The organism is Streptomyces sp. cmx-4-9 (assembly GCF_046548835.1).
In the GTDB taxonomy this organism is placed as follows: domain Bacteria; phylum Actinomycetota; class Actinomycetes; order Streptomycetales; family Streptomycetaceae; genus Streptomyces.
Window position 1 is genome coordinate 55,717 of sequence record NZ_JAEBEE010000010.1, and the last position, 56,130, is coordinate 111,846.

The 56,130-nt window shown below is 73.1% G+C and carries 48 protein-coding genes, 1 tRNA gene and 1 pseudogene (2 of these 50 cut by a window edge); 28 read left to right on the top strand and 22 right to left on the bottom strand.

The genetic code is table 11. The annotated features are described in order from the left end of the window. A protein-coding gene (locus ACLJTM_RS28935; protein ID WP_411106703.1) for a thiolase C-terminal domain-containing protein crosses the window boundary here: on the bottom strand, window positions 1-126 show its start. 1,098 nt of this gene lie to the left of the window's left edge; 126 of the gene's 1,224 nt are visible here — the first part of the coding sequence; it begins with the start codon at window positions 124-126; the stop codon falls past the left edge of the window. Window positions 127-311: 185 nt separating this feature from the next. Between ACLJTM_RS28935 and ACLJTM_RS28940 the strand changes: the two genes are divergently transcribed. Both ACLJTM_RS28940 and ACLJTM_RS28945 read left to right on the top strand, forming a co-directional pair. Continuing rightward, window positions 312-1,598: an acyl-CoA dehydrogenase family protein gene (locus tag ACLJTM_RS28940; RefSeq protein WP_411106704.1), complete on the top strand. Its 1,287-nt coding sequence runs from the start codon at window positions 312-314 to the stop codon at window positions 1,596-1,598. After that, window positions 1,598-2,071: a nitroreductase family deazaflavin-dependent oxidoreductase gene (locus tag ACLJTM_RS28945; protein WP_411106705.1), complete on the top strand. Its 474-nt coding sequence runs from the start codon at window positions 1,598-1,600 to the stop codon at window positions 2,069-2,071. The genes ACLJTM_RS28940 and ACLJTM_RS28945 overlap by 1 nt, the downstream gene beginning before the upstream one ends. A 101-nt stretch (window positions 2,072-2,172) precedes the next feature. Here the strand turns inward: ACLJTM_RS28945 and ACLJTM_RS28950 are convergent, their stop codons facing one another. Beyond that, window positions 2,173-2,820 carry a TetR family transcriptional regulator gene (locus ACLJTM_RS28950; RefSeq protein ID WP_411106706.1) on the bottom strand — a complete coding sequence of 216 codons (648 nt, stop codon included), beginning with the start codon at window positions 2,818-2,820 and terminating at the stop codon, window positions 2,173-2,175. 398 nt (window positions 2,821-3,218) lie between these two features. Between ACLJTM_RS28950 and ACLJTM_RS28955 the strand changes: the two genes are divergently transcribed. From ACLJTM_RS28955 to ACLJTM_RS28970, 4 genes are all read left to right on the top strand, one after another. After that, a complete protein-coding gene (locus ACLJTM_RS28955; RefSeq protein ID WP_411106707.1) occupies window positions 3,219-4,013 on the top strand; it encodes a VOC family protein in 795 nt (264 codons plus the stop codon). A 154-nt stretch (window positions 4,014-4,167) separates the two neighbouring features. Then, window positions 4,168-6,594, top strand: coding sequence for a PQQ-binding-like beta-propeller repeat protein (locus ACLJTM_RS28960; protein ID WP_411106708.1), 2,427 nt, complete (start codon window positions 4,168-4,170; stop codon window positions 6,592-6,594). Between the two features lie 55 nt (window positions 6,595-6,649). Continuing rightward, window positions 6,650-7,144 carry a peptidylprolyl isomerase gene (locus ACLJTM_RS28965; RefSeq protein WP_411106709.1) on the top strand — a complete coding sequence of 165 codons (495 nt, stop codon included), beginning with the start codon at window positions 6,650-6,652 and terminating at the stop codon, window positions 7,142-7,144. A gap of 203 nt (window positions 7,145-7,347) precedes the next feature. After that, window positions 7,348-7,833, top strand: a complete 486-nt coding sequence (locus ACLJTM_RS28970; RefSeq protein WP_411106710.1) for a hypothetical protein — start codon at window positions 7,348-7,350, stop codon at window positions 7,831-7,833. A 27-nt stretch (window positions 7,834-7,860) separates the two neighbouring features. On the opposite strand, the gene ACLJTM_RS28975 is transcribed toward ACLJTM_RS28970, so the two are convergent. From ACLJTM_RS28975 to ACLJTM_RS28985, 3 genes are read right to left on the bottom strand one after another with little or no spacing between them, the layout of a single operon-like run. Continuing rightward, complete coding sequence (locus ACLJTM_RS28975; protein WP_411106711.1) at window positions 7,861-8,637, bottom strand: enoyl-CoA hydratase/isomerase family protein; 777 nt, start codon at window positions 8,635-8,637, stop codon at window positions 7,861-7,863. Next, window positions 8,634-9,092, bottom strand: coding sequence for a Zn-ribbon domain-containing OB-fold protein (locus ACLJTM_RS28980; RefSeq protein WP_411106712.1), 459 nt, complete (start codon window positions 9,090-9,092; stop codon window positions 8,634-8,636). Before ACLJTM_RS28980 ends, ACLJTM_RS28975 begins: the two co-directional genes overlap by 4 nt. Before the next feature lie 11 nt (window positions 9,093-9,103). Continuing rightward, a complete protein-coding gene (locus tag ACLJTM_RS28985) occupies window positions 9,104-10,255 on the bottom strand; it encodes a lipid-transfer protein (RefSeq protein ID WP_411106713.1) in 1,152 nt (383 codons plus the stop codon). A 92-nt stretch (window positions 10,256-10,347) separates the two neighbouring features. On the opposite strand from ACLJTM_RS28985, the gene ACLJTM_RS28990 reads away from it, so the two are divergent. Beyond that, a complete protein-coding gene (locus tag ACLJTM_RS28990; RefSeq protein WP_411106714.1) occupies window positions 10,348-12,078 on the top strand; it encodes a FadD3 family acyl-CoA ligase in 1,731 nt (576 codons plus the stop codon). Window positions 12,079-12,192: 114 nt separating this feature from the next. On the opposite strand, the gene ACLJTM_RS28995 is transcribed toward ACLJTM_RS28990, so the two are convergent. From ACLJTM_RS28995 to ACLJTM_RS29005, 3 genes are all read right to left on the bottom strand, one after another. After that, window positions 12,193-12,945 (bottom strand): class I SAM-dependent DNA methyltransferase, encoded by a 753-nt coding sequence (locus ACLJTM_RS28995; protein ID WP_411106715.1) that lies wholly within the window; start codon window positions 12,943-12,945, stop codon window positions 12,193-12,195. 246 nt (window positions 12,946-13,191) lie between these two features. Continuing rightward, a complete protein-coding gene (locus tag ACLJTM_RS29000) occupies window positions 13,192-13,380 on the bottom strand; it encodes a hypothetical protein (RefSeq protein WP_411106716.1) in 189 nt (62 codons plus the stop codon). Between the two features lie 172 nt (window positions 13,381-13,552). Next, complete coding sequence (locus ACLJTM_RS29005) at window positions 13,553-16,660, bottom strand: BTAD domain-containing putative transcriptional regulator (protein WP_411106717.1); 3,108 nt, start codon at window positions 16,658-16,660, stop codon at window positions 13,553-13,555. Between the two features lie 131 nt (window positions 16,661-16,791). Between ACLJTM_RS29005 and ACLJTM_RS29010 the strand changes: the two genes are divergently transcribed. The 3 genes from ACLJTM_RS29010 (at window position 16,792) to ACLJTM_RS29020 (ending at window position 21,722) form a co-directional block, all read left to right on the top strand. Next, the gene (locus tag ACLJTM_RS29010) at window positions 16,792-18,012 is read left to right on the top strand and encodes an amidohydrolase family protein (RefSeq protein ID WP_411106718.1); all 1,221 of its coding nucleotides are present in this window, start codon (window positions 16,792-16,794) and stop codon (window positions 18,010-18,012) included. 2,134 nt (window positions 18,013-20,146) lie between these two features. After that, complete coding sequence (locus ACLJTM_RS29015) at window positions 20,147-20,785, top strand: trypsin-like serine peptidase (RefSeq protein WP_411106719.1); 639 nt, start codon at window positions 20,147-20,149, stop codon at window positions 20,783-20,785. A 145-nt stretch (window positions 20,786-20,930) separates the two neighbouring features. Continuing rightward, entirely contained in the window at window positions 20,931-21,722 is a 792-nt protein-coding gene (locus tag ACLJTM_RS29020; protein ID WP_411106947.1) for a nucleotidyltransferase domain-containing protein, read from the top strand. Between the two features lie 13 nt (window positions 21,723-21,735). Here ACLJTM_RS29020 and ACLJTM_RS29025 read toward each other — a convergent pair whose 3' ends face one another. Beyond that, window positions 21,736-22,176: an NUDIX hydrolase gene (locus ACLJTM_RS29025; protein ID WP_411106720.1), complete on the bottom strand. Its 441-nt coding sequence runs from the start codon at window positions 22,174-22,176 to the stop codon at window positions 21,736-21,738. Window positions 22,177-22,667: 491 nt separating this feature from the next. On the opposite strand from ACLJTM_RS29025, the gene ACLJTM_RS29030 reads away from it, so the two are divergent. The 6 genes from ACLJTM_RS29030 (at window position 22,668) to ACLJTM_RS29055 (ending at window position 30,143) form a co-directional block, all read left to right on the top strand. After that, a complete protein-coding gene (locus ACLJTM_RS29030; protein WP_411106721.1) occupies window positions 22,668-23,489 on the top strand; it encodes a hypothetical protein in 822 nt (273 codons plus the stop codon). Between the two features lie 295 nt (window positions 23,490-23,784). Continuing rightward, window positions 23,785-24,732, top strand: coding sequence for an LLM class F420-dependent oxidoreductase (locus tag ACLJTM_RS29035; RefSeq protein ID WP_411106722.1), 948 nt, complete (start codon window positions 23,785-23,787; stop codon window positions 24,730-24,732). Window positions 24,733-24,741: 9 nt separating this feature from the next. Beyond that, window positions 24,742-25,527 carry an SDR family NAD(P)-dependent oxidoreductase gene (locus tag ACLJTM_RS29040; RefSeq protein ID WP_411106723.1) on the top strand — a complete coding sequence of 262 codons (786 nt, stop codon included), beginning with the start codon at window positions 24,742-24,744 and terminating at the stop codon, window positions 25,525-25,527. Window positions 25,528-25,632: 105 nt separating this feature from the next. Further along, the gene (locus ACLJTM_RS29045; protein WP_411106724.1) at window positions 25,633-26,754 is read left to right on the top strand and encodes an LLM class flavin-dependent oxidoreductase; all 1,122 of its coding nucleotides are present in this window, start codon (window positions 25,633-25,635) and stop codon (window positions 26,752-26,754) included. A gap of 189 nt (window positions 26,755-26,943) precedes the next feature. Further along, window positions 26,944-28,683, top strand: coding sequence for an N-acyl-D-amino-acid deacylase family protein (locus ACLJTM_RS29050; protein WP_411106725.1), 1,740 nt, complete (start codon window positions 26,944-26,946; stop codon window positions 28,681-28,683). Next, on the top strand, window positions 28,680-30,143 hold the full coding sequence (locus tag ACLJTM_RS29055) for an aldehyde dehydrogenase family protein (protein WP_411106726.1): 1,464 nt from the start codon (window positions 28,680-28,682) through the stop codon (window positions 30,141-30,143). The genes ACLJTM_RS29050 and ACLJTM_RS29055 overlap by 4 nt, the downstream gene beginning before the upstream one ends. 83 nt (window positions 30,144-30,226) lie before the next feature. Here the strand turns inward: ACLJTM_RS29055 and ACLJTM_RS29060 are convergent, their stop codons facing one another. Further along, on the bottom strand, window positions 30,227-30,952 hold the full coding sequence (locus tag ACLJTM_RS29060) for a hypothetical protein (protein ID WP_411106727.1): 726 nt from the start codon (window positions 30,950-30,952) through the stop codon (window positions 30,227-30,229). Between the two features lie 333 nt (window positions 30,953-31,285). Here ACLJTM_RS29060 and ACLJTM_RS29065 point away from each other — a divergent pair, with 333 nt between their 5' ends. Continuing rightward, the gene (locus ACLJTM_RS29065; protein WP_411106728.1) at window positions 31,286-32,845 is read left to right on the top strand and encodes an APC family permease; all 1,560 of its coding nucleotides are present in this window, start codon (window positions 31,286-31,288) and stop codon (window positions 32,843-32,845) included. Between the two features lie 143 nt (window positions 32,846-32,988). Beyond that, window positions 32,989-33,282, top strand: a complete 294-nt coding sequence (locus ACLJTM_RS29070; protein WP_411106729.1) for a hypothetical protein — start codon at window positions 32,989-32,991, stop codon at window positions 33,280-33,282. 9 nt (window positions 33,283-33,291) lie between these two features. On the opposite strand, the gene ACLJTM_RS29075 is transcribed toward ACLJTM_RS29070, so the two are convergent. After that, window positions 33,292-33,543, bottom strand: coding sequence for a DUF397 domain-containing protein (locus tag ACLJTM_RS29075; protein ID WP_411106730.1), 252 nt, complete (start codon window positions 33,541-33,543; stop codon window positions 33,292-33,294). After that, window positions 33,540-34,376, bottom strand: coding sequence for a helix-turn-helix domain-containing protein (locus ACLJTM_RS29080; RefSeq protein ID WP_411106731.1), 837 nt, complete (start codon window positions 34,374-34,376; stop codon window positions 33,540-33,542). Before ACLJTM_RS29080 ends, ACLJTM_RS29075 begins: the two co-directional genes overlap by 4 nt. Window positions 34,377-34,505: 129 nt before the next feature. Between ACLJTM_RS29080 and ACLJTM_RS29085 the strand changes: the two are divergent. Further along, a pseudogene (locus ACLJTM_RS29085) lies at window positions 34,506-34,850 on the top strand (ATP-binding protein); the annotation flags it as partial. An 84-nt stretch (window positions 34,851-34,934) separates the two neighbouring features. Here ACLJTM_RS29085 and ACLJTM_RS29090 read toward each other — a convergent pair. The 6 genes from ACLJTM_RS29090 to ACLJTM_RS29115 all read right to left on the bottom strand — a co-directional run bounded on the left by ACLJTM_RS29090 (window position 34,935) and on the right by ACLJTM_RS29115 (window position 41,572). Further along, the gene (locus ACLJTM_RS29090; protein WP_411106732.1) at window positions 34,935-35,432 is read right to left on the bottom strand and encodes a hypothetical protein; all 498 of its coding nucleotides are present in this window, start codon (window positions 35,430-35,432) and stop codon (window positions 34,935-34,937) included. Further along, the gene (locus ACLJTM_RS29095) at window positions 35,429-35,680 is read right to left on the bottom strand and encodes a hypothetical protein (protein WP_411106733.1); all 252 of its coding nucleotides are present in this window, start codon (window positions 35,678-35,680) and stop codon (window positions 35,429-35,431) included. The genes ACLJTM_RS29090 and ACLJTM_RS29095 overlap by 4 nt, the downstream gene beginning before the upstream one ends. Window positions 35,681-35,758: 78 nt before the next feature. Then, window positions 35,759-36,619 (bottom strand): TIGR03619 family F420-dependent LLM class oxidoreductase, encoded by an 861-nt coding sequence (locus ACLJTM_RS29100; protein WP_411106734.1) that lies wholly within the window; start codon window positions 36,617-36,619, stop codon window positions 35,759-35,761. 95 nt (window positions 36,620-36,714) lie between these two features. Continuing rightward, on the bottom strand, window positions 36,715-37,974 hold the full coding sequence (locus tag ACLJTM_RS29105) for an ADP-ribosylglycohydrolase family protein (protein ID WP_411106735.1): 1,260 nt from the start codon (window positions 37,972-37,974) through the stop codon (window positions 36,715-36,717). Between the two features lie 198 nt (window positions 37,975-38,172). Beyond that, window positions 38,173-40,749 (bottom strand): bifunctional FO biosynthesis protein CofGH, encoded by a 2,577-nt coding sequence (locus tag ACLJTM_RS29110; protein ID WP_411106736.1) that lies wholly within the window; start codon window positions 40,747-40,749, stop codon window positions 38,173-38,175. A 40-nt stretch (window positions 40,750-40,789) separates the two neighbouring features. Further along, the gene (locus tag ACLJTM_RS29115; RefSeq protein WP_411106737.1) at window positions 40,790-41,572 is read right to left on the bottom strand and encodes an SDR family oxidoreductase; all 783 of its coding nucleotides are present in this window, start codon (window positions 41,570-41,572) and stop codon (window positions 40,790-40,792) included. A gap of 451 nt (window positions 41,573-42,023) precedes the next feature. On the opposite strand from ACLJTM_RS29115, the gene ACLJTM_RS29120 reads away from it, so the two are divergent. The 4 genes from ACLJTM_RS29120 (at window position 42,024) to ACLJTM_RS29135 (ending at window position 46,583) form a co-directional block, all read left to right on the top strand. Continuing rightward, a complete protein-coding gene (locus tag ACLJTM_RS29120; protein ID WP_411106948.1) occupies window positions 42,024-43,328 on the top strand; it encodes a family 2B encapsulin nanocompartment shell protein in 1,305 nt (434 codons plus the stop codon). 57 nt (window positions 43,329-43,385) lie between these two features. Next, window positions 43,386-44,702 carry a family 2 encapsulin nanocompartment cargo protein terpene cyclase gene (locus tag ACLJTM_RS29125; protein WP_411106738.1) on the top strand — a complete coding sequence of 439 codons (1,317 nt, stop codon included), beginning with the start codon at window positions 43,386-43,388 and terminating at the stop codon, window positions 44,700-44,702. 14 nt (window positions 44,703-44,716) lie between these two features. Then, window positions 44,717-45,613, top strand: a complete 897-nt coding sequence (locus tag ACLJTM_RS29130; RefSeq protein WP_411106739.1) for a geranyl diphosphate 2-C-methyltransferase — start codon at window positions 44,717-44,719, stop codon at window positions 45,611-45,613. Between the two features lie 103 nt (window positions 45,614-45,716). Beyond that, window positions 45,717-46,583, top strand: coding sequence for a hypothetical protein (locus tag ACLJTM_RS29135; RefSeq protein ID WP_411106740.1), 867 nt, complete (start codon window positions 45,717-45,719; stop codon window positions 46,581-46,583). A gap of 114 nt (window positions 46,584-46,697) precedes the next feature. Here ACLJTM_RS29135 and ACLJTM_RS29140 read toward each other — a convergent pair whose 3' ends face one another. The 3 genes from ACLJTM_RS29140 to ACLJTM_RS29150 all read right to left on the bottom strand — a co-directional run bounded on the left by ACLJTM_RS29140 (window position 46,698) and on the right by ACLJTM_RS29150 (window position 48,998). Beyond that, complete coding sequence (locus ACLJTM_RS29140) at window positions 46,698-46,907, bottom strand: DUF397 domain-containing protein (RefSeq protein WP_411106741.1); 210 nt, start codon at window positions 46,905-46,907, stop codon at window positions 46,698-46,700. Between the two features lie 203 nt (window positions 46,908-47,110). After that, complete coding sequence (locus tag ACLJTM_RS29145) at window positions 47,111-47,995, bottom strand: helix-turn-helix domain-containing protein (protein ID WP_411106742.1); 885 nt, start codon at window positions 47,993-47,995, stop codon at window positions 47,111-47,113. Between the two features lie 268 nt (window positions 47,996-48,263). Then, window positions 48,264-48,998 carry a GOLPH3/VPS74 family protein gene (locus tag ACLJTM_RS29150; RefSeq protein WP_411106743.1) on the bottom strand — a complete coding sequence of 245 codons (735 nt, stop codon included), beginning with the start codon at window positions 48,996-48,998 and terminating at the stop codon, window positions 48,264-48,266. A 406-nt stretch (window positions 48,999-49,404) separates the two neighbouring features. Between ACLJTM_RS29150 and ACLJTM_RS29155 the strand changes: the two genes are divergently transcribed. The 3 genes from ACLJTM_RS29155 to ACLJTM_RS29165 all read left to right on the top strand — a co-directional run bounded on the left by ACLJTM_RS29155 (window position 49,405) and on the right by ACLJTM_RS29165 (window position 54,154). After that, entirely contained in the window at window positions 49,405-51,813 is a 2,409-nt protein-coding gene (locus ACLJTM_RS29155) for a hypothetical protein (RefSeq protein ID WP_411106744.1), read from the top strand. Window positions 51,814-51,919: 106 nt separating this feature from the next. Continuing rightward, window positions 51,920-53,800, top strand: a complete 1,881-nt coding sequence (locus tag ACLJTM_RS29160) for an MFS transporter (RefSeq protein WP_411106745.1) — start codon at window positions 51,920-51,922, stop codon at window positions 53,798-53,800. Between the two features lie 150 nt (window positions 53,801-53,950). Further along, window positions 53,951-54,154: a hypothetical protein gene (locus tag ACLJTM_RS29165; protein ID WP_411106746.1), complete on the top strand. Its 204-nt coding sequence runs from the start codon at window positions 53,951-53,953 to the stop codon at window positions 54,152-54,154. 65 nt (window positions 54,155-54,219) lie between these two features. Here the strand turns inward: ACLJTM_RS29165 and ACLJTM_RS29170 are convergent. Continuing rightward, a tRNA-Arg gene (locus ACLJTM_RS29170) sits at window positions 54,220-54,292 on the bottom strand. A 323-nt stretch (window positions 54,293-54,615) separates the two neighbouring features. Here ACLJTM_RS29170 and ACLJTM_RS29175 point away from each other — a divergent pair. Further along, on the top strand, window positions 54,616-55,176 hold the full coding sequence (locus ACLJTM_RS29175) for a toxin-antitoxin system, toxin component (protein ID WP_411106747.1): 561 nt from the start codon (window positions 54,616-54,618) through the stop codon (window positions 55,174-55,176). Window positions 55,177-55,418: 242 nt separating this feature from the next. Further along, window positions 55,419-56,130, top strand: partial view of an NAD(P)/FAD-dependent oxidoreductase gene (locus ACLJTM_RS29180; RefSeq protein WP_411106748.1) — the 5' portion only. Its footprint extends 701 nt past the window's final position; only the first 712 of its 1,413 coding nucleotides appear in the window; it begins with the start codon at window positions 55,419-55,421; its stop codon lies off the right edge, out of view.

The following is a 56,130-nucleotide window of genomic DNA, read 5'->3' on the forward strand; positions in this document are numbered from 1 at the left end:
GGGGCCGTCCACCCGTCCGCAGTCGGAGAGGGCGACACCGACGACCGCGACCCGGCGGCGGGGCGCCGGGGCGGATGCGGCGGCGGATGCGGGCCCGCGCAGGGGCCCGGGCGTGGGTGCAGGCATGCACCGACGGTACATCTGACGGGCCGTCAGGTGCCAGACCCCGGCGCCGCGGGGTGCATCCGGGCGCACCGGCCCGACCCCGTGCCACCACCCCCTGTGCATCTGCCGTCGCGGCCCCTAACATGACGGCCCGTCAGCTACCGCCCCAGCCACCGCTGGGAGGCGCCACCGGGAGGAGCCCGACGATGGATGCCGCCTTCACCGCGGAGCAGCACGAGATGCGCCGCACCCTGCGCGAGATCCTCGGCAAACGCTGCGGTCCGGACGAGGTCAAGGTCGCCGTCCGCACCGCTGCCGGACACGACCGCGCCCTGTGGCAGCAGCTCGCCGCGCAGCTCGGACTGCCGGGCATCGCCGTCGCCGAGGAGTACGGCGGCATCGGCTGCGCCCCCGCCGACCTGGTCCTGGCCTGCGAGGAGACCGGCCGGGTGCTGCTGCCCTCGCCGCTGCTGGCCACCGCCGCCCTCTGCGTGCCACTGATCGCCGCCCTCGGGACCCCGGACCAGCGCACGGCCCTGCTGCCCGTGCTCGCCGCCGGCGGGCTGACCGCCGCCCTCGCCGTCCCCGGCCCGGCGCTCGCCGCCGCCCTCGCCCTGACCGGGGACGACACCGCGGGGCAGTGGGCCGGCGGAGGCCGGGCGGGCGGGGTGCAGGCCCGCGCCGACACGGCGGGCGGGGGCTGGCGGCTCTACGGGGAGAGCGCCCAGGTGCTCGACGGGCACAGCGCCCCCCTGCTGCTCGTCGCCGCCCACACCGGCGGCTTCCCGCGCAGCCGTACGCTGCTCTTCCTCGTCCGGGAGGACGCGCCCGGCCTGGTCCGCACCCGCCAGAGCGTCCTCGACGAGACCCGCCCGCAGGCCCGGGTCGAACTGCGTGACGTACCGGCCGAACTGCTCGGCGAGGACGGGGCCGACGTCCTCGGGGCCCTCGCCGCCACCGGCCGCACCGCCGCGGCCGTCCTGGCCGCCGAGGCGGTCGGTGCGGCCGGGCAGGCCCTGGCCCGCACGGTGGAGTACGTGGGCCGGCGCGAGCAGTTCGGCCGGGCGATCGGCTCCTTCCAGGCCGTCAAGCACCGCCTCGCCGACCTCTACGTCCAGGTGCAGGCGGCCAGGTCCGCGGCCTACTACGCCGCCTGGGACCCCGAGCAGGGCGGTCTCGCACTGGCCCAGGCCCTGGAGGCCCAGCGAAACGCGGCGGGCGAGGCGGTCCAGCTGCACGGCGGCATCGGCTTCACCTGGGAGCACGAGGCGCACCTCTACTTCAAACGGGCCGCCGCCGACGAGCTGCTCTTCGGCCCCGTCCACCGGCTGCGCGCCCACGCCGCGGACCGGGCGGGCCTGTTCGCCCCCGCAGCCGCACCCCCGGCGCCCGCAGCCCCCGCGTCCGCAGCCCCCGCGTCCGCCGGCCCGGCTCCGGCCGGCCCCGATCCCACCACGACCCCGACCTCCCCCACCGAAAGGGTGGCCGTCTGATGGCTCCCGGCGTCAAGCTGATCCAGAAGGTCTCCTCGACCCTGCTGTTCGCCAGGCTCGCACCGCACGTCATCCCCGCCATGGACAAGGCGGTGCACAGGCTGACCCGCGGCAAGGTGCTGCTCAGCGCCCGGATGCTGCCGGGGGTGATCCTGACGGCCAAGGGCGCCAGGACCGGCGAGCCCCGCACCACGCCCCTCGCCTGCATGCCGGAGGGCGACGGGGCGACCTGGCTGCTGATCGGCTCCAACTTCGGCCGGCCCGGGCACCCGGCATGGACCGCAAACCTGCTCAAGCACCCGGACGCGGAAGTGAATTGGAAGGGCCGGGACATCGCCGTGCGGGCCAGACTGCTGGAAGGCGAGGAACGCGCCGAGGCCTGGCGTGCGGCGCTGGAGTTCTGGCCGCCGTACGCGACGTACCAGGCGCGCATCGAGCGCGAGATCCGGCTGTTCCGCCTGGAGCGTCGCTGATCGCAGGCGGGATGTGACGTACCGTCACCCGGGAGGGGTGAGCGGCGGGGAGGGCCGGCCGGGACGGCAGGGCGGGCGGCGGACCCGCAGGGGGTCCGCCGCTACTTGGCCGGCTTCTTGCCGGTGATGCCCAGGTGGACGAGGAGCGCCAGGTTCGGCTTGAGCTCCGCCTGCTTGACACCCCAGGTCTGGAAGCCCTTCTGGTGCGAGGCGACCGCGGCCAGCATGGCGACCAGGGAGCCGGCCATCGCCGCGGGACTGAGGTCTTTGTCGACCTTGCCCTTGGCCTGGAGCTCCTTCATCGATTCCGTGAGGGAGTTGGTGACCGAGTTCAGGATCTTCATGCGGATCTTGTAGAAGCGCTTGTCCCCCTCGGCGGCGCCGAGGTCGACGACCCGCAGGATCGCGTCGTTGCGCCGCCAGAAGTCCAGGAAGCCCTCGACGAGTTCCTCGGCCGCCGCCCAGCCGGCCTTGCCGACCCAGGTGCGCCCCTCGACGAGCGAGGTCAACTGCGCGCCCTCGGTGGCCATGTGCTCGGCGATCTCCAGGACGGCACCCTCGACGTCCGGGAAGTACTGGTAGAAGGTCGCGGGGGAGGTACCGGCCTTGCGGGCGACGTCGATCACTTTGACGTCGCGGTACGGCGAGGAGCTGAGCATCTCGCTCAGGCAGTCGAGCAGCTTCTGCCGCGTCGCCTGGCCGCGCCGGCCGGCGACACGCCCGTCGACGGTGCGTACTTGTCCTGTCATGCCGTCAGCTTACCGAGGGGTGATCGGCGCGCTATTCGGCCGCCTGCAAATGGGGTTACGGGGTGCGTGGCCTGGGCCGGAGCCCCTCCGGGGCGGGCGGGGCGGTGCATTCCGGCCGATCCCGGGACCCGCCCCGGCCCGCCCCCGCGCGGGCCGGGGCGGGCTCCGGCGGCAGCCCCACCGGCGGCTGCGGAGCGGCCCCGCGGCGGCTGCCCGGCGGCCCCGCGCCGGTTACGCGCCGACTCCCCTGCCGTCCGGCCCGCCCGGTCCTGCCTGGTCAGGCGGAGGATGTCCCCCGAATAGTCTTATCAACAGGCTGTGGACAAGTTTTCGGACGGATCATGGCTGGGAGAGGGTGGGAGGGGGCAAACCCCCGCGCAACGGAAGGAACCGGGCTCATGGCCGCATTCGCGGAAGGCGAACCCTGCTGGGTGGACGCTTCGCTGCCGGACGTCGAGGCGGGCAAGCGCTTCTACGGCGAGCTCTTCGGATGGACCTTCGGCGCCGGCGCGGGCACCGAGTACGGCGGCTACACGCAGGCCTACAGCCAGGGCCGCAACGTCGCCGCCCTCGCCCCCAAGCCCGACGGCCGTATGCCCACCGTCTGGGGCGTCTACCTCTACACCTCCGACGCCTACGCCTGCGCCCAGCGCATCCGCGCCGCCGGCGGCCAGCTCGTCATGGACCCCATGCCGGTCGGCCCCTACGGCACCGCCGGCATGGCCGCCGACCCCGGCGGCGCCGTCTTCGGCCTCTGGCAGCCCGGTACCCACCACGGCTTCGAAGCCCGGCAGGAGCCGAACGCGTACTGCTGGACCGAGGTCTACACCCGGGCCCGCGACGCAGTCGACGCCTTCTACGCCAAGGTCTTCGGCTACGTGCCGCAGGACCAGGACGACGCCGGCGTCGAATACCGCATCTGGTCCCCACCCGGCAGGACCCCCGGAGCGGACACCGCCGTCATGGGCCGCAGCCTGATCACCGACGCCTTCCCGGAGGTCATGCCCGCCCACTTCCTCGCCTACTTCGCGGTCCCGGACTGCGACCAGGCCGTCATCACCGTGCAGCGGCTCGGCGGCCGGGTCACCGCCGATCCCTTCGACACCCCGTACGGCCGGATCGCCGTCGTCGCCGACAATCAGGGGGCCGTCTTCGGGCTCCTGTCGCAACCCGCGGCGAAGCCGGCCGCGTAGCCGGGGCCGTACCCGGCGCGGGCCTGACAGAATCGGGGTTGCGCGACCCGGCTGCGTCCGGGGGTGAGACGCTGCACGGGGCAGGCCCCGTGCCGGTGCGCGTGCTGGTGGAAGCGGGTCCGGCGAGGGCTCGTACGGGGAGGTGTGGAGGCGAGTGGTGGAGCAGCTGACGCAGCACGACCCGAGACGGATCGGCCCCTTCGAGGTGCTGGGACGGCTCGGCGCCGGCGGCATGGGGCTGGTCTATCTCGCGCGGTCGGCGTCCGGACGACGGGTCGCGATCAAAACGGTGCGCACCGAGCTCGCCGAGGACCAGCTCTTCCGCGTGCGCTTCACCCGCGAGGTCGAGGCCGCCCGCGCCGTGTCCGGCTTCTACACCGCCGCCGTCGTCGACGCCGACCCGCGGGCCGCCGTCCCCTGGCTGGCCACCGCGTACGTCCCGGCACCCTCCCTGGAGGAGATCGTCAACGAGTGCGGGCCCATGCCCGCCCAGGCCGTGCGCTGGCTCGCCGCCGGGATCGCCGAGGCCCTGCAGTCCATCCACGGGGCCGGCCTGGTCCACCGCGACCTGAAGCCGTCCAACGTGCTCGTCGTCGAGGACGGGCCGCGCGTGATCGACTTCGGCATCGCCAGCGGGGTCTCCAACACCCGCCTGACCATGACGAACGTCGCCGTCGGCACCCCCGCGTACATGTCTCCCGAGCAGGCCAAGGACTCCCGCAGCGTCAAGGGCGCCAGCGACGTGTTCTCCCTCGGCTCGACCCTGGTCTTCGCCGCGACCGGGCACCCGCCCTACCACGGGGCCAACCCGGTCGAGACGGTCTTCATGCTGCTGCGCGAGGGACCCAACCTGGAGGGCCTGCCCGACGAACTGCGGCCCCTGATCGAGTCCTGCATGCAGATGGACGCCACCCTGCGGCCCACCCCGGCCGACCTGCAGGCGCAGCTCGCCCCGCACCTCTTCGAGGGCGACGACGAGAGCGGGACCGCCTCCGCGTGGCTGCCCGGCCGGGCCGTCGCGATGATCGAGGCCCGCCGGGCCGGGCACCGTACGCCCCCCGCGCCCGTGCTGCCCTCCCCGGGCCCCTCGTCCGGATCCCGTCCCGCCGCCGGCGGCGCGGGGCCCCGGGGGCCCATCTCCGGGCCCGCCACCCACCGCCGCCAGCGCGGCGTCGACCCCTGGCTGGACCCGCGGACCGGCCAGGCCGTCCCGCAGCGCCCGCACCACCCGCCGATGGCCCCCGCGCCCTCCGGCGACCCCGTACGCCTCGGCGGCTCCCCGGTGCCGATCGGCCCCGGCCCGCGGGCCACGGCCGCGGCGCCCGCCGGGCACTCCGCCGCCGACTCGGCCACCGCATGGGTCCGCCCCCCGGGCGGAACCGCCGCCCTGCCGTCCGGCCCGCCCGCCACCGGGCCGACGGTGCCCGCGCCCGCCGCAGGCCCGGACAGCGGCCGCTGGCGCCCGTGGCGCTTCCGCATGTCCAACGAGGTCTGGGGCACCCCCACCGTCTCCGGCGACCTGCTCTACGTGACCTCCTTCGAGGTGCACGCCCTGGACGTGGCCAGCGGCCGCCGCCAGTTCAAGACCCGCGACGTCGCCTGGTCCATGGCCGTCTCCGACGGGCGCATCCACGCCTCCGACGGCCCCTCCCTCTACGCCCTCGACGCCTCCGACGGCGCCGAACGCTGGCGGCTGTCCACCGACGCGTGGGTGTACGCCCTGCGCGCCGAGCGCGGCACCGTCGTCACCGCCACGCGCGGCGGCGGCGTACAGGCCTGGGAGTCCTCCAACGGCCAGAAGCTGTGGGAGCTCACCGGCGCCCAGAGCGACTTCGAGACCCCGGAAGCCGCCCCCGTCCTGCACGACGGCACCGTGTACGTGTGGCAGGACGCGCGGCTGCGCGCCCTGGACGCCCGCAGCGGCCGCGAGTCCTGGTCCTACCCCGTCGGCGACGCGGGCTCCTGCGGAAACGTCCCCGTACGGGTCACCCCCGCCCCCGACGGCAACGTCTACGTCTGCGCGGGCACCCGGGTGCTGTCCGTGGACCGGGCCTCCGGCCGGGTCCGCTGGCACTTCGAGGCGCCCGCGCCCTTCCTCGCGCCCCCGGCCTTCGCCCCCGGCGCCGCCGTCACCGGCGGCGGCGTCTACCTCGCCGACCACCTCGGCACCGTCTACGCCCTGGACGCGGCCACCGGCAAGGACCGCTGGCGCATCGCCACCGAGACGCGGACCTGCGCGGACCCGGTGCTCGTGGCCAACGGGAACGTCCACCTCGGCGCGGGCAGCGCCCTGTACACGCTCGACGCCGTCACCGGCACCCCGAAGTGGCGCTTCGCCGCGGGCGGTGAGATCACCGGCCTGCCGGCCGTCGCGGACGGCCGGGTGCACTTCGGTTCGGCCGACCACTGCCTGTACACGCTGGACGCGGCGGGCGGCCAGCTCCGCTGGAAGCTGGCCACCGGCGGGGAGATCACGGGCGCCCCGGTCGCCGAGGCGGGCGTGGTCTACGCGTGCAGCAAGGACCGCTGCGTGTACGCCCTCGATGCGGCGAAAGGCACGGGCACCCGTACCAGCGCCTGACCACGGCGGGCCCCGCCGGGTCGCGCGACGCACCGGGAGTGACAGGATGGACCCCATGAGCAACGTTTTCTTCGACATCACCATCGACGGTGCCCCCGCGGGCCGCATCGTCTTCAACCTCTTCGACGAGGCCGTCCCGAAGACCGCCCGCAACTTCCGCGAGCTGGCCACCGGCCAGAACGGCTACGGCTACGAGGGCTCCGGCTTCCACCGCGTCATCCCGCAGTTCATGCTCCAGGGCGGTGACTTCACCAACCACAACGGCACCGGCGGCAAGAGCATCTACGGCGAGAAGTTCGAGGACGAGAACTTCACGCTGAAGCACGACCGCCCGTACCTCCTGTCGATGGCGAACGCCGGCCGCAACACCAACGGCTCGCAGTTCTTCATCACCACGGTCGTCACCTCGTGGCTGGACAACAAGCACGTCGTCTTCGGCGAGGTCGTCGAGGGCCAGGACGTCGTGGACGCCATCGAGAAGCTCGGCTCCCCCTCGGGCGGCACCCGCAGCAAGATCCAGATCGCGAAGTCGGGCGTCGTCGAGGCCTGATCCCCGGCCCACCCGCACGACTGGACGGCCCCGCCCCCTCCCGGGGGCCGGGGCCGCCGTCACATCCGGCGGCGCCGTCCCACCCGGTGGACCCCACGACGCCCCCGCCCACGGCCGCGCGGCGGCCGCACGGACGTTTCCCCGGTGCGCGTGGGAAGTGCGGTACCGTTCCCGCCGTCCGTCCGAGGGGGAGGCAGCGCGCCATGAACGCAAGACGCCGGATCAGGTTCACCGCAGTGCTGGTGGCCGTCGTGTTCGCCCTGACCGGGTTCTCGTCGAGCGGCGGGAGCAGCGGCGGCAGCAGCGGGAAGAGCAAGAGCAAGAGCAGCAGCGGGGGCGGGTGCTCCAGCTCCAAGAGCAAGAAGAAGTCCCACGGCAGCAGCGGCAGCTCCGCCTCCGCCGGCCCCTCGCCCAGCCGGACCGCGCCGCCCGCCCACGCGGTCGTCGTGACCTGCGTCGGCGCGGGACGGACCGAGGCCACCGTCAAGGTCACCTCCGATGTCGACGCCGCACGCACCGTGAGGGTCCCGGTGGTCTTCGAGGACGGGAAGCGCGTCCCGCTGGACACCGCCTCCGTCCGGGTCGCCCTCAAGGCGCGCGAGACGAAGACGGTCACCGTCGCCATGACGCTGCCCGGCGCGGCCGCGCAGGTGGCGGACTGCACCGTCGGCCCCGTCGAGAAGGGGTAGCGCCACCGGGCAGCCGGCCCGTGCGCCTCAGCGCAGTCGGAACTCCGGGCCCAGGCGGCGGGAGCCGAAGAGTTCCGCCTGCCGCTCCGGGGCCAGGTTGCCCAGGGCGATCAGGGCCGGCGCCTGGGCCAGGGCCTGCCGGAGCGCGGCCTGCTTCGCCGACCACAGGGCCCGTACGGTGCCCTGCACCGCCTCCGTCGGGAAGCCGGCCAGGGTCTGCGCCGCCCGCAGCGCCGCCGGGAGCAGGCCGTCCGGCCCGGTCAGCTCCGACACCAGGCCGATCTCGTGGGCCCGCCGGGCGGAGAGCCGCTCCGCCGTGCCCATCAGGGACATCCGGGCGACTTCCCCGAAGGGCATCCGCTGCGCCATGTAGACGGCCTCGTAGGCGCTGACCATCCCGTACGTGGTGTGCGGGTCGAAGAAGGTGGCGCTGTCCGAGGCGATCAGGAAGTCCGCCTCGCCCAGCAGGTAGAAGGCCCCGCCGCAGGCCATGCCGTTGACCGCGGCGATCACCGGCTTCCACAGGTCGCACGCCTTGGGACCGATCGCCAGGAGCGGATCGTCGACCGAGTAGGGGGACGGCGGCTGCGGCACCTGCACGCCGCGGTCGATGCCGGTGCAGAACGCCGCCGACCCCGCGCCCGTCAGCACGACCGCCCGCACGTCCGGGTCGAAACGCAACTCCCGCCATGCGGCGGACAGTTGCCCCGCCGTCTCCAGGTCGATCGCGTTGTGCCGGTGCTCCCGGTCCAGGGTGAGGACGGCCACCCCGGGCGCCTGGTCCCGGTCCACCCGCAGCGTCACGGCTTCTCCAGGATCCAGCGCGGCACGGCCATCCCGTCCGTCTCGGTGAAGGCCACCTGGACGCGGGCGCCGATCCGCAGCCGCACCGGGTCCACCGAGTCGAGGGGGGCGTCGGCCGAGGCCACGAGGTTCCCCGCGAGCCGGATGTGCGGGGCGTCGGCGAGCTCCACGAGGATCACGTTGTACGGGGCCTGCGCGGCGTATGCGGGCAGCAGCGGCGGATGGGGCCGGACGTACGACCAGATCCGGCCGCGCCCGCTCATCAGCCGCCACTCGCCGTCGAAGGACCGGCAGTGCGGGCAGCACGGGCGGGGCGGGAAGCGCAGCCGGCCGCAGGCCGTGCAGGCCTGCACGCGCAGCTCGCCCCGGGCGGCGTACTCCCAGAAGGGGGCGCCGTCCTCGTCGGGCACGGGCAGCAGCAGCCGGTCGTCGCCGCCGGAAGTCGTGGTGGTCATCGGTCGCCTCCTCAGGCGCGCAGCAGGATCGCGGACGTCGGGACACCCTCGCCCGCCGTGACCAGGCAGGTCGCAGCGCCCGGCACCTGGGCGGTGGAGCTGCCGCGCAGCTGCTTCACGCCCTCGTTGATCAGGTTGAACCCGTGCACGTAGGCCTCGCTCAGTCCGCCGCCGCCGGTGTTCAGCGGGAGCCGGCCGCCCATCTCCAGGGCCCCGCCCTCGGTGAAGGCGGCGCCTTCGCCGCGACCGCAGAAGCCGTAGCCCTCCAGGGAGAGCGGGATGAGGGGGGTGAACGCGTCGTAGATCTGGGCGACGTCCACGTCCCCGGGCCCGAAGTCGGCTTGCTTCCACAGGTGCCGGGCGGCGGTCCAGGCGGGCCCCGACAGCGGGTCGTCGTTCCAGTAGTTGACCATGCCGTGGTGCTGGGCGGGCAGGCCCTGGGCGACGGAGTGCACGTAGACGGGCTTGCGCCGGCAGTCCCGGGCCCGCTCGGCGGAGACGATGACGCAGGCGAGGGCGCCGTCGGTCTCCAGGCAGTTGTCGAAGAGGCAGAGCGGATCGCTGATCATGCGGGAGGTCATGTACATCTCGCGGGTCAGCGGGCGTTCGTACATCATCGCGGCCGGGTTCTCGTTGGCCCGGTTGCGGCAGGCCATGGCCACGTTGAAGAGGTGGTCGCGGGTGGCTCCGTACTCGTGCATGTAGCGCCGGGCGAGCATGCCGATCTCGTCGGCGGGGCGCAGCAGGCCGAAGGGCCGGGTCCACTGGCCGGGCGTGGGCAGCTGGACGGCGGTGTTCTTCCAGGGGCGCGGGCCCGAGCCGCGCTTGCGGGAGCGCCAGGCGACGCCGACGGAGGCCTGGCCGGTGGCGACGGCGGAGGCCAGGTGGCCGACGGTGGCGCAGGAGCCGCCGCCGCCGTAGCCGATCTTGGAGAAGAAGGTGACGTCGCCGGCGCCGATGGCCTTGGCGACCTCCACCTCGTCGGTCTCCTCCATGGTGTAGGAGGAGAAGGCGTCGACCTCGGACGGGTCGATGCCCGCGTCGTCGAGGGCCGCCAGGATGGCGCGGCAGGCCAGTTCCTTCTCGGACTGCGGCAGCCGTTTGGCAAAGGCGGTCTGCCCGATGCCGACTATCGCCGTAGCGTCCTTGAGCGTTGCCGCCATCGCCACCTCCGGGGGTGCGCCAGTACTGACAGCCGCGAAGGCTACAGCTAATCTGACGGATAGTCAGCTACTGGCACCGGGGAGGGTGGACGATGGGCGAGGACGGACACCAGGCGCAGCGCGGCTCCGCACGCGGCTCTGCACGCGGTACCGCGTACGAAGCCTGGCAGGGCGCCGCGTACGGGGAGTACGGGACGCAGAGCGGTGACGCTTCGGAGGATCCGCGCGGGGACCTGCGCTGGGGCAGCATCGCCGCTCTGGTCCAGGACGCCGCCGCACGCTTCGCCGACCGGGAAGCCGTCGTCGACGGCCGCACCCGGATCAGCTACGCCGACCTCGGCGAACGCGTGGAACGCGCCGCGGCCGCCTGCATCGCCGCCGGCGTCGCCCCCGGCGACACCGTCGCCGTCTGGGCCCCCAACACCCTGGAGTGGATCGTCTCGGCCCTCGGAGCCGTCACGGCCGGCGCCGTACTCGTCCCCCTCAACACCCGCTTCAAGGGCGCCGAAGCCGCCTACGTCCTCCAACGCAGCCGGACCCGGCTCCTCTTCGTCACCGGCACCTTCCTCGGCACCTCCTACGTCGCCTCCCTCCGCCGCGCCGCAGCCGACGGCCCCGGCACCGGACCCCTCCCCGGCCTGCCCCACTTGGAACAGGTCGTCGTCCTTGCCGACGACGCCCCCGACACCTTCCGCACCTGGAAGGAGTTCCTGGCCGGCGCGGACGCCGTCCCCGCGGCCACCGTCCGGGCCCGGGCCGCCGCCATCCCCTCCGACGACCCCTCCGACATCATCTTCACCTCGGGCACCACCGGCAGCCCCAAGGGCGCCGTCATCACCCACGCCCAGTCCCTGCGCTGCTACGCCGTCTGGAGCGAACTCGCCGGACTCCGCGAGGGCGACCGCTACCTGATCGTGAACCCCTTCTTCCACACCTTCGGCTACAAGGCCGGCATCATCGCCTGCCTGATGCGCGGCGCCACGATGATCCCCCAGCCCGTCTTCAACGTGGACACCGTCCTCGCCAACATCGCCGCCGAACAGATCTCCGTGCTCCCCGGCCCGCCCACCCTCCACCAGTCCCTCCTCGACCACCCCCACCGCGACCAGCACGACCTCGGCGCCCTGCGCCTCGTCGTCACCGGCGCCGCCGTCGTCCCCCTCCGGCTGGTCGAACGGCTCCGCGGCGAACTCCACATCGACGTCGTCCTCACCGCGTACGGGCTCTCCGAAGCCGGCGGCATCGTCACCATGTGCCGCCGCGGCGACCCCGCCGAGGTCATCGCCGCCACCTCCGGACGCCCCGTCCCCGGCACCGAGGTGCGCATCGCCGACCGGGACGGCGCCCCCCAGCCCGTCGGAACCGCGGGCGAGGTGTGGGTCCGCGGCCACCACGTCATGCGGGGCTACTTCGAGGACCCCGCCGAGACGGCCCGGGCGATCACCCCCGACGGATGGCTCCGCACCGGCGACGTCGGCGTCCTCGACCCCGCCGGCAATCTGCGCATCACCGACCGGATCAAGGACATGTTCATCGTCGGCGGCTTCAACGCCTACCCCGCCGAGATCGAGCAACTCCTGTGCCTCCACCCGGACATCGCCGACGTCGCCGTCATCGGCGTCGCGGACGCCCGCCTCGGCGAGGTCGGCAAGGCCTTCGCCGTCCGGCGCCCCGGCTCCACCCTCACCGCGGACGACCTGATCGCCTGGAGCCGACGGGAGATGGCCAACTACAAGGTCCCGCGCACCGTCGAATTCGTCACCGAACTCCCGCGCAACGCGGGCGGAAAGGTCCTCAAACGCGAACTGCGCACCCGGGCGTAACGAAGGAACTGCGCACCCGGGCGTAACGAAGACAGGCGGCCGGGCCGGACCGGCCGGTCTGACAGATCCGGCCGGACTGGACGGTTTGGCCGGTCCGGGCAGCCTGGGGCCGGCTCAGCCGCCCCGGACGGCGTCCTGCCGGTCCGGCCGCCGCGCCAGGACCAGCCGCCACCGGGGCGCACCCGACGGCAGCCGGCCGAAGTGCTCCAGCGGCGCGGTCTCCACCGTGAAGCCCGCCGCCAGCAGATCGCGGCGCACCCCGCCGAACGGGAACGTCCGGTAGTACATGACGAACGGCGGCCGCCATACCGCATTGCGCACCCGCATCACCGCGTCGAAACCGGACACCGCCCACCACACCGGAGAACTCGGCGGGATCGGCGCCCCGATCGGGAAAGCGAAGAGCCCGCCCGGGCGCAGCGCCGCACGGACCCCCGCGAACACCGCGGGGCGCTCGGCCGGAAGGAAGTGCCCGAACGCCCCGAAGCTCACCGCCAGGTCGTACGCACCGCCGAGCCGCGCCGGCAGCTCCCGTACGTCGGCCCGCACCAGGTCCACGCGCTCGTCCGGGTGGGCCCGGCCGGCCTCGGCGAGCATGCCCGCACTGAGGTCCACCCCGGTCACCCGGCCACCGCACAACCGCAGCAGCATGCCCAGCCCGGCACCCGTACCGCAGCACACGTCGAGCCCGGGGCCGAAGGAGCCCAGCCGCTGGGCGAGGGTCTCCTCCACGGCGTCGAGCATCCGGTCCGGAGTCCTGAACGGCGTGCGGTCGAACTTCGGAGCGAGCAGGTCGTACCCGCGCTCCACCGAGGAGAGGGCCTGCACCGTCAGCTCGCGGACGCTCGGCCCCTGGGAGGTGAACACGCGCCCACCCTATGCGCCCCGCCCCGCCCCGCCCGATGGCGGACACACGGATGCGGCGGCCGCGATGGCTCCCCCTCCGGGCCACCGCGACCGCCATTCCCCCGTGCTTCCCCCCCCCCGGGACCCCCGTCCCCCGTACCCCCCGTGCCCCGCGCCGCCGCTCCCCGTGTCCCCCCGGTCCCCCCGTGGTTCCCCCGTGCGGCGTGGGGCCGTCCTGTGTCCCCGTGTGCCGGTGTGCCCGTGTCCCTACGGACGCGGCCCGGACGCGTGGTTGTCCAGCGTCTGGATCTCCTCGCCCGAGGCGTGGTTGTCCAGCGGCTTGATCTCGGCGCCCGAAGCGTGGTTGTCCAGCGTCTCGATCTCGACGCCCGAGGCGTGGTTGTCGAGCGGCTTCGTGTCGCCGTCGTTCGGCAGGATGTTCTCGTTCGTCGTCATCGGATCTCCTCTGGATGGGTCGGGCCCGCTCGGCGATTCCCCCGATGACCGCCGAACGGGTAATCCTCCGACCGACCCGGTAGGCCCCCCGACGCGCCGGGTCGATGCACCTATCGTGCCGGGAAGCGATAAACGAACGATGAACGCCGCGTTCAGCGGCCACAGCCCCCGCTCAGGCCGCCAGCTCCGAAGCCAGCAGCGCCCGCACCTCGGCCAGCTCCGCCGACCCCAGCTGCGCGAACACCGTCTCCGCGTCCCGCCAGCACGCCCGCGCCCGGTCGCTCTGCCCCAGCTGCCGCAGCGCCTTGCCCAGCACCGTCAGCACCGTGGCCCGCCGCCACTCCCCGCCGATCCCGCGCAGGGCGATGGCCTGCTCCGCGTGCGAGGCCGCCAGCGTCGGCCGGCGCGCGGCCAGGTGCGCCTCCGCCAGCCGGAAGTGGGTCACGCCCTCCCACAGCGGCTGCCGGTTCTCGTGGAAGAGGGACAGCGCCTCGGTGAGCTGCGCCAGGGCCTCCCCGAGCCGCCCGGCCTGCGTCAGGGCGATGCCCAGCGCGTACCGGCCGTTGGCCAGCCGCAGGGTCAGGCCCATCCGGTCGTAGATGGCGATGCCCTGCTGGGCCAGGTCTATGGCGCTGCTCAACCGCCCCAGCATCACGTGGATGCGGGAGAGGTTGCACAGGGCGCTCGCCTCACCGATGTTGTTGTCGTCGGCCCGGAAGTTCTCGATGGCCTCCAGCAGGAACCGCTCGCCGTCCGCGTACCGGCCCTGGTGCAGCGCGATGATCCCGCGGTCGTTGGGCGCCCAGCAGCTCGGCAGCGGGTCGTCGGCCTCCCGGGCGAGCGCCATCGCCTGCCGCGCCTCGTCGTCGGCCTCGGCGTTCAGGCCCGAGACCAGGTAGACCATGGTCAGCGTGGTCCGGGCCCGGCCCTCGGCCCGCGGGTCCTTCGCCGCCCGCGCCGCGTCACGCACCGCCCCCGCGGCCGATTCGTACTGCTTGGAGTTCGCCCCCGACTCCGCGAGGTCCTTCGCCGCCCACAGCAGGTCCACGGCACGGCGCAGCACGTGCGCCCCACCGCCGCGCGCCGCCGCCTGCCGTACGCAGGCCAGCAGCGGGTCCGCCTCCGCGTACAGCCAGTCCAGGGCGGCGCGCGGCTCCGTGAAGGACAGCCCGGGGTGGCGGGTCGCCGACAGGTGCGCCGGGAGGCGGTCGCCCGGGCGCTCCAGGGCGTACACCCCGGAGGCCGTGGCCAGGTAGAAGTCCAGCAGCCGGTCCAGGGCGTCCCCGCGGGCGCTCGCCGGCTGCTCGTCGCGTTCGGCGCACGCACGCGCGTAGAGGCGTACGAGGTCGTGGAAGCGGTAGCGGCCCGGCGCGGCCGATTCGAGCAGGGAGCAGTCGACTAAAGCCTCCAGCAGGTCCTCGGTGTCGTACTCGGGAAGATCGAGCACGGCCGCCGCCGCAGCCAGCGAGATGTCCGGGCCGTCGGGCAGCCCCAGCAGGCGGAACGCCCGCTGCTGAGCGGGTTCCAGCTGTCCGTAGCCCAGCTCGAAGGTGGCTTTCACGGCGAGGTCGCCGGCCTGGAGCTCGTCGAGGCGGCGCCGTTCGTCGGCGAGCTTGGCCGCCAGGACGGACACCGTCCAGGTCCGCCGGGCGGCGAGCCGGGAGGCGGCGATGCGGATGGCCAGCGGCAGGAACCCGCAGGCGCCCACGACGTCGAGGGCGGCCTGCCGCTCGGCGCGCACGCGCTCCGCGCCCACGATGCGCGTGAACAGCTGAAGGGCCTCCTCGGGACTCATCACGTCGAGGTCGACGAGGTGCGCCCCGGCCAGGCCCGCCATGCGGACCCGGCTGGTGACGAGGGCGGCGCAGCCCGCGGTGCCGGGCAGCAGGGGACGCACCTGCGCTGCGTCACGGGCATTGTCGAGCAGGACCAGGACGCGGCGGCCGTCGAGTGTGGAGCGGTAGAGCGCAGCCCGGTCGGCGGAGGAGTCGGGGATGGCGCTGTCGGGGGTGCCCAGGGCGCGCAGGAAGGAGCCGAGGACCGCCTCCGGCTCGGCGGGGCGGGCCTCGGTGCCCTGCAGGTCGACGTAGAGCTGCCCGTCGGGGAAGTGCGGGCGGGCGGCGTGGGCCACGTGCACCGCGAGCGTGGTCTTGCCGACGCCGCCGATGCCCGCCAGCGCGGACACGGCCATGACCTGGCCCTCGGCGCCGCCGGAGAGGATCGCGCCGAGCTCGTCGACGAAACTGGCGCGGCCGGTGAAGTCGGGCACGGTGGCGGGCAATTGGGCCGGCCTTACGTGGACGGAAGCGGCCGCGGCCACCGGTTCCTCGGCGCGGGCGAGGTCGGCGTCGGCGTTCAGGATGCGCTGCTGGAGCGCGGACAGCTCGGGCCGCGGGTCGACGCCGAGCTCGTCGGCCAGCAGCCGGCGCGTGTCGGCGTACACGGCGAGGGCTTCCGCCTGCCGCCCGCTGCGGTAGAGGGCGAGCATGAGCAGCTCGCGCAGCCGCTCGCGCAGCGGGTGCGCGGCGGTGAGGGCGGTGAGCTCGGAGACGGCCTCGGCGTGGTGGCCCACCTCCAGGTCCAGGTCGAGGCGGGTCTCCAGCAGCTGGAGGCGCCATTCGGCGAGGCGGGTGCGTTCGGTCTCGGCGTGCGGACCGGGCACCCCGGCGAGGGGTTCGCCCTCCCACAGGTCCAGGGCGCGGGCCAGCAGCGTACGGGCGAGGGTGCGGTCGCCGGCCGTCCGGGCCGCCTCCGCGTCGGCGGCGAGGCCGCGGGCGACGCCGAGGTCGAGGGTGGCGGCGGAGCGCAGCCGGACGGCGTAGCCACCGGACTCGGTGACCAGCAGCCCCGGGTCGAGCACCTTGCGCAGCCGGGAGGCGTACGTACGGATGGTGGCGAGGGCCTGCTGCGGCGGGTCCTCGCCCCAGATGGCGTCGATCAGCTCGGGCGCGGTGGCGGTGCGCCCGTCGCGCAGCAGCAGCACGGCGAGCAGGGCGCGCTGCTGGGGGGTGCCGGAGGGCAGGGCGTCGGCGCCGCGCCAGGCGCGGATGGGTCCGAGGACGGCGAACCGGGACCCGGAGGAGGGCGCCCCGGGGGAGGGAGACCCGGTGACGGGCGACCCGGTGACGGGAGACCCGGCGGAGGGCGCGCCCGTGACGGGGGCGGCGGCCGGGCGGCCGGCGGAAACCGGACCTCCGGGGGCCGGTTGGGCGGCGAGGGCGGTGGGCCGGGCTGCTTCGGGGTGTTTCCGCGGGTGCGGGATGGCCGGTACGCCGTCCATCTGTCGTCCCCCTGCCTTCCGTCGGTGTAAGGGCCAGTCTGCCCTGTCATGCGCGTACACGTCAGCCCGTAGCGGACCGATGGGCTCCCAACTAGCTGACGGTTCGTCAGATAGGCGCTACCGTAGCGAGTATGGAGACCTTCCCGAAGATCATCTCGGTGGACGACCACACGGTGGAGCCCCCTCACGTCTGGCGGGACCGGCTCCCGTCCAAGTACCAGGACATCGGCCCCCGCGTCGTCCGCGCCCCCCTGAAGGAAATGACCTTCCTCGGCGGCAAGTTCGCCCCCGTGATGGGAGCCAAGGGCGACGACGGGCCGATAGGCGACTGGTGGGTGTACGAAGACCTGCACCGGCCCCTCACCCGCCTCGACACCGCCGTCGGGTACGACCGCGACGAGATCAAACTGGAAGTCATCACCTACGAGCAGATGCGCCCCGGGTCCTTCTCGGTTCCCGACCGGCTCGCCGACATGGACGTCAACCACGTCCAGTCCGCCCTCTGCTTCCCCACCTTCCCGCGCTTCTGCGGACAGACCTTCACCGAAGCACAGGACCGCGAACTGGGGCTGCTCGGCGTACGGGCCTACAACGACTGGATGGTCGAGGAGTGGTGCGGCCCCCAGGCCCAAGGCCGCCTGATCCCCCTCACCCTCGTCCCCCTGTGGGACGCCCGCCTGGCCGCCGCCGAAGTGCGCCGCAACGCGGCGCGCGGCGTACGCGCGGTCGCCTTCTCGGAGATCCCACCCCACCTCGGCCTGCCGTCCGTCCACACGGACGACTGGGACCCCTTCCTCCAGGCGTGCGACGAGACCGGCACGGTCATCGCCATGCACATCGGCTCGTCCTCCCGGATGCCCTCGACCTCGGCGGACGCCCCGCCGGCCGTCGGCTCCACCATCACCTTCGCCAACTGCTGCTTCTCGATGGTGGACTGGCTGATGAGCGGCAAGTTCGAGCGCTTCCCCCGCCTGAAGATCATGTACGCGGAGGGCCAGATCGGGTGGATCCCGTACATCCTCGAACGCGCCGACGTGGTCTGGGAGGAGAACCGCGCCTGGGGCGGCGTCGCGGACAAGGTCCACCGGCCGCCGTCGGAACTCTTCGCCGAGCACGTCTTCGGCTGCTTCTTCGACGACCCCTTCGGCCTCAAGAACCTCGACTCGATCGGCGTCGCCAACGTCCTCTACGAGACGGACTACCCCCACTCGGACTCGACCTGGCCCAAGTCCCGCGAGGTTGGCGAGTCCCAGATGGGCCACCTGGACCCGGAGGTGGTGGACCGCATCGTCCGCGGCAACGCCATCGACCTCCTCGGCCTGACCCCGGAGGGGTTGTGGCCGGGCCGGTGAGGGTGGGGGGCTCGCGGGGCGGGGGCTTCGGAGGGTCTGGGGTGGCGGGGCGGTGTCGGTGGGGTGGGGCGGGGGCTTCGGGGGGCTCTGCGGTGCCTGGGCGGTATCAGGGAGGTGTGGGGGTTTCCCGTCAGTCCCAGGGTCCTTCCGGGGCGGGACGGCCCGTCAAGGGCGCTCCTTCGTCGCGTCGCTACGCGATGGCCTTCGGCCACCCTTGACCGGCCGTCCCGCCCCGGAAAGACAAGGACTGTCGGGAACCCCCCAAAAGGACGCTCACCGGGGACCGGCCAACATTCGGGCCGGCCAGCGATGGGCGGCCGAGTCGGGCGACGCATCAGACCATGACCCCTGCGGCTCGGCATAGCGGCCGCCGCCCGTCTGTGGCCGTACATAAGCCGCAAGCTCCCCGGTGCCCCCTGCCACTCGGCTTGGCGACTGCCACCCGCCTGTGGCCGTACATAGGCCGCAGGCTCTCCGCTGCCTCCTGCCACTCGGCTTGGCGACTGCCGCCCGTCTGTGGCTTGGCATAAGCCGCAGACCCTCCGCTGCCCTCCGGCGCCTGGTTCGGCGACTGCCGGTCGCCTGGGGCTGGGCATAGGCCGCCCACGGTCCGGTGCCCTCCGGCGCCCGGCTTGGCGGCTGCCGCCTCGTCCGTGGCCGAGGTGCGGGCCGCCGTAGGCGGGGTGTGCTCCCCGCCGCGGGCGTCTGCGAGCCGTCCGGGGGTGGGCACAGGCCGCTCGCGGCCCAGGAGAGCCACCTCCCCCCACTTATCCCTTTTGGGTGCCGGTCTGGGCGTGGATGGTGTCTTGCCGGAGTGTGACAGCGAGCGAAGTGGTCTCTGACTCCGTCAGAGCACCTTCGACCCCCGATGCGGCCCTTTAAGCGCCTAGTTGAGCCCCAAGGCTCCCTCCCGCAACGGCCGATGGCCGTTCACGGCCCCTACGGCCGTCGGAAGGCGGCTTGTGCGCCTTCCACATCGAGCCGCTCACCGCCCGATCGCCGCCCGCTCGCCGCAACCACCCCCGCAGGACTTGCGGCCCATGCCCAGCTCGGTGCGGTCGGCGGCCGCCAAGTTTCGCAGCAGTGGGCAGCGGAAGGCCTGCGGCCTATGCCCAGCCCCAGACGGCGGACCGCCGCTAAACCAGCCGCCGGAGGGCAGCGGGAGGCCTGCGGCCTATGCCCAACCCCAGACGACCGGCGGCCGCCAAGCCGGGCGCCGGAGGGCAGTGGACGGTGGGCGGCCTATGCCCAGCCACCGGCGACCGGCGGCCGCTGAGCCGAGTGGCAGGGGGCACCGGGGAGCTTGCGGCCTATGTACGGCCACAGGCGGGGTGCAGGCGCTATGCCGAGTGGCAGGGGTCATGGTCTGATGCGGCCCCCGACTCGGCCGCCCATCGCTGGCCGCCGCGAAGGGCTACCGGTCCCCGGTGAGCGTCCTTTTGGGGGGTTCCCGACAGTCCTTGTCTTTCCGGGGCGGGACGGCCGGTCAAGGGTGGCCGCAGGCCATCGCGTAGCGACGCGACGAAGGAGCGCCCTTGAGGGGACGGCCCGACCCGGAAGGACCCTGGGACTGACGGGAAACCCCCACACCTCCCTGATACCGCCCAGGCACCGCAGAGCCCCCCGAAGCCCCCGCCCGCCCTTCAGCGCCCCCGTCCCGCGGGTGCCCCCGTCTCGCGGGTGCCCCCGCCCCGCCCCACCGCCCCCGTCCCGCGGGCGTCCCCGTCCCGCGGGCGTCCCCGTCCCGCGGGCGCCCCCGTCCCGCGGCGCCCCCGCCCCGCGGCGCCCCCGTCCCCGCTCCGTCTTGCCTCTCGGCCCGGCTGCGGGGCATGCTTCGGCCGGGCGTAGCGGAGGGGTCAGCATGCCGGTGGACAGGCGAAACGTGGTCACGGCGGTGCTGTGTGCCGCGGCGGCTTTGGGGGCTTCTGCGGGGGTGGCCGTGCTGGTGCCGCCGCCCGAGGGGGGCGCGTCCGTGCGGGCGAAGGCGGCTCCCACCGGGGCGGTGGCGGATCCGGGGCGGACGCAGGCGGCGAAGCCGCAGCTGTCGTCCCCGCCCGCGACCACGCTGCCGCCGCCCGTCACGCCTCAGCCCGGGGGCCCTGCGGCCTTTACCGGGGCCCTGTTCACGGGGGGTGTGGACGGCGATCACTTCTGTACCGCGACGGTGGTGCAGAGCCCGGGGCGGAACCTGATCGTCACGGCCGGGCACTGCCTCCTCGACGGGGATCAGACGGGCGGTGATGCCGTGTTCGTGCCGGCGTACGCCAACGGCTTCGCCCCCTACGGCACATGGAAGCTTGAGAAGGTCTTCGAGGACGACCGGTGGGCCGAGGGGACGGACGACGCGTACGACCTCGCCTTCGCCCGCCTCGCCCCGGACGGGAAGGGTCGTGCGATCGAGGACGTGACGGGCGCGGCCGTGCTGGACACCAGTGGTCGTGCGGGTGGGGAGGTCACGGTGACGGGGTACCCGGCCGACCGCAAGGTCCCCCGTACCTGCACCGCGGTAGCCGTCCGGCAGAGCGCGACCGAGCAGCGTTTCGACTGCCCTGACTTCCCCGGGGGGACCAGCGGCAGCGCGTGGATCGCCCCCGACGGGAAGATCATCGGCATTCTCACCGGTGGTGACACCGATGACGTGTCGACCAGCACGGTCCTCGGTGACTACGCCGCCTCCCTCTACGCCAAGGCCACCGCTACGGCCAAGCCCACCGCCACCGCCACCGCCACCGCCACCGCGACCGCGACGCATACGCCCACACCCAAGCCCTGAGCGCCCGCCCTGAGCGCCCGCCCTGAGCCCCCGCCCTGAGCCCCCGCCCCAGGCCCTGGACCCGCGTCCCGGGCTCACACCCGGCGGGCCGGGCGGCCCGGGTGTCCGGTGCGAGGATCGGGCCGTGCTGAAGATCGTTGAGGAGATGGCCGGCCGGCTGGCCGAGGTGCCGGGTGTGGTGGGCGTCATGCTCGGTGGCAGTCGGGCGCGCGGGGACCACCGGCCGGAGTCGGACTGGGACCTCGGCGTGTACTACCGCGGCGGTCTCGACCTGGCCGCGATGGGCGAGCTCGCGGGGCCGGGGGTGGAGGTGGCCGGGCCCGGCGGGTGGGGGCCGTGGGTGGACGGCGGGGCGTGGCTGCGGGTGGACGGGGTGGCCGTGGACTGGATCCTGCGGGACCTGGACCGGGTCGAACGGGTGTGGTCCGAGTGCGCCGAGGGCCGGTACGAGGTGGGGGTGCAGCCCGGTCACCCGCTCGGGTTCTGGTCGCCGTGCTACGCCGGCGAGGTGGCGCTCGGGCGGGTGCTGGCGGATCCGGGGGGTGAGCTGACGGACCTTCGGCGGCGGGCCGGGCAGTACCCGGAGGCGCTGCGGCAGGCGTTGGTGGCGGGGGCCTGGGAGGCGGAGTTCCTGGTCGAGGGCGCGGTGAAGGGTGCGGCGCGGGCGGACGTCCTCTACGTCGCGCTGTGCCTGTCCCGGGCCGTCGGTGTGCTGGTGCAGGCGATGTACGCCGAGGACCGGCGCTGGTGCCTCAACGAGAAGGGTGCGCTGGCCGTGGCCGAGGCGCTGCCGTCGGCACCGCCCGGTTTCGGTCCGCGTGTGCGCGGGCTGCTGGCGGCGCCGGGCCGGAGCTCCGAGGAGCTGGTGGCCGTGGTGGACGGTGCGCGAGCCCTGGTCGCCGAGGTGCGGGCGGTGTTGGGCCGCCGTGCGGGGTAGCCCCGGGGCGGGCTCAGGCCAGCAGTCCGAGGTGGACGGGTTCCGCGGGCGTGTTCGCGAGCAGGTCCGCCAGGCGCGGGGGCCACAGGGGTTCGCCGAGGGAGGCCAGGCGCTGGGGTGAGAGCCACTGCCAGTGGATGCCGGGCTCTTCCAGGACGGGTTCGCGGTGGGGGCCGGTGGTGACGTAGATGTGCTCGTGCTGGCGGACCGGTATGCCCTGGTGGGTGAAGTCGTGCTCCCAGGTGCACAGGAGCCGGCCGGGGGAGAGGTCGGTCCAGCCGGTCTCCTCGCGCAGTTCCCGCAGGACGCACTGCTCGGGACTCTCGCCGGGGTCGATGCCGCCGCCGGGCGGGAGCCAGTGGATGCCGACCTCCACGTTGTTCTCGCGGAAGAGGAACACGGAGCCGTCGGGGGAGATGATGACAACGCGTGCTGCGTGGCGTGGAGTTCGCATCAGACCAGCGTAAGCCGGGGGCGGGGGCTTTGCGGAGGGGTCCGCCGGACCCGGGCGCCCCCAGCCGCGGGTGAGCCGTACGAGACCCCTGCGCGAGCCGTACGAGGCCGTACGCGCGCATGACGAGGCCTGTGCGCGAGCCGTACGAGGCCCGTGCGCGCGCATGACGAGGCCCGTGCGCGTGCATCACGAGGCCCGTGCGCGTGCATGACGAGGCCCGTGCGCGTGCATCACTAGGCCCGTGCGCGCGCCGTGCGCGGCCCCGTACGCGACCCGTGCGCGGCGGCCCCGTACGCGACCCGTACGCGACCCGCGCGCGACGCCGTGCGCGACCCGTGCGCGCCGGACCCGTACGCGACATGGAGCACCCGTACGGCCGCCTCCCGCCCCCCAGCCGCCCGCAGTCGGAGCCGCGCCGCGCCCGCCGCTCCCGAGGCGCGCAGTCCTGCTGCTGCCCGCCTCCGAAGATCGGCTGATGTACGGTCGGTCCAATGAGCAAGCACGCCCGAGCCCGCTCCCGTAGCCCGCGCAGGCCCCGTACGACGCCCGCGACGAGGCCGTCCCGTCGTGTGGCTCTCGCCGCCACCCTCGGCCTGATGACCCTGGGGGCGGGGTGGTTGTACGCCGCCCAGGATCCCGATGCCGCGGGTGCGGCGGTCCAGGCCCGTTCGGATGCGCGGCCTCCGGCGCAGGGCCGGGCCGCCCGCGATGCGGAACGGGACGTCATGCAGGGGCTGACCGGCATCAGTGAGCAGACCCGGGCCGGGATTCCGGTGGACTCGCGCCAGCTCGTCCTGGTCACGGGCAAGGCGGTGGACTCCTCGGAGTCCACGGCGACGCTGTACACGCGTCCGGCGGCGGGGGCCGACTGGGTGCGCGTGGCGAGCTGGCCGGCCCGCAACGGGGCCAAGGGCTGGTCCACGGAGCGGAGCTACGGCGACCTGACCTCCCCGCAGGGGGTCTTCGCGCTGACGGATGCGGGGGGCCTGCTGTCGCCGCCGCCGGGTACGCGGCTCCCGTACGACGAGAACCGTTCCTTCGTCGCGTCGGGCCGCGGGGTGAACGGCGAGTCCCTCGAAGGCTCCTTCGACTATGTCGTGGCGATCGACTTCAACCGCAGGCCGGGCCGTTCCCCGCTGGATCCGGCCAAGCCGGAGGGTGAGGCCAAGGGGGGCAACATCTGGCTGCACGTGGACCATGACGGTCCTTCGCAGGGCTGTGTCGGCATCCCGAAGGAAGCGATGCAGAAGGTTCTGCAGACCCTCGACCCGGCGGCGAAGCCGGTCATCGTGATGGGGCCGGAAGGCTTCTGAACCGGGGGCGGCGCAGCGGTCCGGCGTAGGCCCCCGCGCAGAAGAGCGCCCCCGCGCAGAAGAGCGCCCCCGCGCAGAAGGGGGCGGGCGGCGGGCGGCGGGACCGGGACGGGAGGGATCCGTATCCGCCCCACCCCCTGCCGCCGCCGCCCCCGCCCGCCCCACCCCCTGCCGCCGCCGCCCCCCGTCCGACGCCCCCATGTCCGACGCACCCCTTGTCTGACGCCCCGTCAGCTACGACGATGGCCCCGCACCGGTAGGGCGAATCGGCAGACGAAGGCGAGGCGGGGCCGGTATGGCGCGCGTGTTCACCGAGGGACGGCTGGTCTACGGGATGCAGCTCCCGATCCAGTCGCAGAGCACCATCTACGCCGAGCCCTGGGAGGCGGCGGCGACGGCGGCCGACCTCGCCGAGGTGGCGCGGGCCGCGGACCGGGCCGGCTTCGGGTACCTGGCCGGCTGTGACCACGTGGCGATCCCGCGGCGGCTGGCCGGCCCGATGAGCACCGTCTGGTACGACCCGGTGGCCACCCTGGCCTTCCTGGCCGGGATCACCGAGCACGTGCGGTTGCTGAGCCATGTGGCGATCCTGGGTCTGCGCCACCCGCTGGTCAGCGCCAAGCAGTACGCCACGCTCGACCACCTCAGCGGCGGCCGGCTGATCCTCGGGGTCGGCGCCGGGCACGTGCAGGAGGAGTTCGAGGTGCTCGGGGTGGACTTCGCGCGCCGCGGGGCCGTGCTCGACGAGACCCTGGACGCGCTGCGGGTTGCGCTGGGTCCCGAGGAGTACCCGGAGTTCGAGGGTGAGCTGTTCGCGTTCAAGGACCTCGGCCAGCTGCCCCGCCCCGTCCAGGAGCGGATCCCCGTCTGGGTGGGCGGCTCCTCCGGTCCTGCCGTGCGCCGCGCCGCCCTGCGCGGTGACGGCTGGCTTCCGCAGGGTGACCCGCGGGAGCGGCTGCCCGTGCAGATCGCGCGGATCAGGGAGCTGCGGGCCGGTGCCGGCATCACCGGTCCGATGGAGTTCGGCGCCATCACCGAGCCGCTCTACGTCGGGGAGCCCGGCTGGGACACCGGCCGCCGGACCCTGACGGGCAAGGCGGAGGTGCTCGCGGAGTCCCTGCGGGAGTACCGGGCGCTCGGCGTCGACCAGATCCAGGTGCGTTTCCGCAGCCGGGACCGGGCCGAACTCGTGGACCAGATCGCCGCGTTCGGCGCGGAGGTCGCGCCGCACCTCAACGACTAGGAGTACGGCATGGGCAAGCTGGACGGGCGGGTCGTCCTCGTCACGGGTGCGGCGCGCGGGCAGGGGGAGCAGGAGGCGCGGCTGTTCGCCGCGGAGGGGGCCGCGGTGCTCCTCGGGGACGTGCTGGACGAGCAGGGTGCGGCGGTGGCGAAGGAGATCGGCGCGGACCGGGCCCGGTACGTGCGGATGGACGTGAGCCGGGAGGAGGACTGGGCGGCGGCGGTCGCGGCGGCGAAGGAGTCCTTCGGCCGGGTCGACGGGCTGGTCAACAATGCCGGCATCCTGCGCTTCAACGAGCTGGCCTCGACCCCGTTGGAGGAGTTCCAGCAGCTGGTCCAGGTGAACCAGGTCGGCGCGTTCCTCGGCATCAAGGCCCTGGCTCCGGAGATCGAGGCGGCCGGGGGCGGGACGATCGTCAACACGTCCTCGTACACGGGTCTGACGGGCATGGCGTACGTCGGCGCGTACGCGGCGACCAAGGCGGCGATCCTCGGGCTGACGCGGGTGGCGGCGCTGGAGCTGGCGGCGAAGGGGATCCGGGTCAATGCGATGTGCCCGGGGGCCGTGGACACCCCGATGGCCAACCCCGGCCTGCTGGATCCGGCGGGGATCACGGACGAGGCCCGGACGGCGATGGCGGAGCTCTACCAGCGGGTCGTGCCGCTGGGCCGGGTGGGCCGGCCGGAGGAGGTGGCCCGGCTGGCCCTCTTCCTGACCAGCGAGGACTCCTCGTACATCACCGGGCAGCCCTTTGTCATCGACGGCGGCTGGATGGCGGGTGTCAGCCTCCTCTGAGGTCAGCTGATGGAGCGTCAGGTATTGACGCTCCCGCCTCCGCGGTGGAACAGTCGGGACATCCAATCTGACGCCACGTCAGAAACCAAAGGACGGTGAACCCCCTTGGAATTCGGGCTCTTCGTGCAGGGATACGTGCCTGAGGCGCGGTCCAGGGTCGACCCCGAGGCAGAGCACAAGGCGCTGGTCGAGGAGACCGAGTACGTCATCCAGGCCGACCAGTCCGGCTTCAAGTACGCCTGGGCCTCCGAACACCACTTCCTGGAGGAGTACTCGCACCTGTCGGCGAACGAGGTCTTCCTCGGCTACCTCGCCGCGGCCACCGAGCGCATCCACCTCGGCTCCGGGATCTTCAACCCGCTCGCCCCGGTGAACCACCCCGTCAAGGTGGCCGAGAAGGTCACCATGCTGGACCACCTCTCCAAGGGCCGCTTCGAGTTCGGCACCGGCCGCGGCGCGGGCAGCCACGAGATCCTCGGCTTCATGCCCGGCATCACGGACATGAACCACACCAAGGAGATCTGGGAGGAGACCATCGCGGAGTTCCCCAAGATGTTCCTCCAGGAGGAGTACGAGGGGTTCCAGGGCAAGCACTGGTCGCTGCCCCCGCGCAAGGTCTTCCCCAAGCCGTACGGCAAGGCCCACCCGGCCATGTGGTACGCCGCCGGCTCCCCCTCCTCGTACGCGATGGCCGCCAAGAAGGGCCTCGGCGTCCTCGGCTTCAGCGTCCAGAAGGTCTCCGACATGGAGTGGGTGCTGGAGCAGTACAAGACGGCCATCCAGGAGGCCAAGGCCATCGGGGCGTTCGTCAACGACAACGTCATGGTCACCTCGACCGCGATCTGCGCCGAGACCCACGACAAGGCCGTCGAGATAGCCGTCAACGCCCACATGAACCGCTTCCAGTCGCTGGTCTTCCGCTACCACGACACCTTCCCGCGGCCCGAGGCCATCCCTCAGTGGCCCGAGACCCTCCCCGAGTACAACGCGGAGATCATCGAGCTGCTGATCGCGGAGGAACTGCTGATCTGCGGGGATCCCTCAGAGGTCCGCGCCCAGTGCAAGCGCTGGGAGCAGGCCGGGGCCGACCAGCTCTCCTTCGGCCTGCCGACCGGGGTCTCGTACGAGGACACGATGACCACCATCAAGCTCATCGGCGAGCACGTGATCCCGCACATCGACACGGACCCGGTCCACCGCACCACCCGCTTCCGCGAATCGGCGTAGGCCGCCGCGCCGGGCCCCCGCCCGGCTCCCCGTACGGGGACGGCGTCTTCCCGGACCGCCGTCCCGCACCGGCCCCGGCCGGAGGCATGCCGTGGCCGCGGCCGGTCCGGCGGCCTCCGGCCGGGGCACGCGGGCGTTCCACGGTCCCGGGACCCGGCCCGTACAGCGAACACCGGCAGAAGGGACGTCATGCTCGACCACCTGATCAAGGGCGCGACCGTCGTGGACGGCACCGGCGCGCCCGCCCGCGTCGCCGACGTCGGCATCCGCGACGGACGGATCGCCGTCCTCGGCGACCCCGGCACCGTCACCGAACCCGCCCGGACCACCGAGGACGCCACCGGCCTCGTCCTGACCCCCGGGTTCATCGACCCCCACACGCACTACGACGCCCAGCTCTTCTGGGACCCCTACGCCACGCCGTCCATGAACCACGGGGTGACCACCGTCGCGGGCGGCAACTGCGGGTTCACCCTGGCCCCCCTGCACCCGGACCGCCCGGAGGACGCCGACTACACCCGCCGGATGATGAGCAAGGTCGAGGGCATGGCCCTCAAGGCCCTCGAAGAGGGCGTCGACTGGACCTGGTCCACCTTCGGCGAGTACCTCGACGCCCTGGAGGGCCGGATAGCCGTCAACGCCGGCTTCATGGTCGGCCACTGCGCGCTGCGCCGCCACGTCATGGGCGAGGCCGCCGTCGGCGGGCAGCCCACACCGGAGCAGATGGAGGACATGCTCGCCCTCTTCCACGACGCCATGGACGCCGGCGCCTGGGGGCTGTCCACCACGCAGTCCTCGACCCATTCGGACGGCGCAGGCGCCCCCGTCGCCTCCCGGCACGCGAAGCCCGCCGAACTCCTCGCGCTCTCACGGGCCGTGGCCGAGCACGAGGGCACCCAGTTGGAGGCGATCGTCGCGGGCTGCCTCGACCAGTTCTCCGACGAGGAGATCGACCTCTTCGTCGACATGAGCGCGGCTGCCGGACGGCCCCTGAACTGGAACGTCCTCACCATCGACGCCTCCGTTCCCGAACGGGTGCCCCGCCAGCTGATCCCCAGCGAACGCGCCCGCAGGGCGGGCGGCCGGATCGTCGCCCTGACCATGCCGATCCTCACGCCCATGAACATGTCCCTCGGCACGTTCTGCGCCCTCAACCTCATCCCCGGCTGGGGCGAGGTCCTGGGCCTGCCCGTCCCCGAACGGATCGCCAGACTCCGCGACGCGGACGTACGGGCCGGGATGCTGCGGCGCGCCGACAGCAAGGAGGCCGGGGTCTTCCGCCGCCTCGCCGACTTCCGGCGGTACGTCATCGGCGACACGTACAGCAAGGAGAACGAGGGCCTCTCCGGCCGCGTCGTGGGCGACATCGCCGCCGAACGCGGCCAGGACCCCTTCCACTGCCTCGTCGAGATCTGCGCCCACGACGAACTGCGCACGGTGCTCTGGCCGATGCCCACCGACAACGACCCGGCCAGCTGGGCCCTGCGGCAGGAGACCTGGCAGCACGAGGACGTCATGCTGGGCGGCTCCGACGCGGGCGCGCACCTGGACCGCATGTGCGGCGCCCCCTACACGACCCGCTTCCTCGGCGACTGCCTGCGCGGCCGCAAGCTGCTGCCGCTGGAGCAGGCCGTCAAGATGCTCACCGACGACCCGGCCCGGCTGTTCGGGCTGCGCGAACGCGGCCGGATCACCGAGGGCCATCACGCGGACCTCGTCCTCTTCGACCCCGAGCGCATCGAGGCCGGTCCGGCGACCCTGGTCCACGACCTGCCCGGGGACAGCCCGCGGCTGGACGCGCGCGCCATCGGGATCGTCTCCGTCCGCGTCAACGGCGTGGAGACCATCCGCGACGACGAGGTGACGGGTGCGGTCCCCGGGACCGTGCTCCGCTCGGGCCGGGACACGAGGACGGTGAGCACCCGATGACCGCTCAGCGGCTCTTCATCGGCGGGGAGTGGGTGGAGCCCGCCGGCGGCCACTACGAGGTCATCGACCCGGCGGACGCATCGGTGGTCGGCCTCGCCCCCGAGGCCTCCCGCGAGCAGGTCCGCGAGGCGGCCCGCGCCGCCGCCGAGGCCTTCGGGCCCTGGTCCCGTACGACCCCCGAGGCGCGGGCAGCGGTCCTCGACCGGGCCGCGGACCTCATCCAGCGGGCGTACGAGCCCTGGTCGCAGCTGGCCCGGCAGGAGACGGGCGCACCCGCCGCGATTGCCCGCGGCATGCAGGTGGGAGTGGGTGTCGCCCGGTTCCGCCGGTACGCCAGGGGGGCCATGGAACCCGTGGAACGGGGGCTGGCGCCGCAGGTCACCGAGGCCGGCCCGATGGGGCGGGCCGCCGTCCTCGGCGCGCTGGAAGTGCGCCAGCCGGTCGGCGTGGTCACCTGCATCACCTCGTACAACAACCCCTGGGCGAACCCGGCGGGCAAGGTGGCGCCGGCGCTGGCCATGGGCAACACGGTGGTCGTCAAACCGGCGCCGCAGGACCCGCTGTCGGTGTTCAAGATGGCCGAGGCCCTCGCCGAGGCCGGGGTTCCGCCCGGTGTGGTGAACGTGGTGGGCGGGCAGGCGGTGGAGGTCGGCGAGGCGGCCGTGGACGCCCCGGAGGTGGACATGGTGTCCTTCACCGGATCCACGGCGGTCGGGCAGCGCATCGCCGAGGTGTGCGGCCGGACGATGAAGCGGCAGTTGATGGAGCTGGGCGGCAAGGGCGCGGCGATCGTCTTCGAGGACGCCGACCTGGACGCGGCGGTGATGGGCATCGGCACGACCTTCTCCTTCTACTCCGGGCAGATCTGCACCGCCCCGACCCGGGTGATCGCCCATCGGGCGGTCTACGACCGGCTCGTCGAGAAACTGACCGGCTACCTGGCCTTCATGAAGGTCGGCGACCCGGCGGACCGGGCCACGGTGGTCGGCCCGGTGATCTCGGCGGCGCACCGGGACCGGGTGGAGGCGTACGTGGAACTGGGCCGGAAGGAGGGTGCGCGGATCGCCTACGGCGGCGAGCGCCCGGTGGTGGGGGACGGCCGCGGCTTCTACGTGGCGCCGACCCTGCTGGTGGACTGCACGAACGACATGCGGGTGGTCCGTGAGGAGATCTTCGGCCCGGTCGTGGTGGTCGTCCCCTTCGACGGGGACGAGGAGGAGGCCGTCGCACTGGCCAACGACAGTGACTTCGGGCTGATCAGCTACGTGTGGTCGGGGGACTCGGCGCGCGCGTTCCGCGTGGCGCGGCGGCTGCGGTCGGGCGGGGTCGGCGTGAACACCGTCGGCCGCAACATGGAGGCGCCGTTCGGCGGGTTCAAGCGGTCGGGGGTGGGCCGGGACGTGGGCTCGTACGCCCTGCACGCCTACAGCGAGGTGCAGTCGATCGTGTGGACCGGCTGAGGCGGAGTGCCGTCGCCGTGGCCCCGCCCGTTGTTCCGGTCCCGGCCCGATGACCGGTCCGGGACCGCCCGCAACCGTGCCGCTCAGTCCTTGTAGTAGTCCGTGAGGACGCAGCCCTTCACCAGGGCCGGCTCCTTGCGGTAGCCGCTCGGCGGGTCGAAGTCGGGGTGGCAGTTGAGCATGAGCAGTCCGGCCTGCGGCTGGAGCAGGGCGCTCATGGCGTCCGAGCTCTCGGACCCCATGGCGAAGTCCTGTCCGACGACGATGCCGCTGTTGGCGTTCCCGCTGCCCTTCTCCGCGTCGACCTCGGCCTTGAAGGCGGTCTGGAAGGCCTTCGGATCCTTGATGAGGACGATGGTGGTGATGCCCCGCCGGCCGCAGTAGCCGGTCTCGGTGACGGAGAAGGCCGGGCCGAAGGCCGTGTCCGGGCCCTCGCTCGGCTTGCCGCCGGTCGGGGTGCGGCTGACCGGCTCGCACGGGGTGAAGCCGTTGATGAAGCGGGCGGCGGCGGCCATGGTGCCCGCCTTGGGCAGTTGCTGGAAGGCCGTCCCGTTCTTGGGTGCGTTCCCGTTGACCCCGCCGTTCTTGGTGGGGTTCTCCAGGGTGCCCTCGTGCGGACCGCCGTCGCCGGTGCCGGCGGCTCCGCCCCCGGTTCCGGCCCCGGTTCCGTCTCCGGTTCCGGCGATGGCGCCGTCCCCGGTGAGCGGGTTGCCCCCGGAGGTCGTGGGGCTGTCGCCGCCGCAGGCGGTGAGGCCGGTGAGGAGGGCGGTGACGGCGGCGGCCGAGGCCAGCAGTGACTGGGTACGCATGCGCATGGTTCTCCCCCGTGAATGACCTTGAACGGCGGCGACTCTAGGCGGGAGTCATGTGCACGGCAAACCGGCCGGGCCCTGCGGTCACCGCCACGCACCGCAAAGTAACGAAGGAAACTTTGAAAACGCCCATATCGGACATGCCTACGGTTTCCGTATGGCGAAACCCTGCGTCCAGTGCCTGTTGAACCATGGACGTAATCTGGTGTGAACCTTGTATTACGTGCTCGTGAACGCGATCGGTCTCAGGATTCCAAGGCATTCCCGGAACTTCGGTTCCGGAGCTGTGACCTCCGGATGTGGAAAACGCAGCGTCTAACGTCCTGACCCATGACACAGCTGGACGTCCGGCCTCAGGTCGGAGACACGGTAAGCGGCGTCGCCGAGGGCGATGTCCGTGGGAAAGGCCTCGGCAAGGGGTCCGTCGGACTCGTGGGAAGCGCCGTCATCGGCATCTCCACCGTCGCCCCCGTCTACTGCCTGACCTCGACCCTCGGGTCCACCGCCGGAGAGGTCGGCATGCAGATGCCCGCCGTCTTCCTCGCCGGTTTCCTCCCGATGCTCCTGGTCGCCTTCGCCTACCGCGAGCTCAACAAGGCCATGCCGGACTGCGGCACCTCCTTCACCTGGACCGTGAAGGCCTTCGGCCCGCGGATCGGCTGGATGTGCGGCTGGGGCCTGGTGATCGCCACGATCATCGTGCTCTCCAACCTGGCCGGCGTCGCCACGTCCTACTTCTGGCTGCTGGCCGGCGAGATCACGAACAATCCGTCGATCGCCGCCCTCGACGACAACAAGCTCGTCCACATCGCCACCTGCCTCACCCTCATCGCCGTGGCCACCGCCATCAGCTACCGCGGCATGACCGCCACCAAGGGCATCCAGTACGCCCTGGTCGGCCTCCAGCTCGTGGTCCTCGCCCTCTTCGTCGCCATGGCCTTCCAAAAGGCCTCCGCGGGCACCTTCGACACCGGCCTGGACTTCTCCTGGTCCTGGATGAACCCCTTCGCGGTCGAGTCCATGGCCGCCTTCACCGCCGGACTCTCGCTCTCGATCTTCATGTACTGGGGCTGGGACGCCTGCCTGGCCACCAACGAGGAGACCACCGGCTCGGCCAAGACCCCCGGCCGCGCCTCGCTCATCGCCATGGTCGTCCTGGTCGGCTCCTACCTGGCCACCGGCATCGCCGCCCAGATGGCCGTCGGCTCCGGCGGCGAAGGCCTCGGCCTCGCCAACGAGGACACCTCCGACAACGTCTTCGCCGCGCTCGCCGGCCCCGTCATGGGACCCGCCCTCGGCATCCTGCTCTTCGTCGCGGTGCTGGCCTCGGCCGCCGCGTCCCTGCAGACCACCTTCATCCCGGTGGCCCGCACCGTCCTGGCCATGTCGACCTACGAGGCCCTGCCCCCCTCGTACGCCAAGGTCCACCCGAGGTTCAAGACCCCCGGCCGCGCCACGATCATGGCGGGCGTCGCCACCGGCGTCTTCTACACCGTGATGACCCTGGTCAGCGAGAACGTCCTCACCGACACGATCTTCGCCCTCGGGCTGATGATCTGCTTCTACTACTCGCTGACGGCCTTCGCCTGCGCCTGGTACTTCCGCGGCGAACTGCGCCGCTCCGCCCGCGACCTCTTCTTCAAGGGCGTCTTCCCGGTCCTGGGCGGACTGCTGCTGGCCACGGTCTTCTTCAAGACCCTGATCGACATGTGGGACCCGGCCTACGGATCCGGTTCCACCGTCCTCGGCGTCGGCAGCGTCTTCGTGATCGGCGTGGGCCTGCTGGCCCTCGGCCTGGTCATCATGGTCGTCACCGAGCGCCGCAGCCCGGCCTTCTTCCGCGGCCAGGTGCTGACCAAGTCCACCCCGGCGCTGGTGGTCGAGGACTGACCCCACCCGCTGCACCCAGCTGTGTCACGCCCGCGGCCCCGGACCGGTCCCCCCGATCCGGGGCCGGCGGCGTTCCAGGCGCCGCGTTGACGCAGCGGTGACGTCGCAGTGACCCGGGGCGCGGCCGGGTCGTTGGGCGGGGCATGAATGCCATGAAGCGCACCCTCTCCGCCCTGGTCCTCACCGGCGGCGCCGCCCTCGCACTCACCCCCGCCGCCGCGTTCGCGGCCGACGAGCCGGCCATCCAGGGGCCGCCGATCACCCAGCGGGTCACCGACATCGTCGATCACCCGGGCCAGGCGGTCCAGGACACGAAGACGGCGGTGGGCGTGACCACGGCCGCCGCCGGCTCCGCCACCGAAGCCACGGAAAGCTCCCTCTCCGGCGCCGGCACGGCCCTCGCGTCGGGCCTCCCGCAGCCCCCGAAGGCGGGCTGACCCGCCGGCTCAGCCCCGCCGGGACGCGACCCCGCTGATGAAGGCGGTCCAGGTACGGGGGGTCACCGCCAGCTCGGGGCCCGCCGTCACCTTGGAGTCCCGGACGTGGACGGCGGCGGCGCAGGCGGCGACCTTGACGCAGCTGTCGCCCTGGCTGCCGCTGTAGGTGGACTTGTGCCAGGAGAGGGCGACCTCGACGCAGCTGTCGCCCTCGCTGCCGCTGTAGCTGCTCTTGAACCACCGCAGAGGGGTGCTGTTCACAGGGAGCCTCGCATTCGCATCAACAGGTCGGCGCTGTCCGCCGGATTGAGGGCCTGGATGCGAAGTTTGGCATATCGCTGGTGGAGGACGCTGACGGCTTTCGGGTCCGAAATCACCTGCCCCGTCTTCTGTCCCTCGCTGTACCCCAGCCACTCGTGTTCGTCGGTTTCCAGGAGTTGGAAGGGCCCGTCCGTGCCCGAGTGAACCGGTTGGGCCAGCGGCATGATCTGGACGTCGACGTTCGGAAGCGCACCGCACGCCAGCAGCCGGTCGATCAGCTCCCGCGTGACCTCCATGCCGCCCGTCCGCCGTTCGATCAGCGCTTGCTCGATGATGAAACTGAACAGGACGTACGGGGTGCGGAGCAGCAGCTTCTGGCGTTCCGTACGGGCCGTGATCCGGGCGTCTGCCTCCTCCGGAGTCGCCAGGGGCGGGACGTTGTCGATCAGCGCCCGCGCGTACGACTCCGGCTGCAGCAGCCCCGGTACCGACCGGCACTCGTACGTGTTGAGGGTGACTGCGCCCTCCTCCAGCTCCGCCCACCGCCGGAACCAGGACGCCAGGCCGCGCCGCCGCGTGAGTTGCTTCGCCGCGATGCCGATGACACCGAAGGTGTCGAGGACCGCCTCCGTCTTGTTGACGAACTTCTGCGACGGGTGGCGGCGGCCCTGTTCCACCGAGCCGACGTACTGCACCGAGTAGCCGATGAGCAACGCCAGTTGCTCCTGTGTCAGGCCCGCCCGTCTGCGCGAGGCCTTGACCGTCTCCCCGAAGGAGCGCAGGTTGTCGTCGGGCTCGACCTCGCCGTCACCGCTGTCGTCGGCACTTGCCATGGCGGTCACCTCCCCGCCAGGAATGTTCACGCACCGTGACTCCGCGTGTCCAGGGAGGGAACTCGTACAGTTGCTTTGTACGAGTTCCGGTGTTGTTGAACGCCCCAGTTCGCGCGGGACGTTGAGGCCATGACCGCACCCTTCGGGCCGCCCGCGGCCCTCGTACGCCTGTTCACTCAGCGTTTCAGCGCCACCCGCCGGGGGGCCCGCCTCGCCCGGCAGCTGGTCCTCGTCGAGCTGCACGACTGGGGGGTCCCGCCGGCGAGCCGGCTGGCCGCGGACGCGGGCCTGGTGGTCGCCGAGCTGGCCGCCAACGCCGTCACGCACGGCCGGGTCCCCGGTCGGGACTTCGAGCTGCGGATGACGCTCCTGGAGTCCGTGCTCCGTGTGGAGGTGTCCGACGCCCGCGCCGACCGGCGGCCCGTCGAACGGCCGCCGGCCGATCGGGCCGAGTCCGGGTACGGGCTGCGCATCGTCGCCGCCGTCGCCGCCGGGTGGGGGGTCGCGGACCGGGTGGTCGGCAAGACCGTCTGGGCCGAACTGCCGGTCGGTGACCGGTCAGCCGGGCAGGTCCCGCCAGCGGGGGGACTCGCAGCCGGGGTCGTCCGGGGCGCCGAAGTGGAAGGGCACGGCGAGGTGGGCGGCCAGGGTGGTGCCGGCGGCGGTGGCCACGCCGGCGCCGCCCATCCGGGAGTGGACCGTGGCCAGGTGGTGGTCGCCGGCCGGCTCGTCGGTGACGGCGTACAGCAGTACGAACCAGTCGTGGACGGTGTCCCCGTCCCATACGGCCTCGACCGCGACGATCCGGCCGGGCAGGCCGGCTGCCCGGACGGCGAGGGAGTCCAGGTCGACGGGGGAGTCGGGCGTGCGGGCCACCCGGTCGCCGAAGTGCAGGTACCGCTCGTGGACGAGCAGCTGGGCGTCGTGCAGGCCGATCCCGAGGGCCCGCCCGGCCTGCCAGAGCGTACGGACCGCCTGCATGTGCCCGTCCTGGAGGACGTACCCGTCGACCTGGGTGCGGATGCCCGCCGGGAGGGCGTGCCAGACGGCGGTCACGACCCGGCCCGGCTGGAGGGCGCGGAAGCGCCGAAGAGGTAGGCGGCCCGGCCGATCAGGCGTCCGTACAGGGCGTGCGGGCGTACGCGCCCCGGGGTGGTGGTGGGGTGCGGCGCACGCATGGTCCGCAGGTGCGCGTGGAAGTCCGCCTCGTCCTCGGCGGCGAACAGCCGCTCCCAGCGGCCCGGTGTCCCCGTGGGGGACGGCGCCTGCGCCCTGCGGCCGCTGCGCGTGAACTGTCCTGGCATGCCGCCATGGTGGGTCACGGCGGCCAGCCCGGTCGAACGGATTTCGGGGTCGGGTCCGGACGGGCCCGGCCGGGTCGGTCACAGGTACTGCGCGTACCCGTCCAGGCAGCGCAGGATCTCCGGCTCCGCCGCCGACGGCAGCTGGAGGACGACCTCCTCGATGCCGAGGTCGGCGTAGTGGCTCATCTTGCCGGGGCTGGGGCGGACGGCGTACGGGACCACCTGGAGGGACTTCGGGTCGCGGCCGGCGGCCTCCCAGACCTGCCGCAGCACGGGCAGGGACTCGGTGAGGCCGCCTCCGCCGATCGGGAGCCAGCCGTCGGCGTGGTCGGCGACGGCGGCGAACAGCTTCGGGCCGGCCGCGCCGCCGATCAGGGTCCGCGGCCCGTACAGGGGGAGTCCGGCGCCGAGTTCACGCGGGGCGCGGGCCGGCTTCGGATGGGCGCTGCTCGCCCGGACGGAGGAGAACGCGCCGGTGTACGCCGTCGGCTGCGGAGCCCACAGGGCTCGCATCAGCGCCATGCGGTCGTGCACCAGTTCACGCCGGGTGCGCCACTCGACGCCGTGGTCGGCGGCCTCCTCGACGTTCCAGCCGTAGCCGATGCCCAGGGTGAGGCGCCCGCCGGTGAGGTGGTCGAGCGTGGCGGCCTGCTTGGCGAGGCCGATCGGGTCGTGCTGGGCGACCAGGGTGATGCCGGTGCCCAGCTCCAGCCGCTCGGTCACCGCACCGGCCTGGCCGAGGGCGACGAAGGGGTCCAGGGTGCGCCCGTACATCTCGGGGAGTTCGCCGCCCATGGGCGCCGGGGTGTCGCGGGACACCGGGATGTGGGTGTGCTCCGGGAGGTAGAGCCCGGAGAACCCGCGCTCCTCCAGGCTCCGGGCGAGTCGTACGGGCGGGATGGTGCGGTCGGTGAGGAAGACGGTCGTGGCGATCCGCATGGGCCCTGGCACCTCCGAGACGTGGGACCGCCACGGTACGGGCTGCGGGCCTCATTGTTGAGGGGGCGTCAGGTGTCCTCGGGGTGTTCCGCCGGTCAGCTGCGCGGGTAGCGGGCCAGCCAGCCGGGCGCCGAGACCGCCGGGCCGTGCAGGGACGGGCCCTGGGTCATCTCCAGGGCGAAGTCGTCGGCGAGCTCCAGCATCGTGGAGCGGCCCTCCAGGTCGGCGAGCCAGGCCGCCGGAAGGGCGGTCTCGCCGTGCAGGGCGCCCAGCAGGGCCCCGCACAGGGCGCCGGTGGCGGTGGAGTCGCCGCCGTGGTTGACGGCGAGGCGCAGGCCGTGCGGGACGTCCTCGGCGACCAGCGCGCAGTACACGGCGACGGCGAGGGCGTCCTCGGCGTCGCGGCCGTCACCGGGGGAGAGGGACTCGACGGCCTTGGGGCTGGGCGGGCCCTGGGTGACGGCCTGGAGGGCGCGCTGGAGGGCGTCGGTGACGGGCTGGTGCCCCGCCCGGGACCCCAGCAGTCCCAGGGCGCGCTGGACGGCGGGGTCCAGGGAGTCGCCGCGGGTCAGGCCGTGCACGATGACGGCGAGGGCCCCGGCGGAGAGGTACGCGGTGGGATGGCCGTGGCTCTGCGCGGCGCACTCCACGGCGAGTTGCAGCACCAGCGCGGGCTCCCAGCCGACCAGCAGCCCGAAGGGCGCCGAGCGGACGGCGGCCGCCGCGTCGCGGGCCGTGGGGTTCTTGGGCTGCTCCAGGGTGCCGAGGATCTCGTCGGCGAAGCCGGTCATGCAGGCGCGGTCCGGGCCGCGGCGGGCGTAGAGCCACTCCTGCTGTGCGAGCCAGCCGTTGTCCTTGCGGCGTTCGTCGGGGCCCCAGTCGTGCTGGGTGGCGGCCCAGCGCAGGTAGGCGCGGTGCACGTCGGTCGGCGGGTGCCAGGCGCCGGTGTCGCGGCGTACGTGGGCGCGTATCAGCCCGTCCACGGTGAACAGGGCGAGCTGGGTGGAGGCGGTGACCGTGCCCCGGCGTCCGTAGGCGGGGGCGGGCTCGGTCAGGCCGCCGAGGCCGTGGGTCTCGCGGATGCCGTCGAGGGACAGCCCGGCGACGGGTGCGCCGAGGGCGTCGCCGATGGCGGAGCCGAGGAGCGTGCCGCGGACCCGGCTGCGGAAGTCCTGCTGCTCGGCCCGGCCCCACAGTCCGGTGGTGACCGTGCCGAGGGCGGTGCCGCCCTGGCCGTCGGCGGCGCCGGGGGGCGCCGCCGTCCGGGCGTCCGCGCCCGCGTCCGCGCCCGGCTCCGCCGCCGTCCCGAGCGTGGCTCTGCCCGCGCCGGTCCGGTCCTGCGCCGTCGTCTCCATCGTCCCCCCACCGTGCCTGCTGCTGCCCTGCTCGCCTGCGTTCGGTGCGTTCCGTGTGTCCGGTCGCGGCAGGGTTTGGCGCGCACTGTAGTGGACAGGATCGGTCAGATTCGGAAACAGTGGGTCAGAAGGCGGGTAAGCGCTCGCTGAACGGCCGGAATCCGCATACTTCCGGCCCGGCCGCCCCGCCCCCGTCGATCAGTCCAGCACGGGCAACAGCTCGGGAAGGTGCCCGTCCGAGGCGCGCGCCGCGTCCTGCCGCTCCTGCGGGACCTCCCCGTACAGCGTCGTCCGGGCCTTCGCCGGCCGGCCCGCCGCCGCCGCGACCGCGACCAGGTCCTGCACCGACTTGTACGAACCGTAACCGGACCCCGCCATCCGCGAGATGGTCTCCTCCATCAGCGTCCCGCCGAGGTCGTTCGCCCCCGACCGGAGCATCTCGGCGGCTCCCTGCGCACCCAGCTTCACCCAGCTCGTCTGGATGTTCGTGATGTGCGGGTGCAGCAGGATCCGGGCCATCGCGGTCACCGCCCGGTTGTCACGGACCGTCGGCCCCGGCCGCGCGATGCCCGCCAGGTACACGGGCGCGTTGGTGTGGATGAACGGCAGCGTCACGAATTCCGTGAACCCGCCCGTCCGCTGCTGGATCCGGGCCAGCGTGCGGAGGTGGCCGAGCCAGTGCCGGGGCTGGTCCACGTGCCCGTACATCATCGTGGACGAGGAGCGGATCCCGAGCTCGTGCGCCGTGGTCACCACGTCGATCCAGTCCGCCGCGGGCAGCTTGCCCTTGGTGAGGACCCAGCGCACCTCGTCGTCGAGGATCTCCGCCGCCGTGCCCGGAATCGAGTCCAGGCCCGCCTCCTTGGCCGCGGTCAGCCAGTCCCGTACGGACATCCCGGTGCGGGTCGCGCCGTTGACGACCTCCATCGGGGAGAAGGCGTGCACGTGCATGCCCGGAACCCGCTGCTTCACGGCCCGGGCGATGTCGAAGTACGCCGTCCCCGGCAGGTCCGGGTGGATGCCGCCCTGCATGCACACCTCGACCGCGCCGAGGTCCCAGGCCTGCGCGGCCCGGTCCGCGACCTGGTCCAGGGAGAGCGTGTACGCGTCGGCGTCCGTGCGCCGCTGCGCGAACGCGCAGAAGCGGCAGCCGGTGTAGCAGACGTTGGTGAAGTTGATGTTCCGGGTCACGATGTACGTCACGTCGTCGCCCACCACCGACCGGCGCAGGTCGTCCGCGACCCGGCACAGTGCGTCCAGCGCCGGTCCGTCCGCGTGCAGCAGCGCCAGGGCCTGCTCGTCCGTGAGCTTCGTCGGATCGTCGGCGGCGCGGGCCAGGGCCGCGCGCACGTCCGTGTCGATGCGCTCCGCCACCATGCCGGGGGCGGCGGCCTCGCGCAGGGCCTCCCAGTCGCCGTAGACGTGGTCGAAGTCCGCACGGCGGTCGCCGGTGCGGCCCTCGGTGTCGATGCTCGTGTGCAGATCGGTCCGGCCGAACGAGGCGAAGCCCTCGTCGGGCTCCTGCCAGGGCCGGCCCGTGACGGGGGCGCCCGCGTCCGCGAGCCCCGTCGCGGGGTCGGCCAGCGCCCGTACGTGCGGCAGCAGCCGGGGATCGAGCCACGGTTCGCCGCGCTGCACGAACTCGGGGTACACGCACAGCCGTTCGCGCAGCTCGAAACCGGCCGCCGCGGACTGCTCGGCCAGCGCGTCGATCTGCGGCCAGGGGCGCTCGGGGTTGACGTGGTCCGGCGTCAGCGGGGACACCCCGCCCCAGTCGTCGATCCCGGCGCCGATGAGGCGGGCGTACTCCCCGTCGACCAGGTTCGGCGGTGCCTGGAGGCAGCCCGACGGGCCCATGAGGAGCCGGGCGACGGCGACCGTGGCCACCAGGTCGTCGAGTGCGGCGTCCGGCATGCCGCGCATGGCCGTGTCCGGCTTCGCGCGGAAGTTCTGGATGATCAGCTCCTGGATCCCGTGGTAGGCACGGGAGATCCGGCGCAGCGCGAAGAGGGACTCGGCGCGCTCCGTGTAGGTCTCGCCGATGCCGATGAGCAGCCCGGAGGTGAACGGGACCGAGGAGCGCCCCGCGTCCTCCAGCACGCGCAGCCGGACGGCGGGCTCCTTGTCGGGCGAGCCGTGGTGCGGGCCGCCGGGCTCGGACCACAGGCGGGTGGCCGTGGTCTCCAGCATCATGCCCATGGACGGGGCGACCGGCTTCAGGCGCTGGAAGTCCGACCAGGACATCACGCCCGGGTTGAGGTGCGGCAGGAGGCCCGTCTCCTCCAGGATCCGGATCGAGACGGCCCGCACGTACGAGATCGTGTCGTCGTACCCGTGGGCCTCCAGCCACTCGCGCGCCGCGGGCCAGCGGTCCTCGGGCTTGTCCCCGAGGGTGATGAGGGCTTCCTTGCACCCCAGGGCGGCGCCGCGGCGGGCGATCTCCAGCACCTCGTCCGGGGACATGTACATCCCGTGGCCGCTGCGGCGCAGTTTGCCGGGGACGGTGGCGAACGTGCAGTAGTGGCACTTGTCGCGGCACAGGCGGGTCAGCGGGATGAACACGCTCTTCGAGTACGTGATCACGCCGGGCCGGCCGGCGGCGGCCAGGCCCGCGTCGCGGACCCGGGCGGCGGAGGCGGCGAGGTCGTCGAGGTGCGGCCCGCGCGCCTGGAGGAGTACGGCCGCCTCGGCCGCGTCGAGCGCGACGCCGTCACGGGCACGCCGGAGCGCGCGGCGCATCGCGTTGTCGGTCGGAGCGTCACTCGCAGTGGTCATACGGTGAGCATACGATCCGGCCCGCCGGCCGCGGAGGGGGTCACCGCATCACCTCACCGGCGTTGACCAGCAGGGACTGGCCGGTTATCGCCCGGGCCCGGTCGGAGGCGAGGAAGGCCGCCGCATCGGCCACGTCCCCGTCGGTGGCCAGGTCGGGCAGCGCCATGCGTGCGGTGAGACGGCCGTGGACCTCGGCTTCGGGGACGCCCTCGGAGTGGGCGGCGAAGGTGACGAAGGCCTGTACCGGCGGGCCCCACATCCAGCCGGGGAGGACGGTGTTGACGCGGATCCGGTACGGGCCGAACTCCCGGGCCATCGCGTACATGGCGGAGGTCAGGGCGCCCTTGGAGGCGGCGTAGGCGGTCTGCTGCACCTCGCTCGGGGCGGCGATCGCCGACTGGGTGCCGATGATGACGACGGAGCCGCCGTTCACCTTGAGCGCCGGCAGGCAGGCCCGCGTCATCCGCAGGGTGCCCAGCAGGTTCACGTCGAGGACCTGCTGCCAGGTCCCGAAGTCGGCGTCCTCGATCCCGCCGAAGTACGAGTCCCAGGCGGCGACGTGCACGACGGCGTCCACGCCGCCGAAGCGCTCCTGCGCGAGGGCGGCGAGGGCCGTGCACTGCGCCTCGTCGCCGATGTCGGTGGGCCGGTACGCGGTACGGGCGCCGTCGGGGTCGATCTCCGCGGCGGACTTGGCCAGATGTGCCTCGGTCCGCGCCCCGAGCACGGCGTTCCCGCCGTCCCGCACGACGGCGGCGGCGACCTGGTGCCCGAGTCCGGCCCCGACGCCGGAGACCACGACGGTCTTCCCTTGCAGCAGCATGCGCATGGCCTCCCGGCATCCGACCGTGTCTGACGACTCGTCAGGTTAGGGGTGTCGTGCCGCGGAGGGAAGAGGCGCGGCGACCTGCTCCCGCCGCGGCCGCACACCCATGCGGGCTGGCCGAAACCTCACCGGCCGCCCGGTCAAACACCGCGCGGCCCAAGATCACTGCATGGAGGTAATGCCGACTCCTTCACCGGGCGGGCCCTTCGGAGCGGCCGTTAGTGTTCCCCCGGATCTGACCGGAATCCCGGACAATCACCCCTTTCTTTCCCCTCCTCGCTCTGTCCTCGGTGACGCGCAGGCGTGCCGGTCACCGCCCTCATGAAGGAGAGCCCGCCCGATGACCGTTGACAGCAGCCCCGAGGCTCCCCCGGCGCAGCCCGCACAGGCCAGCCTGAGCACGGCGGCCGCCCGCAACCTCGCCACCACGACCAAGTCCGCGCCGCAGATGCAGGAGATCAGCTCCCGGTGGCTGCTGCGGATGCTCCCCTGGGTGGAGACCAAGGGCGGTGCGTACCGGGTCAACCGGCGCCTCACCTACACCGTCGGCGACGGCCGCATCGAGTTCGTCCAGGACGGCGCGACGGTCCGGGTGATCCCCCGCGAGCTCGGGGAACTGGCCCTGCTGCGCGGCTTCGAGGACGAGGAGGTGCTCGCAGCCCTCGCCGCGCGGTGCGTCCAGCGCGAGTTCCGTGCGGGCGAGGTGCTGGCCGAGCGCGGCGCCCCGGCCGGGCAGATCCACCTGATCGCCCACGGCCGGATCGCCCAGAGCGCCGTCGGCAAGTACGGCGACGAGGTCGCGGTCGCGGTCCTCGCGGACGGCGACCGGTTCGGCGAGCACGCCCTGCTGGACGCCGACGCCACCTGGGACTCCACCGCCACCGCCGAGACCGCCGGGACCCTGCTCACCCTCTCCCGCGCCGACTTCGCCGCCGTACGCGACAGCGCGCCGAACCTGCAGGCGCACACCGACCGGTTCCGCACGCTGCCGCTCCAGCGGCAGAACCGGCACGGCGAGGCCGAGATCGCCCTGTCCGCCGGCCACACCGGCGAGCCCGAGCTGCCCGGCACCTTCGTGGACTACGAACTCAAGCCGCGCGAGTACGAACTCTCCCTCGCGCAGACGGTCCTGCGGGTCCACACCCGGGTCGCCGACCTCTACAACGGGCCGATGGACCAGACCGAGGAGCAGCTGAGGCTCACGATCGAGGCGCTGCGCGAGCGGCAGGAGTACGAGCTGGTCAACAACCGCGAGTTCGGCCTGCTGCACAACGCGGCCTTCAAGCAGCGGATCCAGACCCACTCCGGCCCGCCCACCCCCGACGACCTGGACGAGCTGATCTGCCGGCGCCGCGGCACCAAGCTCCTGCTGGCCCACCCCAAGACGATCGCCGCCATCGGTCGCGAGTTCAACGCGCGCGGGCTCTACCCGGACCACGTGGACGTCGGAGGGCAGCAGGTCCCGGCCTGGCGCGGGGTGCCCATCCTGCCCTGCAACAAGATCCCCATCAGCCGGGAGAACACCAGCTCCATCCTCGCCATGCGCACGGGCGAGGCGAACCAGGGCGTCATCGGCCTGCACCAGACCGGTCTGCCGGAGGAGTACGAGCCGGGCCTGTCGGTGCGCTTCATGGGCATCAGCGAGCAGGCGATCCTCTCCTACCTGGTCACCACCTACTACTCCGCGGCCGTCCTGGTCCCCGACGCCCTCGGCGTGCTGGAGAACGTGCAGATCGCCCGCAGGCGCGACTGAGCCGCCTCCTTCGGACCCCGCCGGTCCGGCCCGCCCCACCACACCAAGGAGCCACGGATGCCCGAGCCCGGGCCTTCCCCCCTGCCGCCCCGTCCGTCCGACGCCGTCAGCCGCCTCGCGGCCCTCGGCCTGGGCATCGCCGCCCGGCCCGCGCCCCGTCCGCCCGCCGCCGAACCGCCCGTGCCGGCCGCGCCCCCGGCGCAGGCCCCCGTACCGGAGGTGCACGCGCCGGACCCGGCCGCGCCCGCCGGGGGGCCGGCCGCCGGCCCCGGGGCCGGGGTGCGGAGCCCGGCCCTGGAGCGACTGCTGCGCGGCCCCGGCGGGCTGGGTACGGCGGGTCTGCGCCTGGCCCCGCCGCCGCCCCCCGCGGCGGCCGGCCCCGGCGCCCCGGCACAGGGCCGGCCGGTGCCCGGGCTCTACCACCATCCGGTGCCGGAGCCCGATCCGGTCCGGGTCGCCGAGGTCAGCCGCCGGATCAAGGTGTGGGCGGTGGAGGAGGCCGAGGTGTACCCCCCGGAGTGGGAGGAGCAGTTCGACGGGTTCTCGGTCGGCCGCTACATGGTCGCCTGCCACCCGGACGCCCCCACCGTCGAGCACCTGATGACCGCGACGCGGCTGATGGTCGCCGAGAACGTGCTGGACGACTGCTACTGCGAGGACCACGGGGGTTCGCCCGTCGGCCTCGGCGGCCGCCTCCTGCTCGCCCACACCGCACTCGACCCCCTGCACACCGTGCAGGAGTACGCACCGGCCTGGGCCCAGTCCCTTCAGTGCGACGCACCCCGGCGCGCCTACCGCTCCGCCATGGAGCACTTCCTGCGGCAGGCCACCGCCTCCCAGGCCGACCGCTACCGGCACGACATGGCCCGCCTGCACCTGGGCTACCTCGCCGAGGCCGCCTGGGCGCAGACCGCGTACGTACCGCAGGTGTGGGAGTACCTGGCGATGCGCCAGTTCAACAACTTCCGCCCCTGCCCCACCATCACCGACACCGTCGGCGGCTACGAACTGCCGGCGGACCTGCACGCCCAGCCCGCCGTGCAGCGGGTCATCGCGCTCGCCGGCAACGCGACGACCATCGTCAACGACCTCTACTCCTACACCAAGGAACTCGACAGCCCCGGCATGCACCTGAATTTGCCCGTGGTGGTCGCCGCGTGCGAGGGGGTCTCCGACAAGGAGGCCTACCTCAAGTCGGTCGAGGTGCACAACGAGCTCATGCGCGCGTTCGAGTCGGAAGCCGCCGACCTCGCGGCCTCCTGCCCCGACCCGCGGCTGCTGCGCTTCCTGCGGGGCGTGGCCGTGTGGGTCGACGGCAACCACTACTGGCACATGACCAACACCTACCGCTACAGCCTTCCCGACTACTGGTAAGAGGGGGACTCATCTTGTCCAGCTCCGAACTCACCACGACCGTCTCCGGCACCGAGGGCGCGACCGCCTTCGTCCCTTCCCCGGCGACGCCCTACCAGGGCGACATCGCCCGCTACTGGGACCACGAGGCCCGGCCCGTCAACCTGCGCCTCGGCGACGTCGACGGCCTGTACCACCACCACTACGGGATCGGCGACGTCGACCACGCAGCCCTGGGCGACCCCGCGGACAGCGCGTACGATAAGCGGCTGATCGCCGAGCTGCACCGGCTGGAGTCGGCGCAGGCCGAGGTCCTCCTCGACCACCTCGGCACCATCGGCCGCGAAGACACCCTGGTCGACGCCGGCTGCGGCCGGGGCGGCTCGATGGTCATGGCCCACCAGCGGTTCGGCTGCACGGTGGAGGGCGTCACGCTGTCCGCCAAGCAGGCCGAGTTCGCCAACCGTCGGGCCGGGGAGCTCGGCATCGCCGACTCCGTGCGCGCCCGCGTCTGCAACATGCTCCAGCTGCCGCTGGAGACCGGCGGTGCGGCCGGCTCGTGGAACAACGAGTCGACGATGTACGTCGACCTCCACGACCTGTTCGCGGAGCACTCCCGCGTCCTGAAGGTGGGCGGCCGGTATGTGACGATCACCGGCTGCTGGAACCCGCGCTACGGCCAGCCGTCCAAGTGGGTCTCCCAGATCAACGCGCACTTCGAGTGCAACATCCATTCCCGCCGGGAGTACCTGCGCGCGATGGCGGACAACCGGCTCGTTCCCCAGGCCGTGATCGACCTGACCCCGGCGACCCTGCCGTACTGGGAACTGCGGGCCACGTCCTCCCTGGTGACCGGCATCGAGGAGGCCTTCATCAACTCCTACCGGGACGGCTCGTTCCAGTACGTGCTGATCGCCGCCGACCGGGTCTGACCGCAGCGCCGCACGGCCGGAGGGGCCGGTTCCGTCCGACGACGGAACCGGCCCCTCCGCCGCACCCCTCCCGATCTGACGCTGCATCAGCTAGACCGGTCCCATGACGACACCGGAGAGCAGGCAGCAGACCGACCCGCAGGACACCCGGGTCGAGGACTACGCGGGACTGGCGGCCGTCGGCCCGTACGGGGTGCGCCCGGGCCACGCGCTGATCACGATGGTCGAACCGCACCCGGGCCACGAGCACGCGTACAACCGCTGGTACGAGGACGACCACTACTACGCCGGCGCCATGGCCATGCCCTGGATGTACGCGGGCCGCCGCTGGGTGGCCACCCGGGAGCTCCAGGAGCTGCGCTACCCCGAGAAGTCCGCGGTCGCCCAGCCGGTCACCGCCGGCTGCTACCTGTCGGTCTACTGGGTCACCGAGGGCCGCTACGACGAGCACATGAAGTGGACCGTCGGCATCAACCAGCGGCTGAACCGCGACGACCGCGTCTACCGCGACCGCACCCACGTCTTCACGGCCTTCCAGGACCACGAGGCGACCGTCTACCGCGACGGAGCCGACGGACCCCGGGACTTCCACGCCCTCGACCATCCGTACGCCGGACTGGTGCTCCAGGTGGTCGACGCGGAGGGGCCCGGACAGCGGGCGGACCTGCTTGCATGGCTGCGCTCCCGCGCCCTGCCGGCGCGGCTCCAGGGCTCGCCCGCCGCGATGGTCACGGTCTTCCGGCCGACTCCGCTGCCCGGAGACCGGATGACGTACGTCAAGCAGGTCGAGGGGGTCGACAGCCGCCTCACGCTGCTGTGGTTCCTGGAGGAGGACCCCGCGGCCTGCTGGGACCGCTTCCAGGGGCTGGACCTGGAGGTGGCCGAAACGGGACTGGGGCGCGTGGAGCTGGTGGCCCCCTTCATCCCGACGGTGCCGGGAACCGATCGGTACGTCGACCGGCTGCGCTAGCGGGAGCCGTCTCCCGGCCGGCATGGCCGAGCCCCCTCGGCCAAGACGGCGGGCCGGTCGAGAGGGCTCCAGTCAGCAATGCGGGCGGGACGGCGGGGAGGTGCACCGTCACCTTCAGACGAGGCGGCCCAGCCGGCCCTCGGTGACGTCGGCGACGAACGAGGTCCAGGACCCCGGCGCGAAGGTGAGGGACGGGCCGTCCTGCACCTTCGAGTCGCGGACCGCGACGGCCTCCGTGACGGGGGACTTGACCTCGACGCAGGCGCCGTTGGCAGAGTAGGAGGACTTGACCCAGTTGGCGTTGGCGCCCTGGCGAATAGCCATGTTTCTCTCCGGTTCAGCGAGTAGTTCCGGTGTCGCGCCGGCCAGTTCCCCGGCCGACGTGATCGACGCTACCCGCAGCTCCGGACGGGCGAAGTGGCCATTCACCCGACCGAGTGGCATATTCCATTCAGCCCTTCTGTGGCCGGGGACTGACGGTGTACGGTGCGTGCCCGCCCGCGCGGACCGGCCCGTATTCCGTCCGTTCACACGGCTTTGCCCTGATAGTGCTCGATGATGCCGGAGATGAACTCCCGCGTCTGGTCGACATTGAGCGCCTGGGCCCGCAGGTGCTCGTACATCACGCTGTACTTCTGGACGTCATTGGCCTTCTCCAGGTACAGGTCGCTCGTCACGCCCTCGATGTAGACCACGGTCGAGTCGGAGGCGTCCGGGAACTCCAGGATGGCGTACTGGCCGTTCACTCCGGGGTGCGCCCCCAGCGAGAACGGCATGACCTGCACGGTGACGTGGGGCTGCTCCGACTGCTCTATCAGGTACTGGAGCTGGCGGATCATCAGCTCCGCGTCGCCCACGCGCCGGCGCAGCGCGGCTTCGTCGATGACCGCCCACAACCGCAGCGGACCCAGTTCCGGGTTGTTGTTGTCCGCTTCGGAGAGCCGCTTCTGGCGGTGCATGCGCACCTGGACGCGCTTGTCCACATCGGCCGGTGCGGTCTCCGGCCAGGCGCCGCGGACCAGGGACTGCGCGTACTCGGTGGTCTGGAGCAGCCCGGGGATCACCAGGGGTTCATAGGTGCGCAGGCTGGCGGCGTCCGTCTCCAGGCCGATGTAGACGCTGTACGGGATGTCGCCGAAGGCGTGCCACCAGCCCTGCTGGCGGGAGTCCTTCGCCATCTGCATCAGGGAGTCGACGAGCCGCCGGTCCTCGACTTCGTACACGTCGCACAGGTCGCGGACGTCGCGCTGGCTGATCGAGCGACGGCCGTTCTCCAGCCTGCTGATCTTCGACTGGGAGACGAGGAGGCGCTCGGCGACCTGCTCGGCCGTCATGCCCTTGTCCTCGCGCAGCTTGCGCAACTCCATGCCCAGCCGGCGGCGTCGGACGGTGGGATTGACATTGGACGCCACGTGAACGGCACCTCCGCCTTCTTCTGTTGCTGTCTCTCTGCGTGTCTGCTGGTGAGCAGACTGCCACCGAAGGGTGCGGCGCCGCTGGGGAACGGTCCGGAAAACAGACGCGCGGGGCGGTGCGACCGGCGGACCGGCCGCACCGCCCCGCGCGCTGGCGGCTCCCGAACCGGGTCCCTGGGGACGCCGGTCACGGCGATGGCGTTGCGATGGAGCTGTGGATCCGAGCCTGGTGGTGCGGTGCTGCGGGTGGATCGGTGCGCGTGGGTCAGTGCGCGGCCGCGCGGGCCATCGCACCCGTCCGGCGCGGCTGGAGCGGGACCCCGCCGGCCGTGGCCCGGGCGGGCGGCGCCGGTGGGTGGTCGCGGCGTGGCGGTGCGGCCACACCGTTCTGGACGTCCATCACGGCGTGCGCCACGAGTCCGCCCATCGGGTCGTGCCTGATCAGGTCCCGCAACCGGGACCTGGACGACCGTCCCTCGTTGCCGGGATACAGGTGCTTGCCGAGTCCGACCGCGTGGGCCAGTGCGGCAAGCGCCGCGGTCCGCGGGTCCGGCGGTACGCCGGTGCGGATCGCACTGTCCAGCCGGGCACGGATCTCCCGGCTGATCGCCGTGTCGGTCGCCTGGTAGCGAGTCGTCGGCAGCACCCCGCACATCTGGCCCGCGACGGCATGCACCATGCCGCAGCGCTCCAGGTGCGCGAGGTAAATCTGGCGGAGCCCCAGCCGGGGTCCGCCGATCCAGTGGACGGCCCGTACCGGGCTGCCGCGCCTGCGCAGCAGTTCCAGTGCGGAGTCCAGAGTCGGATCTCCTGTCGGCCGTGGCATCACCACGGCGATACGATCCCCATCAGGGGCTATCCGTCCTGCCAGAGCCAGCTCCACTAGCTGTGCCCCGGCCAGGCCGAGGTCGAGCGACTGCGGCTGCGCCGTGGTACCCGTGGCCGGGTCCAAGGCGAGCAGCAGAAGCTCCTCCGGAATTGTTCTGCGGCTCCTGCCCATCCATGCCTCCCCGCGTGGATGAGTGACAGGGTGACGCCTCTCACATTCATCTGTCGAGAGCGCGTGGCCGCTTTGTGGGGGAACTTGCAGCTATGTCGTTCTCGTCTGGCACGGGGGCGATGCCCCCGAGACGGGACACTGTTAGACATTCGGACAGCCGGACGTGGCGGCGATCGAGGAGGAACTGGTGGCGGGCGAGTCCCCCGAGAAGTCGGTAGATGAAGGAACGCCGGGGGCGGCGGAATCCTCCGAGGGGCGCGATCCGCGGCTTTCGGTGTTCCGGCCGAGAGATCCGGAGGACGGTTCCGGGGCCCGCTCCGGTGCGGAGCCGGAGACGGAGCCCGCGCCGGAGCCGGGTCCCGCGGAGGCGGGTACGGATTCCGGGTCCGGGTCCGGGTCTGCTGCCGTGTCCGCCGCCGCCGGCGCCGCGGCCGGACCCGACGTCGTGACCGGCGCCGGACCTGACTCCGTACCCGGCCCCGGCCCCGAGTCCGGCCCCGAGTCCGAGTCCGACGCCGACGCGGAGGTCCGCGAGGGCTCCGGGAAGCCGGACCCGCTGCGCGAGGCCGTGGCGGCCTGGGTCGCGACCGCCGGGAACGACTCCGCCGAGCCGGAACCCGACGCGCCCGCCGCCGCGGCGGCGCAGCAGCCCGGGAAGCCCGACAGCACCAGGAAGCCCGAGGAGACCGAGGAGCCCGCCGGGCCGGTTTCGGCGCCCGCCTCCGCAGATTCCGCTTCCGTCGACGGGGAGAAGCCGGCCGACGGTGAGCGGACGGCCGTGTTCCGGGTGGCGAAGCCGGTCCCGGCGCCTGCCGATCCCACCGGTTCCGGTTCCGCTCCGGCCGATGCGAAGCAGCCGGCGGACAGCGAGCGGACTGCGGTCTTCCGGGTGGCGAAGCCGCCGGCGGAGGCCGAGAAGACCGCCGCCGACCAGCCCGTCGGCAGCGAACGCACGGCCGTGTTCCGTGCCGTGAAGCCCGCCGCCGGCGCTCCGGCCCAGGGTGGTCGGCCGGCTCCCGCAGAGGATTCCGCTTCCACGGGTGGAGCGAAGCCTGCCGACAGCGAGCGGACGGCCGTGTTCCGCGCCGTGCGGCCGGATTCCGCACCCGCCGCACCCGCCGAGGCCGGCTCCGCCGATTCCGCTCCGGCGGACCGGACGGAGGCGGGCGAGAGCGAGCGCACCGCCGTGTTCCGCGCCGTGAAGCCGGATGCCGCGCCGCCCAGGGCCAGCACCTTCGTGCCGCTGCGCACCGACGACGTGCCCGCGCGGCCCGATGCCGGACAGCAGCCGAAGACGGCCCCCACGGGTCCCGGCGTGCACCCCGCCGACCGCAAGCCGACCGCTCCGGCGGCCCCGGCGGCTCCGGCCGCCCCCGCCGGTTCCGCGGCGCCGCCCGCCGCGCCGCCCGCCAAGGCGTCCGCCAAGGCGTCCGCCCCGGCCCCCGCCGCGCCGCCGGTCAAGGCGCCCGCCCCGGCGGCGCGCTCCGTCTTCGACTCCGCCGAGCGGACCACGCAGCAGCCGCTGCCGCCCAAGCCGCCGCTCGACATGCTCGCGGACCTCACGAACAACCCGCCCCCGCCGCCGAGCCCGATGCGCACCGCGGTCCGGCGGTTCAAGATCTACTTCCCGCTCGTCGTGCTGCTCGCGGTCGTCCTGGCCGTCGTACAGCTGGTGCGCCCGCTGCCCGCGCCGAAGCTCGTGATGACCGCGAAGTCCTCGTACGCCTTCGACGGGGCCCGGCCCGAGCTGCCCTGGCCCGCCGAGGGGCAGGCCTACATGGCGGCCGCCGGGCTCGGCACGCTCGGCCAGTCCGGCGAGCAGAAGCCCGTACCGATCGCCAGCGTCACCAAGTCGATGACGGCGTACATCATCCTGCGCGACCACCCCGTCAAGAAGGGGGAGCAGGGGCAGATGATCGACGTGGACAAGACGGCGGAGACCGAGGGCAAGAAGAACAACTCGACCGACAACGAGTCCACGCTCGACACGGTCAAGGAGGGCGACAAGATCTCCGAGTACGACGCGATCGCCGCCCTCATGATCCCGTCGGCCAACAACATCGCGCGGCTGCTCGCGCGCTGGGACTCCGGTTCCCAGGAGGCGTTCGTCAAGAAGATGAACGACACCGCCAAGGAACTCGGCATGAAGAACACCACGTACACGGACCCCTCGGGTCTGGACGCGACCACGGTGAGCACCGCCGAGGACCAGGTGAAGCTGGGACTCAAGCTCGTGGAGATCGAGACGCTGCTCGACATCACGAAGAAGCCGAGCTGGATCGACCCGTCGGGCAAGAAGTGGGACAACTGGAACCGCCTGGTCCCGTACAACGACTCGCTCGGCATCAAGACCGGTACGACGACGAAGGCCGGCGGAAACCTCCTCTTCGCCGCCCAGAAGAAAATCGGCAACACCAACCAGCTGATCGTCGGGGCCGTCCTCGGCCAGCACAAGCCGCCGATCATCGACAGTGTCATCGCCGCGAGCAAGCAGCTGATGATCGCCACCCAGAAGTCCCTGGAGGGTGCGCCCGTCGTGAAGAAGGGCGAGGTCGTCGGGTACGTGGACGACGGGCTCGGCGGCCACACGCCGGTGGTCGCCACCGGCGACGTGCAGGCGGTCGGCTGGGCGGGCCTCACGGTGGACGTCAAGCTGGCCGACGGCGGCAGCCCGGTCCCGCAGACCGCGAAGGCGGGCACCGAGATCGGCATGCTGACCGTCGGCGAGGGAGCCAGCCAGGTGAAGGTGCCGGTGGCCCTGCAGGCCGACCTGGCCGCCCCGGGGGTCGGCAGCAAGCTGACGCGCGTCGGCTGACCCCGGATGGGACCGTGGAACCGGCGCCCCGGGCAACCCCGGGGCGCCGGGCCGCGTCCTGCAGTGCGGGGTGCGAGCGTGGAGCCAGGTGTTGGAGAGTGCGGCAGTGACCACCGCTGAGCAGCAGGACCGCAGTCAGGCCCGGGACGGGGCCCGGAGTCCGTCGGCGCCCGCCGACGGCTCCGCAGGCGTGCCGCGGAGCCCGTCGGGCACGGGCTCCCGCGTTCTGCGGTGGGCGCTGGGCCATCCGGTCGCCGTGGCCACCGTCCTGGCCGGGGTGCTGCACGTCGCCTGGTTCTTCAGCTTCGCCAACAGCGGCGGCGACCTGGCCGCGCAGGACGCCTGGGCCGAGTTCGTCGGCCGCCACCCCGACTCCGCGTACAACCTGGCGTGGTACGGCGGCATGCACCCCGTCTCGTACAGCGTGGTCTCGCCGTACCTCATGCACGTGCTGGGCGTCCGGACCACGATGATGGTCGCCGGCACCGTCTCCGCCGGGCTCCTCGCACTGGTCCTGACCCGCTGCCGGGGCGCCGTGCGCGAGCCGTTGTGGCCGGCGCTGGCCGGGGTGTTCGGGCTGTTGTGCAATGCGCTGTCCGGCCGGGTCACCTTCGGGCTCGGCGTGGTGTTCGCGCTGGGTGCGGTGGCCGCGGTCTTCTGCTGGCCGCGCAAATGGGCCGAGCGGCGCTGGGCCAAGGCTGCCGTGGCGGCGCCGCTGGCGGGGCTGGCGACGGCCTCCAGCCCGGTGGCCGGGCTGTTCCTCGGGGTGGTGGCGGCCGCCCTGTTCCTCAGCGGGCGGCGGCCGGGGGCGTACGCGCTGGGGCTGGCCCCGGTGGCCGTGGTCGGGCTGTCGGCGTGGCTGTTCCCGTTCTCCGGGACGCAGCCGATGAAGCTGGGCTCGGCGTGGCTGCCGTTCATGTTCGGGCTGCTGATCTTCTTCCTGGTGCCGAAGCGGTGGAAGACCGTCCGGATCGCCGCGGTCGTCTACGCCGTCGGGACCTTCCTGACCTGGGCGATCGACTCCCAGGTGGGGTCGAACGTCACCCGGCTGGTGATGCTCTTCGGCGGGGCGGTCCTGCTGGCGGCGCTGCCGTACGAGGTCCCGCGCTCGCGCCGCTGGTACGCGGTGCTCCTCGCCTTCGCCGGACTGAACGTGTGGATCACCACCAACAGCGTCACCGACATCGTGCGGACGACCCCGCTGGCCGCCTGGAGCCGCGAGCTGGCGCCGCTCGTGGACCAGCTGCAGAAGGCGGGCGCCGAGCGGGGGCGGGTCGAGGTGGTCCCGGCGAGCAGCCACCGGGAGTCCTCCGCGTTCCCCTCGTACGTGAACCTCGCCCGGGGCTGGAACCGGCAGGCCGACCTGGAGCGCAACCCGCTCTTCTACGACGACACCCTGACCGCCGACAGCTACCGGACCTGGCTGGACCGCTGGGCCGTGCACTACGTGGTGCTGCCCGCCGACCCGCCCGACTCGGGCGGCAAGGACGAGGCGAAGCTGGTCCGCGAGGGGCTGCCCTACCTCCAGCAGGTGTGGGGCGACGCGAACTGGCAGCTCTTCAAGGTCCAGGACCCGGCGAACCTGGTCGCGGGGGCGGCGACCGTGGTGCGGGCCGGGGCGGACCAGCTGGTCATCGACGTGCGCCGGCCCGGGCGGGTGCTGGTGCGGATCCCGCACTCCCCGTGGCTGGGGCTGGTGGACGCGGCCGGCAAGGCCGTGCCGCCGCCGCAGGAGACCTTCGCGTCGAAGGCGCGCGGCGGGGGCGGCGGCCGGTCGGCGGGCAGTCCGCCGAAGGAGTACGCCAATACCGCGGGGTGCCTGCTCAAGGCGGCCCCGGACGACGAGGGCGACGTGTGGACGGAGCTGCTCGCGCCCGCGCCGGGGGAGTACCGGGTGGCGGCGAAGTACCAGCTGCCGCGCGGCACGCCCTGCCCGGAGGAGCTGGTCCACCAGTCGCCGGGGGCCCCGGCCCGACCGGCCCCGTAGGGCCCGGCCGGCTTCCGCAGGCCCCGCAGGACCCCGGACGGGCGCCTTGATCCGGAATTCTTTGCATACCGGTCCGGGTGCATTGCTCGGTATATGTGCATACGATCCGAGTAGTTCGATTGGGTGCTTCCCGAGGGAGTTGACGACGGGATGAGCAAAGAGCAGAAGCAGGACGTCCGGGCGGTCATGGCGAAGGCACAGGAGCCGGTCCAGCTGCCGCGTTCCCCCGGCCACGGCTTCGAGGGGCCGCTGCGGAGCAAGGTCAAGGGCGGGGCGCACACCAAGGCGGCCCTGAAGCGGGCCGGGACTCCCCAGGGCGACCGGATCGGCGAGCGCAGCAGAGGCCTGAGCTGACCCGCCCGGCTCCGGGCAGACACGAAGAGGGCCCCCGGCCGCATGCGGCGGGGGGCCCTCGGATGTGCCCTCGGCAGGATTCGAACCTGCGACACCGGCTTTAGGAGAGCCGTGCTCTATCCCCTGAGCTACGAAGGCGCTGCGTGGAGACCGGGCCGTGAGGCCTGGCCACCGCGGTCAGTGTAGCGGGTGGCGCCTGATCCGCATCCGCCGTCCGCGGGCGCGGGCCGCCGGGGGGGCTCCCGGCCGGGGCCGAGGCGGCGGCTCCGCTCTCGCGGGCCCCCGCGGCCACCGGCGCCGCGGTGCGAGCCGACCGTGGTGCACGTGCCTTGACGTGAACGTGACGGTGCGTGAGGGACGCCCTGGATCTGCGGATTACCGCCAGCTAAGCTGACGCCGCCGCGCTCCCCGCACGTCCGGCCGCAGCGGCCGTACACACGACCGCGAGAGGGAGGGACGCGATGAGGACGACGCAGGCGATGCGCAGATTCGGCAGCGGGCTGCTGAAGGAGGCGGCGCTGACGGCCCCGGCCGACGCGGCCCGGATCATCGGCTCCCTCTGCGCGGCGTTCGGACGGCAGTCGGGCCGTCCGGTGGACCACATGTTCACCCGCTTCCCGCCCGGTACGGCCAGCGGTCTGTGGATCGACCTGCCCGACCGGGACCTCGTGGTCGTCGAGGAGCGCGCCCGCCCCGAACTCCAGCTGGTCATCGCGTGCCACGAGCTGTGGCACGCGAAGGAGGGGACGTGTGACGAGCACAGTTCCGGCCTTTCGGTGGCGGCGCGCCTGGCGGGCGGAGACTCCTCCGTGGCGGAACTGCTCGCCTCGGAAGCGGGCTTGAGCGAAGTGGTGCACCGCGCGGCCGCGCGGGCGCACGCCGTCGCCTCCGCCGAGGTGGAGGCCGAGACCTTCGGCCTGTACCTGGGGGAGAAGCTGAAGCCGTACCTCCCCGGCTCCCAGGCCGCTGCCGTCCCGGAGGAGATCCGGCGCGTCCACAAGACCCTGGGCTGGGGCGGCTGACCGCAGCGAAGTGGCGCAGACCCGGCGGGCGTTGCCGTACCGGGGCGCTGAGCTGCGGCTCCGGCGCGGCCGGCGCATGTCGTTCCGCGACCTTCTGACACACCCTGACACCCCGGCATGGACAATGACGTCGAGCTGGAGGCCTATGTTCGATGCAGCCGTGCTCCTGCGAATGCCTGGCGGTGCACCTGCCGCATCCGGCCGCTCGGCGCACGAGGGGCCCTGACAGAGAGCATGAGATCATGACCGACGCACCCTCGTACCACGTCATCGTCATCGGCGGGAGCATGGCAGGGCTCCTCGCGGCCGCGGTCATGGCCGAGCGGGCGAAGGTGACGATCATCGAGGCGGACTCGCTGCCCGAGGGTCCGCACGCACGCGAACGGCTGCCGCAGGCCCGGCACGTGCACGTGCTGTGGTCGGGGGGCGCGCGGGCCATCGAGGAGATCCTGCCGGGCGTGACGAAGGGCTGGCTGGAAGCGGGCGCCATGCGGCGGAACCTGCCGACGGACCTCGTCACCATGACCGCGCAGGGCTGGATACCGCGCTACGGCCCCCAGCAGTACAACATCTCCTGCACCCGTGACCGCCTGGACTGGGTGGTGCGCCGGCACGTGGCCGCGCTCGACGGGGTCTCCATCCTGGAACGGAGCCGGGTGCGCGGCCTGGAGGGAACGGCCGGCGAGGTCCGCGGGGTCCGGGTGGACACCCCCGAGGCCACCGGCCACTTCCTGGCCGCGGACCTCGTCGTGGACGCGAGCGGCAGCAACTCCCGGGCGCGGGCCTGGCTGGAATCGCTGGGCGTCACCGGCATCAAGCGGGCCCACGTGGACTCCGGGCTCGTCTACGCGAGCCGCATGTTCGAAGCGCCGGAAGGCGCCCACCGGATGGGCTTCCCCATCGTCAACGTCCAGTCCGACCCCGGCGACCCCGTGCCCGGCAAGACGGCGACGA

Bases quoted from the DNA above. Each gene is read 5' to 3' on its own strand.
- ACLJTM_RS28940 (WP_411106704.1), top strand. From the start codon at position 312: ATGGATGCCGCCTTCACCGCGGAGCAGCACGAGATGCGCCGCACCCTG.
- ACLJTM_RS28945 (WP_411106705.1), top strand. From the start codon at position 1,598: ATGGCTCCCGGCGTCAAGCTGATCCAGAAGGTCTCCTCGACCCTGCTG.
- ACLJTM_RS28950 (WP_411106706.1), bottom strand. From the start codon at position 2,820: ATGACAGGACAAGTACGCACCGTCGACGGGCGTGTCGCCGGCCGGCGC.
- ACLJTM_RS28955 (WP_411106707.1), top strand. From the start codon at position 3,219: ATGGCCGCATTCGCGGAAGGCGAACCCTGCTGGGTGGACGCTTCGCTG.
- ACLJTM_RS28965 (WP_411106709.1), top strand. From the start codon at position 6,650: ATGAGCAACGTTTTCTTCGACATCACCATCGACGGTGCCCCCGCGGGC.
- ACLJTM_RS28970 (WP_411106710.1), top strand. From the start codon at position 7,348: ATGAACGCAAGACGCCGGATCAGGTTCACCGCAGTGCTGGTGGCCGTC.
- ACLJTM_RS28980 (WP_411106712.1), bottom strand. From the start codon at position 9,092: ATGACCACCACGACTTCCGGCGGCGACGACCGGCTGCTGCTGCCCGTG.
- ACLJTM_RS28985 (WP_411106713.1), bottom strand. From the start codon at position 10,255: ATGGCGGCAACGCTCAAGGACGCTACGGCGATAGTCGGCATCGGGCAG.
- ACLJTM_RS28990 (WP_411106714.1), top strand. From the start codon at position 10,348: ATGGGCGAGGACGGACACCAGGCGCAGCGCGGCTCCGCACGCGGCTCT.
- ACLJTM_RS29000 (WP_411106716.1), bottom strand. From the start codon at position 13,380: ATGACGACGAACGAGAACATCCTGCCGAACGACGGCGACACGAAGCCG.
- ACLJTM_RS29005 (WP_411106717.1), bottom strand. From the start codon at position 16,660: ATGGACGGCGTACCGGCCATCCCGCACCCGCGGAAACACCCCGAAGCA.
- ACLJTM_RS29010 (WP_411106718.1), top strand. From the start codon at position 16,792: ATGGAGACCTTCCCGAAGATCATCTCGGTGGACGACCACACGGTGGAG.
- ACLJTM_RS29020 (WP_411106947.1), top strand. From the start codon at position 20,931: ATGGCCGGCCGGCTGGCCGAGGTGCCGGGTGTGGTGGGCGTCATGCTC.
- ACLJTM_RS29025 (WP_411106720.1), bottom strand. From the start codon at position 22,176: ATGCGAACTCCACGCCACGCAGCACGCGTTGTCATCATCTCCCCCGAC.
- ACLJTM_RS29030 (WP_411106721.1), top strand. From the start codon at position 22,668: ATGAGCAAGCACGCCCGAGCCCGCTCCCGTAGCCCGCGCAGGCCCCGT.
- ACLJTM_RS29035 (WP_411106722.1), top strand. From the start codon at position 23,785: ATGGCGCGCGTGTTCACCGAGGGACGGCTGGTCTACGGGATGCAGCTC.
- ACLJTM_RS29040 (WP_411106723.1), top strand. From the start codon at position 24,742: ATGGGCAAGCTGGACGGGCGGGTCGTCCTCGTCACGGGTGCGGCGCGC.
- ACLJTM_RS29050 (WP_411106725.1), top strand. From the start codon at position 26,944: ATGCTCGACCACCTGATCAAGGGCGCGACCGTCGTGGACGGCACCGGC.
- ACLJTM_RS29055 (WP_411106726.1), top strand. From the start codon at position 28,680: ATGACCGCTCAGCGGCTCTTCATCGGCGGGGAGTGGGTGGAGCCCGCC.
- ACLJTM_RS29060 (WP_411106727.1), bottom strand. From the start codon at position 30,952: ATGCGTACCCAGTCACTGCTGGCCTCGGCCGCCGCCGTCACCGCCCTC.
- ACLJTM_RS29065 (WP_411106728.1), top strand. From the start codon at position 31,286: ATGACACAGCTGGACGTCCGGCCTCAGGTCGGAGACACGGTAAGCGGC.
- ACLJTM_RS29070 (WP_411106729.1), top strand. From the start codon at position 32,989: ATGAATGCCATGAAGCGCACCCTCTCCGCCCTGGTCCTCACCGGCGGC.
- ACLJTM_RS29080 (WP_411106731.1), bottom strand. From the start codon at position 34,376: ATGGCAAGTGCCGACGACAGCGGTGACGGCGAGGTCGAGCCCGACGAC.
- ACLJTM_RS29095 (WP_411106733.1), bottom strand. From the start codon at position 35,680: ATGCCAGGACAGTTCACGCGCAGCGGCCGCAGGGCGCAGGCGCCGTCC.
- ACLJTM_RS29100 (WP_411106734.1), bottom strand. From the start codon at position 36,619: ATGCGGATCGCCACGACCGTCTTCCTCACCGACCGCACCATCCCGCCC.
- ACLJTM_RS29105 (WP_411106735.1), bottom strand. From the start codon at position 37,974: ATGGAGACGACGGCGCAGGACCGGACCGGCGCGGGCAGAGCCACGCTC.
- ACLJTM_RS29110 (WP_411106736.1), bottom strand. From the start codon at position 40,749: ATGACCACTGCGAGTGACGCTCCGACCGACAACGCGATGCGCCGCGCG.
- ACLJTM_RS29115 (WP_411106737.1), bottom strand. From the start codon at position 41,572: ATGCTGCTGCAAGGGAAGACCGTCGTGGTCTCCGGCGTCGGGGCCGGA.
- ACLJTM_RS29120 (WP_411106948.1), top strand. From the start codon at position 42,024: ATGCAGGAGATCAGCTCCCGGTGGCTGCTGCGGATGCTCCCCTGGGTG.
- ACLJTM_RS29125 (WP_411106738.1), top strand. From the start codon at position 43,386: ATGCCCGAGCCCGGGCCTTCCCCCCTGCCGCCCCGTCCGTCCGACGCC.
- ACLJTM_RS29135 (WP_411106740.1), top strand. From the start codon at position 45,717: ATGACGACACCGGAGAGCAGGCAGCAGACCGACCCGCAGGACACCCGG.
- ACLJTM_RS29140 (WP_411106741.1), bottom strand. From the start codon at position 46,907: ATGGCTATTCGCCAGGGCGCCAACGCCAACTGGGTCAAGTCCTCCTAC.
- ACLJTM_RS29150 (WP_411106743.1), bottom strand. From the start codon at position 48,998: ATGGGCAGGAGCCGCAGAACAATTCCGGAGGAGCTTCTGCTGCTCGCC.
- ACLJTM_RS29165 (WP_411106746.1), top strand. From the start codon at position 53,951: ATGAGCAAAGAGCAGAAGCAGGACGTCCGGGCGGTCATGGCGAAGGCA.
- ACLJTM_RS29175 (WP_411106747.1), top strand. From the start codon at position 54,616: ATGAGGACGACGCAGGCGATGCGCAGATTCGGCAGCGGGCTGCTGAAG.